The sequence below is a fragment of the Ensifer sp. EB106-03-01-XG145 genome, from assembly GCF_058792075.1.
On record NZ_JBYTEC010000019.1, the window covers coordinates 1 to 56,070 of the forward strand.

Here is a 56,070-nt window from a genome sequence, read left to right on the forward strand (position 1 = left end):
TCAATGGCGAGTGGTTCGAGGCCTATGTCGCTCAGGTCCTGGTCCCGACATTGAAACCCGGTGACGTCGTGATCCTCGACAATCTTTCCAGCCACAAACGGCCAGCAGCAAGAGCGTTAATCGAAGCGGCGGGCGCAACGATGGTGTTCCTGCCGCCCTACAGTCCCGACTTCAACCCCATCGAAAAGGCCTTCTCCAAGCTCAAGGCACATCTGAGGAAGGCGGCTGAGCGGACCGTGTCTGGTCTGTGGGACATGATCGGCAAGCTCGTCCATCTCGTCGCGCCAAAAGAATGCAGAAACTACTTCAACTCATGCGGATACGATCCAGCATGAAAGGGAAATGCTCTAAACATCTGTTTTAGCGAAAACAAATTTCGGACTTTATAAATATAGGTGCACTTGATGGGCGAACCCGCGGCCCTTGCGGTTTTTGAGGGCTAGGATGCGCGATCGCTTTACGCACGATGGCGCTCATCACGCGACAAACATGTCCCGCGTTGCCGGCTTTGCACATCCTACGGCGGACGTATCAGAGTGGGGGCTAGGCGTAGATTTCATCACCAATTGGTGCTATTTGTAAGTACCAAAACCAGGAAACCAGACGATGCGATCGACTATCAACCTCGACGACACGCTCATGGAAAGGGCTAGATCCCTAACCGGCACGAAAGAAACCGCCGCTCTGGTCCGCCAAGCGTTGGAGACGCTTGTTCGTGTTGAGTCGGGAAAACGCCTCATCGCGCTCGGGGGAACTATGCCGGATGCGGAGGCAGCCCCCCGCCGCCGGAGCGCAGCGGCCAAGTGATACTTGCTGACACCTCCATCTGGATTGATCATTTTCGACATGGCGATGCGGAGTTGCGTAAGATTATTGAGGACGATCGTCTCCTCTGCCATCCGGCCGTGATTGGTGAATTGGCACTTGGCAGCCTTCGGGACCGGGGTAGCGTGATAGCTTTCCTGGCGGCTCAACGTGAAGCGTTCGTCGCAACGCACGACGAAGTCATGACGATGATTGATCGCCACGCCATTTTCAGTATGGGCATTGGCCACACGGATGCGCACTTGCTGGCCTCAATTCTCCTTGATCCGCGAGCGGCCTTGTGGACCAGAGACAAGCGTCTGCGGGCAGCGGCAGAAAAGGCGGGGGCTTTATTGCACACCCCTGCCAATGCGCGGAACTAAATGCTGAATCAAAACGATAGCCGTTGCTCATGCTCTTCTGGGGGTTGAGCCGCCAGAGCGCAGAGTTCCGCTCGATACATTATGCGAGGTTCTGTAACGGGCGTTGCGTCAATCCCTTGTGAGCGTAATCCCTCGCCGAGTGCTTGCTTCTGTCCGCAGTCGGAGCTTTGCCGCTGCTCTATGGGGTCTGCTGAGGACCGGTTGGCCAATCTGGAACGGCGCAGTCACCGCGTGCTGCTGATCGCATAACGGCCTAGCCCATCCTTCGTGCCGGCGAAGGGACCTTGCTGCGGAGGGCTGATGGCTGTGCCCGTCCGAAAGCCTGTCTTGTCGTCTCCTCCGGTCAAGCCGCCAGGGCTGGCGCTCCCTTATGAGCGATGAAGTTGGTTCGGTCCCTGAGCATGCGATGCAACACCACCGCCAGCTTGCGGGCCAGCGCGACACGCGCCTTTCTCGGACCGGCACGTCTGGCGACCGCCAACGCCCAGCCCTTCAGATCGGAAGCTTTGACCGGTCGCGTCAGGATGACGTTGGCCGCCTCGTAGAGCGCGGTGCGCACGCTGCCATCGCCGATCTTCGAGATGCGACCGCTATGATCGGTCTCGCCCGATTGATATTTCTTCGGCGTCAATCCGAAGTGCGGCCCCACCGCGCGGGAGGAGCGGAATCGCTCCGGCGCATCGACGGCCGCCACAAACGTCAGCGCCACCAAGACGCCAACGCCTGGCGTCGTCATCAGCCACTGTGCGTTGTCGTCCTGGCGGGCGATGGCACGCAGCTTGCGCTTAAAACCTGAAAATTCATGCACAAGCGCGTCGCGCACCTTCAGCAGTGCCGTCGCGATCGCTTCCAAGGTCGAATGGCCTGCAATCAGCGCGCGGATGCGCCCCGCGTAAGTGCGCCGCGTCGTCGGCCCGACCTTGAGGCCGAAGCCGCGCAGGATGCCCCGTATGCTCATCTCGATGTCGTGAAGCTTGCCCTGGATGAGCTTGCGGGCGGTCAGCAGAGCACGCACCTCCTGGGCGGCAAGAGATTTGCAGTGGACCGCTCTGAACCAGCCAAGCCGCATCAACTGCGCAATACTCCGTGCGTCCTTCTTGTCGGTCTTCACCGGCATCGTCTTGAAGGCTGCACGCACATGGCGCGTCTCGATCAGCTCGACGAAAAGACCTGCCTTCACCATCCTGGCATGGAGCCACTGCGACAAAGGGCCGGCCTCCAGACCAATGCGCTCCATCGCCACGCCGTGCGCGCCAAACCAGGCGATTAGCGCATCGGGTTCGCTGAGCATCTTTGCTTCCCGCACAATGCGGCCATCCGCATCCACCACGCACACGCTTGAGTATTCCAATGATACGTCGATGCCGGCATACTCTTTCATGGTCGTCTCTCCGTGCTGCTATGGAGCAGGCCACTCCTGACTCCGCGACACCATCATTGTGAGGGACGACCACCGGCCCTTCAAACCTACCGGGCCGGGTTCTGCCCGTTACACCATCTTTTTGGCCCAGAATGTGAACATCCTACAAGCCGTTGCACAGGGCTTCGAGAAGAACGGTTCCCTTCGACCCTAAGCCGCAATCACCGAATTGCCCCAAAAGCGAACTTCGCGCGCCTGCGTTCCCAATCGAGGAAACGGCATTTTGCCTCAGTCAGTCATGTGGTGCTAGACATTCCAAGCCCGGTATTCGCGCGCCGCCCTACTACTGCAAGACAGGCTTGCAGCAATCGCCAGATTCCGCCCCCACCATCGCCGCAAAGAGCCCGTGAACATTACGGTTCGATACCACCCCGTTATCTTCAATCAGAGGGAGCCTGCTTGCGCGCCGTCTGGAGAAGCTGCGCCGCAAATCAGCCCAGCGCGTGGCTTGCCAGCCCGTAGAGGTTCGGTCCAGGTACTACGACCGCCGCGCATTTGCCCCGCCGGGACATTGCGAGCACTGTGTCGAAGACGGTCAGGCCGGATTGCGAGAGGAATGTGGCGAAAGTGCCGGTCTCGACTGGTGTGTCGAGGCGCAGAAATTGATTTTCGTGGGCGGAGACATGTTGCCGTATCACTGCCACGGCGTCCGCATCAGTGTCTGCCACGACCGGGCCAATGACATGTCCCCTGCCAAAAGGACGGCAAAGCGCGAAAGCGCACAGCCGACCGCCGCGAACCAAGCCGTAGCCTATGGATTGAGCAAAGAGCTTGCCGATCAGCGCCGCCCTCGAAACACCGAATGCGCCTGCATCCAACTCGATCACCGCGGCAAGGTCCTCCCCTTCCAGTCGCCGGACTATCGGCTGCTCCGTTGCCGTAACAAAGTCGGTCGACCGGCGGGCAATGCCCTGGCATTGGTATATGGTCCGTATAGGCTCAAAACCGAGCGAATGGTAAAGGCGGCGGGAGGCCCTCGTCGCATTGAGCCTTAGATCGCGTCCCCGGCAATCCGAAAGCACGTGGTCCATGAGCCACCGCCCAGCGCCGTTTGTCTGCAGCCGCGGCGAAGTAATCACCATGCCTATGGTCGCGAAATCATCACCGTGCGGAAACCACATGGCCGAACCCGTCAGCCTGCCGATTTCATCAAGCGCCACATAGCCGCGGCCGACCTCGCGCAGGAGTTGCAAGTCCTCGGCGCGAAGCGGCCATCCGACGGAAACCGACAGGGCGTGCAGTTGCCCGAGATCGGCGCTCTCGATCCCGGCTATGCGCATTTCGAAACTGTCGATGACTTTGGATTCAGATGTCGGTGCGTCCACTCCTTGCCTCCCGTCCCTGCCGTCGTCTTGCTCTCGCCCGATCCAACCGGCCCGCGGCGAAAACTTTTATCCCTTAGACTAGAACGGTGCGCTCGATACAATTCACTTGAGAGGCCGCCTGTCGCACAACAATCCTCCAAATCCGACGCGCTTTCGGCATGTAAAGCCTGGATAGGCTTCTAAAGTACTGGTCATGATCGACGGCGCCGACCCCAGCGAACCGGGATGCTGTGAGGACAAGAATGCAGGCAGTGGATATCCTTGAAAAGCTCGTCGGCTTCCCCTCCGTCGTCAGTACCCCCAATACTGACATCGTTGCCTGGATCCGCGACTATCTGCAAAGCCACGGCATCGCCGTCACCCTGCTTCCTGGCCCGGAGGGCGATCGGTCTAACCTGTTCGCCGCAATCGGTCCGAAAGAGGTGCCGGGCTATCTTCTTTCGGGTCACATGGACGTCGTTCCGGCGGCCGAAAGCGGCTGGACGGGCGACCCCTTTCGTCTGCGTCAAGAGGCGGGCCGACTCTATGGGCGGGGCGCCACCGACATGAAGGGTTTCTTGGCCGCCGCCCTCGCCGTCGCGCCAAAGCTCGCCGAGATGCACCTGCGCCGGCCGCTGCACCTCGCCTTCTCCTATGACGAGGAGGCGGGCTGCCGCGGCGTGCCACACATGATCGCGCGCCTGCCGGAACTCTGCGCGGCGCCGCTAGGCGCGATCATCGGCGAGCCGAGCAGCTTGCACGCGATCCGCGCCCACAAGGGCAAGGCCGCCGCCAGACTTACGGTCAAGGGTCGTTCCGGCCATTCGTCGAGGCCCGACATGGGACTGAATGCTATCCATGCCATTGCGAGCGTCTTCGCACGGGCGGTCGCCGAAGCCGACCGACTGGCCCGTGGTCCTTACGAGCATGTTTTCGAGCCGCCCTACTCCTCTCTGCAGATCGGCACGGTGAAGGGCGGCCAGGCGGTCAACATCATCCCGGACACCTGCGAGGCCGAGTTCGAGGCACGAGCGATTTCCGGCGTCGATCCGGCGGAACTGCTCGCGCCGGTGCGAGAGGCCGCCGAGGCGCTGTCGGAACACGGCTTCCAAGTGGAATGGCAGGAACTGAGCTCCTATCCGGCACTTTCGCTCGGCCCCAATGCGCCGCTTGCGCGGCTGCTGGAAGAACTGACCGGTCTCGAGTCTCTCCCGGCCGTCAGCTACGGCACCGAGGCTGGGCTTTTCCAGCGGGCCGGCATCGACGCGATCATCTGCGGCCCCGGCGAGATCGGCCGCGCCCACAAGCCCGACGAATTCATCCTGGTCGATGAACTCCTGGCCTGCCAGGCGATGATCGAGCGGCTCGGCGAATGTTGCCGCGCCTGAGGCATCAAGAAGGAGACGCGCGATGACCTTCCTCTTCAATTCCGACGCAAAACGCGGCGCGATTTTCGCCGAAGCTTTTTCGCGTGCGCTTCCGGACGTTCCTTTCGCCACGGATGCGGCGGCGGTCGATCCGGATGCGGTGCGCTACCTGATCACCTGGACGGTTCCCGAAGATCTCTCGCGCTATCGCAACCTTGAAATCCTCTTCTCGATCGGCGCCGGGGTCGACCAGTTCCGCATCGAGGCCGTGCCGCCGCATGTGAAGGTCGTGCGCATGGTCGAGGACGGCATCGTCCGGATGATGCAGGAATATGTGACACTTGCCGTGCTCGCGCTCCATCGCAACCTGCCGGCCTATCTGGACCAGCAGCGCAGCGAACATTGGCGGGCCATTTCACCGGTTCAGGCTTCGGAACGCCGCATCGGTGTGCTCGGCCTCGGCATGCTCGGCACCGCGGTGCTCGAACGATTGAAGCCGTTCGGCTTTCCGCTATCCGGCTGGAGCCTTAGCGCGCACGAGCTTGAGGGTGTCAGATGCCTGCACGGTACTAACGGTCTCAACCGTCTGTTGGGCTATACCGACATCCTCATCTGTCTACTGCCTTTAACCGACGAGACGCGCGGCTTTCTCAATGCCGCCCTCTTCGCCAAGCTCCCGGCCAGCGCGGCACTTGTTCATGTCGGCCGCGGGCCGCAGCTCGATCATGAAGCATTGATCGGGGCGCTCGATAGTGGCCATCTCTCTGGTGCTGTCATCGACGTCACCGATCCCGAACCGCTGCCAACGGGTCATCCCTTCTGGAGCCACCCGAAAGTCCTGCTGACGCCGCACATAGCAAGCGTCACCCAACCGGAAACAGGCGCCGAGGCCGTGATCGAGAATATCAAGCGTCATCGGACCGGACTTGATCCCATCGGCCTCATCGATCGCGGCCGCGGCTATTAAGCTCTCAATCCTAGGAAAGGAAACTCATGTCCCTCTTGAAGAACATCGACACCAATCCCTCTTTCCCGCCGCGCGAGTCCGGTCCGCTTCCGGAACGCCTGATCTCCGGCAGTCCCTCCTTCAAGACCTGGGCTCAAGACATCGCACGGGGAGAGATGATCCATACAGGCGTCTGGGAGGCAACCCCCGGAGAGACGCGCTCGATTAAGGGCGAGACATTCGAATTCTGCCATATCCTCTCCGGTGTCGTCGAACTCACGCCGGAAGGTGGCGGGCCGGTCGTCTACAAAGCCGGTGACAGCTTCGTCATGAAGCCGGGGTTTGTCGGTGTCTGGAAGACGATCGAGACCGTACGTAAGATCTACGTGACGGTCATGTAGTGTCCGCCGCGCGATCCGATCGAGGCCCTTGATACAGGCCTATCGGCCACGGATCGCGCTCGAACTGGTTTCGGCGAAAACTTGCCGGCAACCGGCATCCTCGCCCACCACGGCACGCTCGCGGCTTTCTGGCGTGTCGTCGCTGCTCCAGCCTGGCAATCGCTTTCTCGTGCTCCTGTCGGATTGCCGGCGCATCGCCGATACGTCACCGACCGGCCCATCTCAGCCTCCGAAGATTTCGCTGTTCCGTCACCGAAAACGTAATTTTCCACCGTCGCCGCATCGCCACTCGATGCATGCTGCTCGCGTTCTTCCGGTAGCCTCGCATGAGCTTATCCGAGGACCCGCTATGACTCTCAGCTTTGACCCCGACACTCTTCCCCTGCCCGTCGGGCACTTCATCGGCGACCGGCTGATCCCTGCCGAGGGCGTTATCGACATGCATCGTCCCTCCGACGGCAAGGCCTATGCCGGCTGCCCTCTTGCAGACGAAGCTCTCGTCGACCGCGCCGTCGAAACCGCCAAGAATGCGCTGAAGGCGAGCAACTGGGGCGGCGTGCGTCCGCGCGAGCGCACAGTCGTGCTGCAGCGCTGGGCCGACCTGATCGAAAGGGAGGCGGAAACCCTCGCCAAGCTCGAGGCGCTTTCCTCGACCCGCCCGGTCGGACACCTCATCGCCGGCGATATCGCCGTCAGCGCCGAGCAGATCCGCTTTTTTGCGGAATTCGCCGACAAGGAAGGCAGCGACCTCGTGCCGACCGACGACAACAATCTCGGCATGATCATGACCGAGCCCTATGGCGTCGTCGGCGCCATCACGCCGTGGAATTTCCCCGTTTCGATGGCCGCCTGGAAGCTCGGCCCTGCGCTTGCCGCCGGCAATGCCGTCGTCTTGAAGCCCTCCGAAATGACGCCGTTTTCGACCGTCTACCTTGCCGAGCTTGCAATCCGCGCTGGCCTGCCTGCCGGCCTCATTAATATCGTGCTGGGCGACGGTCCGGTGACCGGCACTGCCCTCACCGGCCATTCCGACATCGCCAAGGTAAGCTTCACCGGCTCGACCGGCGCCGGCTCCGCCATCATGGCCAATATCGCCCGCACCGGGGTCAAGCCTATGACGCTTGAACTCGGTGGGAAGAGCCCGCAACTCGTCTTCGCCGATGCCGATCTCACCAAGGCGGCCGCGGCAATCGCCCAGAGCGTGATGTCTAACGCTGGCCAAGCCTGCATCGCCGGCTCCCGCCTGATCGCGGAGGAAAGCGTTGCTGCGCCGCTCGCCGAGGCGATCGTCACGCGCATGAAGGCGGCAAAGGCGGGGCCGACCTGGGATGAGGCGAGCGAGTACTCGCCGATCATCTCGAAGCGCCAGTTGTACCGCATCCACGGCATCGTCGAGGCTGCCGTTGGAGCGGGCGGCGAATGCCTGTTCGGGGGCGCCCCAATGGATGCGCCGGGCTATTTCTATCAGCCAACGTTGATGGCCGTGCGCGACAGCTCCTCGCCAGCGATAACCGAAGAAATCTTCGGTCCGGTCCTGACCATCCAGACCTTCGCCGACGAAGAGGAGGCACTGGCGCTCGCCGACCACCCGACCTACGGTCTGGCCGCTGGCCTCTTCACCCGCGACCTGTCTCGCGCCCTACGGCTGACGCGGCGGGTCCAGGCAGGCACGGTCTGGGTCAACCGGTACAATCGCTCACACGACCACATCCTGCCAACCGGCGGCTACAAGCGCTCCGGCATCGGCAAGGACCTCGGACGCGAGGCCTATCACGCCAACCGCAAGAGCAAGAGCGTGCTCATCAGCCTATAGGGAGCCTCCATGAAATCCTATTCGATCGCACTCATCCCCGGCGACGGCATTGGCCAGGACGTAACGGATGCGGCCTGGCAGATTCTTTCGACCGTCGCCAGGCATTCCGGCTTCTCGCTCACCGGCACGCCCTTTCCCTGGTCCTGCGCCTTTTACAAGGAAACGGGCGCGATGATGCCGACGGACGGCATAGAAATCTTGCGCCGCTTCGATGCAATCCTGCTCGGCGCCGTCGGCTGGCCCGCGGAAGTGCCAGATTCCGTCTCACTCCACGGCTTGCTCCTGCCGATCCGCAAGGCTTTCGTGCAATATGCCAATATCCGGCCGCACCGGCTGCTGCCGGGCGTGCAAGGTCCGTTGAAGGCGGACAATTTCGACATCCTCTGCATCCGCGAGAATACCGAAGGCGAATATTCCGGCGCCGGCGGCCGCGTGCATCAGGGAACGGGCGATGAAGTCGCGGTCGAGACCTCGATTTTCACGCGCACGGGCGTCGAACGGATCCTGCGCTTCGGCTTCGAGCAGGCGCGACAACGCCGGGGCAAGCTCGCTTCGGTGACCAAATCCAACGCCCAGAAATACTCCATGGTGTTCTGGGACGCGATTACGCGAGAGCTCGCCGCCGAATACGCGGATGTCGAGGTGACGAGCTACCACATCGATGCGATGGCCGCGCGCATGGTGATGGCGCCCGAGAGCCTCGATGTCGTGGTCGCCTCGAACCTCTTCGGCGACATCCTGACTGATCTCGGTGCCGCCATTCAGGGCGGGCTCGGCTTTGCGGCTTCCGCCAACATCAACCCCGATCGAAGCGCCCCGTCGATGTTCGAGCCGGTACACGGCTCCGCACCCGACATCGCCCATCTCGGGATCGCCAACCCCGTCGCCGCCATATGGTCCGGCGCGATGATGCTGGACCACCTCGGAGAAAGTGAAGCCGCGCGCATTGTCATGACCGCGCTCGAAAGAACGACCGCCCGCGGGATCGGCACTGTGCCGGGCAAAGACAAAACCGAAACGATTAAGGCAGCGGTGCTTGCCGCGCTCAACTGATCTTTAGAGGAGAGAAATCATGAAGTTGAACGATAGGGAACTTTTCCGGCAAGAGGGCCTCATCGACGGAGCCTGGCTGGCAGCAGCCTCGGGTAAGACCGTCGACGTTTTCGACCCCGCTAGCCGGACGCGCCTCGGCACCATTCCGGACATGAGCGAAGAGGAAACGCGCTCCGCCATCGAAGCCGCCAATGCCGCCTTCGGACCGTGGAAGAAGAAGACGCATGCCGAACGGGCCGCATTACTTGAGCGCTGGTATGCGCTGATGATCGAAAACCTGGAGGATTTGGCTCTGCTCTTGACGATGGAACAGGGCAAGCCGCTCGACGAGGCGCGCGTCGAGATCCGTTACGGCGCTTCGTTCGTCAAATGGTTCGCCGAGGAGGCTCGTCGCATCGGCGGCCACACCATTCCCTCTCCGACGGCCGATCGGCGCATCGTCGTTCTGAAAGAGGCGGTCGGCGTCTGCGCGATCGTGACGCCGTGGAACTTCCCGAACGCAATGATTACCCGCAAAGTGGCACCTGCCTTGGCGGCCGGCTGCACGGTGGTGATCAAGCCCTCGGAGTTCACGCCCTTTTCAGCGCTCGCCCTCGGAGTTCTGGCAGAGCGCGCCGGCATTCCCGCAGGCGTGATCAACATCGTCACCGGCATGCCGAACGCAATCGGCAACGAGTTCATGGCGAACGAAACAGTGCGCAAGATCTCCTTTACGGGCTCGACGCGCGTCGGCTCTCTGTTGATGAGAGGCGCGGCCGACAGCGTCAAGCGCCTCTCGCTCGAACTCGGCGGGAATGCCCCCTTCATCGTCTTCGACGACGCCGATCTTGATCTGGCGGTCGAAGGCGCGATCGCGTCCAAGTTCCGCAATGGCGGCCAGACCTGCGTCTGTGCGAACCGCATCCTGGTGCAGGCCGGCGTCTATGACGCCTTTGCAGAGAAGCTCGGCGCACGCGTTAACGCAATGAAGGTCGGCCCCGGTACGCAACCCGGCATCGCGATCGGACCGATGATCAATGACGCGGCGATCGACAAGATCGACCGCCATGTCGAGGACGCGCTTGCCAAGGGCGCGAAGCTTGCGGCGCGCGGCAGGTCGGTGCCGGAGGGGAGACAATATAGGGCCCCGATCGTGCTCACGGGCGCCACCACCGAGATGCTGCTTGCCAGCGAAGAGACCTTCGGTCCCGTCGCACCGCTCTTCCGCTTCGAGACGGAGCAGGAGGCAATCGCCATCGCCAACGGCACGCCCTTCGGCTTGGCTGCCTATTTCTACACTGAGAGCCTGAAACGCTCGTGGCGTGTGGCCGAAGCGCTCGAATTCGGCATGGTCGGCCTCAACACCGGCGCCATCTCCACCGAAGTCGCCCCCTTCGGCGGCGTCAAGCAATCCGGCCTGGGCCGCGAGGGCGCCCAGGTCGGCATCGAGGAATATCTCGAGATGAAGAGCTTCCACATCGGCGGACTGGATTAATGCATGTTGCCCAAAAGTGTGCCGCGGCTTTTGGGACAACGACATGCATAAACAAAGGATCTGCAGCGCGTCGCGTGATTCGATTGAACGCGACGCGCTGTAGGTTGGTCACGACGATCTTGGGTCGAACTGAACCAAAGCCTAAAACGTGATCGGTTCCAGGAGTAGAGCGGGATGCGCGCGAAATGCCGCCCGTGTTTCTTCATCCCGCTCTCAAGAGGCGCTTCAGCTCTTTCGCAAGACCGCTGCGCGGTTGACGCGACGCGCCAGGCTAGATCATCCAAACAAAGAAGGGCGCGGATCTGTCCGATCCGCGCCCTTCTTCCTACCACCGCGTTGTCTACTGGATCCTGTCCAGTATCTTGTAGTACATGCCGACGAGCGGCAGGAACCAGGGCTTGCCGAAATGTCCCGGCACGGCCGGCCATTCGAGCCCCTTCAGCGGGTTGCGATCCGGCCGGTCGAGAATCGCGTCCGCCATAATCATGCCGAGATGCGTCGAAAGCTGCGCCCCGTGGCCGGAATAGCCCATGGCGTACCAAACGCCGTCTTGATAGCCGGCGCGGGGGAATCGGTCCTTGGTCATGTCGACAAGACCGCCCCAGCAATAGTCGATCTCGACATTGGCAAGCTGCGGGAAGATCTCGGCAAGGCTTGCCTTGAGGATCGCGCCGCTCTTGGCGTCCGAATTCTGATCGGAGGTTGCCGAGAAACGTGCGCGGCCGCCGAAAATCAGCCGGTTGTCGGGCGAGAGTCTGAAATAATTGCCGATGTTCATCGACGTGACGCACGTGCGGTTGCCCGGCATTGTCGCCGCGATCTCCGCCGCTGTCAGCGATCGGGTGGCGATGATGAAGCTGCCGACGGCGATGATGCGGCGGCGGAAATAACCGAAGATCGAAGGCGTGTAGGCGCCAGTGGCGACAAGAACCGCATCCGCGGTGACGCTGCCGCGGGAGGTCTTCAATGTATGCCGGCCGCCCTCCTGCCGATGCTCGGTGACCGCCGCGCTCTCGAAAACCACGGCGCCATGGCGCGTGGCCGCTTCGGCGAGGCCGACGACATACCGCCCCATATGCATCATCGCGCTCTTCTTCGAGAGCATTGCCCCGAAGAAGGGCGAGCCGACCTCCTGCTTTAGATCCTCGGCGCTGAGAAGCGCCGTATCGGGATCGACCTCAGCGTTGACCGCCTCGAAGTTGCGGGCGATCGCCTCGAAATGCGGGGGCTTCGAGGCAAGCTTCACTTTGCCGGCGCGGCGGAAGTTGCAGTCGATACCTTCTTCGGTGATCAGTGCCTCGATCGTGTCGACTGAATCGTCGAACGCCTTGTAGAGCGCAATCGCCCGCTCCCTGCCGAGTTCCGCCTTGGCCGCGAGATAGCTATGGGCGAGCCCGTTATTCAAGTGTCCGCCATTGCGGCCGGAGGCGCCCCAGCCGACCTTCTCCGCCTCCAGCACGACGACCTTCGCCCCGGCCCTGGCGAGCTGCCGGGCCGCACTGAGGCCGGTGAAGCCGCCGCCGATCACGGCGACGTCGTAATGGTCATCGACCGGGCCTTGCGCAGCTCCGGCAAAGGCCGGGGCCGTATCATGCCAGTAGGACAGGAACTTCATGGCGCACCGCCTTTTCTAAAGACCGACGACGCCCGGCAGGCCGGAGATGTCGGCGATCTCGACATAGCCGTAGTAGGGATTGGCCGGCTCGTGACCGCGATTGACCCAGACTTTGTTCTTGATGCCGAGGTCGTGCGCCGACATCAGGTCGTAGCGGAAGGAGGACGAGCAGTGAAGAATGTCCTGCGGACCACAGCCGAGCATATCGAGCATGTATTCGAAGCCCTTAAAGCGCGGTTTGTAGGACTGCGCCTGCTCGGCGGTGTAGACCGCATGGAAGGGTGCGCCAAGCTTTTCGACATTCGACATGATCTGCGAATTCATGGCATTCGACAGGATCACCAGTGGGATCTCCTTGGCGACCTTGGCAAGCCCCGCCGGCACGTCCGCATGCGGCCCCCATGTCGGCACGCGCTCGTAAACCATCTTCGCAGCTTCATCGCGGAATTTAATGCCGTTGCGCTTGCAGGTCCGTTCCAGCGAATTGTGCACCACCTCGGCATAGGGCTTCCAGGCGCCCAGGATTTCGTCGAGGCGATAGGCCGCGAAATTCTTGATGAATTCCGCCATGCGCGGTTCGTCGAGTTGTTCGCTGTAAAGGTCGCGCGCGGCTTCTGCCATCTGGAAGTTGGTTAGCGTGCCGTAGCAGTCGAAGGTGATGTATTTCGGACGGAAGGTCGTCATGTGCGTATCCTTGAAAGAACGGGCCAAGTATTCTGTGAGGATCATAGGCGCTGCGCCTCCCATCGCCTCGCCTGATTTGGCGGCGTTCGAAGCAGAATCTATCGTATCGAGCGCCGGCTTTGGCAGAAGGTTGTGTGGCCTGCTGGTGGTCAGCGGCGTCTTCCGCCCCGGCGCCCTCCCAGCGCTCTTCCCTGCCAGCATAAGATGCGGCGACCGGTAGGTGCAAAGCTATAAGATACCGCGCGAGCCAAAGCCTTCAGACGATCTGCCGGCCGGCACTCCTTCAGACTTGCGGGCAGACAATGAAGGAAATGCCATGCAGACAAGTCAGATCGATATTGCCGCCTTCGGGCCTGAGCATCTGAAAGCCGCCGTCAAGCTCTCCCGGCAGGCCGGCTGGCCACATCGCCTTGAAGATTGGCAGATGGCGCTTGCCCTGAGCGAAGGCGTCGTCGCGATAGAGGGCGACCGGGTCGTCGGCACTGTACTCGTCACCCGTTACAGGTCCGACTGTGCGACGATCAACATGGTCATCGTCGACGAGGCGATGCGCGGCCGCGGCCTCGGTCGCAAGCTAATGGACGCCGCGTTGCGGCTAGCGGCCGATCGTCCGCTCAGACTCGTGGCAACGACTGAGGGCCTGCCGCTATACGAAAGGCTCGGCTTCCGCGAGGCGGGTCGCGTGTTGCAGCATCAGGGCATCGTCGGAGCAATCGCCGAGCCTGGGCAAACGGAACAGGCGACCGCGGCCGACATCGAAGCGATCGTCGCGCTCGACCGCCTCGCCTTCGGCGCCAACCGTGAAGGGATGATTGCCTATCTCGGGAAAGTCGGCAACTTCGCGGTGATCCGCCGGGACGCGCGCGTTTGCGGGTTCGGCGCCATCCGCCCCTTTGGCCGCGGCGAGGCCATCGGACCCGTCGTCGCCGAAGATCTCGAAGACGCCGAGGCGCTCGTGGCCCACTTCATGTTCACGCGAACCGGCGGGTTCATTAGGCTCGATACCACTGCCGAGACCGGCCTTTCTCTCTGGCTTGCCGAGCAAGGGCTAGCCCATGTCGGCGGGGGTATCGCCATGATGAAGCCCCCGATCCACCCCACCGCCGACCCGGCCGCTACCACCTTCGCCCTCGCCAATCAGGCGCTCGGCTGATCCGGAGATCATCATGTACAGCAATTCCCTCATCGAACTCGATCGCGCCCACCTCATCCATCCGGTCGCCTCCTATCGCGGCCATGAAAAACTCGGCGTGCGCGTACTCGCCTCGGCAAAAGGCGCGACGGTCACCGACGCTTCGGGCAAGCAACTGATCGACGGCTTTGCCGGCCTTTGGTGCGTCAATGCCGGCTATGGCCACGAAGCGATCGTCGAAGCGGCCGCCCGGCAGATGCGCGAGCTTCCCTATGCGACGGCCTATTTCGGGCTCGGCTCCGAGCCCGCGATCCGCCTCGCCTCGGAACTCGCCGAGCGCGCGCCGGGCGATCTCAACCACGTCTATTTCACGCTCGGCGGCTCCGACGCCGTCGACAGCACGATCCGCTTCATCCGCTATTATTGGAATGCCCGCGGCGAGCCGCAACGCGATCAGTTCATTTCGGTGGAGCAAGGCTATCACGGCTCATCGACGGTCGGCGCCGGGCTGACGGCGCTGCCGGCCTTCCATGCCGGCTTCGGCATTCCCTTCGACTGGCAACACAAAATTCCGTCTCACTATGTCTACCGCAATCCGGTGGGAGAGAGCCCGCAGGCGATCATCGAGGCGTCGCTGGCCGCTCTCCGACGCAAGGTCGGGGAAATCGGCCCCGAGCGTGTCGCTGCCTTCTATGCAGAGCCGATCCAGGGCTCGGGCGGCGTGCTGGTGCCACCCAAGGGCTGGATGAAGGCGATGCGCGAAGTCTGCCGCGAGCTCGGCATCCTCTTCGTTGCAGACGAGGTGATCACCGGCTTCGGTCGCACCGGACCGCTCTTTGCCTCTACCGAGGACGAGATCGTGCCGGACTTCATCACCACGGCCAAAGGTCTCACGTCCGGCTATGTGCCGATGGGGGCCGTGTTCATGGCCGACCACGTCTATCAGACGATTGCCGACGGCGCCGGCGCTTCCGCCGTCGGCCACGGTTACACCTATTCGGCGCATCCCGTCAGCGCCGCTGTCGGCCTTGAGGTGCTGAGACTCTACGAGAACGGCCTCTTGGAAAACGGCGTCACGGCCGGTGCACGGCTGATGGAAGGTCTCAAAAGCCTGAGGGGCCATCCCCTGGTCGGTGACGTGCGCGGTCGCGGCATGCTGGCCGCTGTCGAGCTTGTCGTCGACAAGTCAAGGAAGACCCCTTTGCCGGCAGCCGCGGAGCCGGCGCGCCGCATCTTCGACCGGGCCTGGGAAAACGGCCTCGTCATCCGCGCCTTCGCCAATGGCGTGCTCGGGTATGCGCCGCCGCTCTGCTGCACTGCGGCGGAGATCGACGCGATTGTCGAGCGCACCCGCCAAACATTGGACGAGACCTTGGAAGACCCGGATGTTCGCCAGGCTTTGAGGGCCTGAGGGACGACGGACGCGATATATCGCGGAACCGCCATATTCGAAATTTTGTGCTGCGCCACGACGCCCTTTCGGAGACTCCGGTGCGGCACACCTGCCAAACTCAAATCAAGGAAGCGGCCGGATCCCAGCATATGCGGCCTTTCCAGCAAGAGCGGGGAAAACATCCCGCCGACGGGAACAGAATATTCTTCTTCATGAAGTCGGCGTTCCGACCTGGGACGCGAAAAACTGGGGAATCGATGTGCACAAGAGCCTGCCCGAATTCAAATACATGACCTTCGACGTCGTCGGCACGCTGATCGACTTCGAGGGCGGCCTCAAGGATTGCCTCGCCGGCATCGCCGCCGAGGCCAGTGTCGCCATCGATGGCGAGGAGGCGCTCAGCCTCTACCGCGCAGCGCGCTACTCCACGGACGCCGACCTCTTCCCGGACGATCTGGTGCGTGTCTATCTTGAAATCGCGCCGAAGCTCGGCCTTCCGACTGAGCGGAAATATGGCGAGCGTCTCAGGGACTCCGCCGGGAACTGGAGGGCGTTCGAAGACAGCACCGAAGCGCTGGCGCGCCTTGCGAAGAATTACCGGCTTGTCGCGATGACCAATGCGCGCCGCTGGGCCTTCGATTTCTTCGCCAAGGAACTAGGTGATCCCTTCTACGCCGCCTTCACCGCTGACGATACCGGTACCGAAAAACCTGACCCCGCCTTCTTTCAGAGGGTTTTCGACTTCATCGGCTCGGAAGGCAATTCGAAGGACGACGTCCTGCATGTCGCCCAGAGCCAGTACCACGACATCGGCATTTCGCGGAAGCTTGGGCTGACCAACTGCTGGATCGAGCGGCGCCACGCGCAGAAAGGTTACGGCGGCACCATTGAGCCGGCCGAGTTCACCGAGCCCGACTACCACTTCACCTCCATGGCCGACCTTGCCGATGCCGTGGCCGTCGCACGTAGCTGACCAGTTCACCGGATTGGGTCTAAGCCCGCGGAAGACGGGCAGCCCGCCAACAGACGAAAAGGGGAATGACATGAACGACAAGATCACCAATTGGACCAGATCCGACGACACCATGGTCGAAAACGCCATCCGCCGCGGAGCAACGCGCCGTGAACTGCTGCAGATGATGCTCGCCGGTGGCGTTGCCCTCTCCGCCAGCAGTCTAGTGCTCGGCCGCGCCTCCAACGCGGTTGCCGCAACGCCGGTCTCCGGCGGCGCGCTTAAGGCCGCCGGCTGGTCGTCCTCGACCGCCGACACGCTCGACCCGGCCAAGGCATCGCTCTCCACCGACTATGTCCGCTGCTGCTCCTTCTACAACCGTCTCACCTTCCTCGATAAGAGCGGCACCCCGCAGATGGAGCTCGCCGAGGCGATCGAGTCCAAGGATGCGAAGACCTGGACAGTCAAACTGAGGAGCGGCGTCACCTTCCACGACGGCAAGCCGTTGACCGCCGACGACGTGGTCTTCTCGTTGAAACGCCATCTCGATCCATCCGTCGGTTCGAAGGTCGCGAAGATTGCCGCGCAGATGACAGGCTTCAAGGCCCTGGACAAGCAGACGGTCGAGATCACGCTCGAAAATCCCAACGCCGACCTGCCGACCATCCTGTCGATGCACCACTTCATGATCGTCGCCGATGGCACGACGGATTTTTCCAAGGGCAACGGCACCGGCGCATTCGTGAGGGAAGTCTTCGAGCCCGGCGTACGCTCGGTCGGCATCAAGAACAAGAACTATTGGAAGTCCGGCCCGAACGTCGATTCCTTCGAGTACTTCGCGATCAGCGACGATAGCTCGCGCGTCAACGCACTGCTCTCAGGGGACATCCATCTCGCCGCTACGATCAATCCGCGCTCCATACGCTTGGTCGAGGCCCAAGGCGACGGCTTCGTGCTCTCGAAAACCACCTCGGGCAACTATACCAATCTCAACATTCGCATGGACTTGGAGCCTGGCAGCAAGCGGGACTTCGTCGAGGGAATGAAGTACCTCGTCAACCGCGACCAGATCGTCAAGTCGGCGCTCCGCGGCCTCGGAGAAGTCGGCAACGACCAGCCGGTTTCGCCGGCAAATTTCTACCATAATGGCGACCTGAAGCCGCGGGCGTTCGATCCGGAAAAGGCGAAATTCCATTTCGAGAAGGCCGGCGTTCTCGGTCAGTCGATCCCGATGATCGCATCCGAGGCGGCGAACTCATCGATCGATATGGCAATGATCATCCAGGCTTCCGCTGCCGAGATCGGACTGAAGCTCGACGTTCAGCGCGTACCGGCCGACGGCTATTGGGACAATTATTGGCTCAAGGCGCCGGTCCATTTCGGCAACATCAACCCGCGCCCGACACCGGACATTCTGTTCTCGCTGCTCTACACTACGGAAGCGCCGTGGAACGAAAGCCAGTACAAGTCGGAGAAATTCGATAAGATGCTGATCGAGGCGCGCGGCTCGCTCGACCAGGAGAAGCGCAAGGCGATCTACAACGAGATGCAGGTGATGGTCGCCAGCGAAGCTGGCACCATCATTCCGGCCTATATCTCCAACGTCGACGCGATCACCGCCAAGCTCAAGGGCTTGGAAGCCAACCCGCTTGGCGGCCAGATGGGTTATGCTTTCGCGGAATATGTCTGGCTCGAAGCCTGATGAGGCGAACGGTCGGGGCTGCAGCCGCGCGGTTGCAGCCCCGACCCTTTTGGTTTGAAATCTCGAATGCCGAAAGGGAACGCGCGTGAACAACCGTGTCCTATCACTCGTGCTGAGCAGATTGCTCATCGCCTTGATCACGCTGGTGATCGTCTCCTTCGCCGTGTTCTTCGCGACGACGCTCCTGCCGGGAGACACAGCGACGATCCTGCTTGGCCAGGCCGCCACGCCGGAGGCAGTCGAAGGTCTGCGCAAGGCCATGCATCTCGACGACCCGGCGATCTTCCGTTTCCTGCGCTGGATCGTTGGTTTGCTGCAGGGCGATCTCGGCACCTCCTATGCCAATGAGATGCCGGTCGCGGATCTGATCGGGGGGCGTTTCATCAACACGCTGCAGCTCGCGGGCGTCACCGCGCTCTTTTCCGTGCCGATCGCGCTGACGCTCGGCATCACCGCGGCGATGCTACGTGGCTCGCTGTACGACCGCGCCGTCACCGTGTTGACGATCGGCGTCATCTCAGTGCCGGAATTCATGATCGCGACCTCCGCGGTGTTGATCTTCGCCGTCTACCTGAAATGGCTACCGGCGCTCTCCTTCGCGAACGAAGTCACCTCGCTGACAGACCTCCTGCGCATCTATGCCATGCCCGTGATCACCCTTACCTTCGTCATCTCGGCGCAAATGATCCGCATGACCCGGGCAGCGGTGATCGAGACGCTCAACACGCCCTATGTGGAGATGGCGTTGCTCAAGGGCGCCTCGCGGCCGCGCATCGTGTTTCGGCATGCGCTGCCGAACGCTCTGGGCCCGATTGTCAACGCGGTCGCGCTTTCGCTCTCATACCTGCTCGGCGGCGTCATCATTGTCGAGACGATCTTCAACTACCCAGGTATTGCCAAGCTGATGGTCGACGCCGTCGCGACTCGCGACCTGCCGCTGATCCAGAGTTGCGCGATGATCTTCTGCCTCGGGTACCTGCTCCTGATCACGGCCGCCGATATCATAGCCATCCTTTCCAATCCGAGGCTCCGATGACAATGACCAGTTCTGAGACCAAGTCTGACCGGATTTCCGGAACCCGGCTCGGCTATCGCTTCAACATCATCGGCATGGTCGGTCTCTCGGTCATCCTTTTATGGGTGTTGATCGCGATCTTCGCGCCGCTGATCATCCCCTACCCTGTCGGCGAGATTGTCGACCTCGATTACTTCGGCCCGATGAGCCGCGACTTCTGGCTCGGCTCCGATTATCTGGGCCGCGACATGCTCTCGCGAATCCTGATGGGCGCCCGCTACACGGTCGGCATCTCGCTTGCGGCAGTTACGATCGCCTGCTTCAGCGGCGTGATGCTCGGCATGATCGCAGCGGTCGCTGGCGGCTGGCTCGACACGGTCCTGAGCCGCTTCCTCGACGCCCTCAGTTCGATCCCGAGCAAGCTGTTCGGCCTTGTGATCGTCGCTGCCGTCGGCTCCTCGATTCCCGTGCTGATCCTGACGCTGTCGGTGATCTATATCCCCGGCGCGTACCGTTTCGCCCGCGCGCTCGCCGTCAACATCAACGCTATGGATTTCATCACCGTCGCCCGCATCCGAGGCGAAAGTACCCTTTATCTGATCCGCTCGGAAATCCTGCCGAACATCGTCGGACCGGTACTTGCCGACCTCGGCATCCGCTTCGTCTTCATCGTTCTCCTGCTCTCCGGCCTCTCCTTCCTCGGCCTTGGCGTCCAGCCGCCCTATGCCGACTGGGGGGCTCTCGTGCGCGAGAACATCGGCGGCCTGCCCTTTGGCGCACCGGCGGTGATGGCTCCCTCCTTTGCGATCGCCAGCCTCACCATCAGCGTCAACCTGCTGATCGACAACCTGCCAAAGAAGATCCGCGATCGGAGCGAATGATGGTCAATCTCGTAGAAATCCGTGACCTGAAGGTCGAAGCCACCACCGATTCCGGCCGACGCGTCGAGATCATCAACGGCGTCAGCTTCGACATTGCCGAGGGCGAGATCGTGGCGCTGATCGGCGAAAGCGGCTCCGGCAAGACGACGATCGCGCTCACGCTGATGGGCCATGCCCGCCCCGGCTGTCGCATCTCCGGCGGCAGCGTCTCCGTCGCCGGAAAGGACATGGTGACGCTGAGCGAAAAGCAGCGCGCCAGGGTGCGCGGCACCGAGGTCACCTATGTTCCGCAATCAGCCGCCGCCGCATTCAACCCGGCCGCCACGATCATGGACCAGGTAATCGAAGTCACCCGAATTCATGGGCTTATGTCCGCCGACGAGGCGCGCCTCCGCGCCGTCGAGCTTTTCAGGGCGTTGTCGTTGCCTGAGCCCGAAACGATTGGCAGCCGCTATCCGCACCAGGTCTCCGGCGGCCAGTTGCAGCGGCTTTCTGCGGCCATGGCGCTGATCGGCGACCCGAAGCTCGTCATCTTCGACGAGCCGACGACGGCGCTCGACGTGACGACGCAGATCGAAGTGCTGCGCGCCTTCAAGTCGGTCATGAAGAAAGGCGGCATCGCCGGCGTTTACGTCTCGCACGACCTCGCCGTGGTCGCCCAGATCGCCGACCGCATCGTCGTCTTGAAGGGCGGAGAGACCAAGGAGATCGGCACCACCAAAGAGATCCTCGACGGCGCGACGCACCCCTACACGCGGGAGCTGCTCGCCGCCTTCGAGCCGAAACCCCGTGGCGCTGCGGGCGCGGCAGAGAGTGGTCCGGCCCCGTTGCTCGAAATCGAAAATCTCGTCGCAGGCTACGGCCAGGCCCAGGCCGACGGCCTGCCCCTCGTGCGCGCCGTCGAGCATGTCAGTCTCAAGGTGGAGAAGGGGCGCAACCTCGGTATCATCGGCGAGTCCGGTTGCGGCAAGTCGACACTCGCGCGCACCATCGCCGGCATATTGCCGGCCGCTGTCGGCAAGATCGTCTTCGACGGCAAGGAACTCGGCCGCAGCGCCCGTGCGCGCTCGCGCGATGAACTGCGCGAAATGCAGATCGTCTTCCAATATGCCGATACGGCGCTTAATCCGGCGAAATCCGTCGAGGAAATCTTAGCCCGGCCGCTTGCCTTCTATCACGGCATGAATGCCAAGGCGCGCAGCGCACGCATCGACGAGCTGCTCGACATGGTGCGCCTGCCGCGCAACCTGCGTCATCGCCGCCCGGGGGAGCTCTCGGGCGGCCAGAAGCAGCGTGTCAACTTCGCCCGCGCACTCGCCGCCGAGCCGAAGCTGATCCTGTGCGACGAGATCACCTCTGCACTGGACACCGTGGTCGCGGCCGCCGTCATCGATCTCCTCAAGGAATTGCAGCGCGAGCTCGGTCTTTCCTACATCTTCATCAGCCATGACCTCTCCGTGGTGGAGGCGATCTGCGACGAGATCGTCGTGATGTATGGCGGCAGAAAGGTAGAGGAAATCACGCCGGCGAAGGTCAAGACACCCCAACACCCCTATTCGCAACTGCTCTTCTCGTCGGTGCCGAGGCTCGATCCCACGTGGCTCGACGGGCTCGAACAGGATCCGGAGCTCGTGCGAGCCTATTGCCGGCGCTGAGGCGCCGGCTCATCCCAACCTGCTGTCATCGCCTCAGCCCGAAGGCGGACAGAAGGAGGCGCGGACGACATCATGCTTTGCCGGGTGAGGCTCCGGAGGAGCGGGCCAAAACGCAAGCGTCGGCCGCGCAAACCGATCCGAAGATCCTACATCCGAAACAGGCTGGTCAGTGGCATGTGCACCTTGACTATCGGCGACTTCAAGACGACGAAACTGAAATACTTGTCGATGCCGACGTCCATGTCGGTGAGGCGCTCCATGATAGTCTGGTATTCACCGATCCCGGCCGTGACGAATTTTAGAAGGTAGTCGTAGCCTCCTGACACTAGATGGCATTCCATAACGTTGTCGACCTTGTCTATCGCCGCCAGGAACCGGGCAAAGTCGATCTGCCGGTGGTTCTTCAGCGTGATTTCGGTAAATACCGTCAGGGTCTGCCCGAGCTTGCTGACGTTGATCTGCGCCGAATAGCCCTCAATGTAACCCTCCGACTGCAGCTTCTTGACCCGCATCAGACAGGGGCTCGGCGACAGGTTGACCAATTCGGCGAGTTCCACATTGGTGATGCGGCCGTTCTTCTGCAGTTCGTACAGAATCTTGATGTCGATCCGGTCGAGTTTCATGGCGCGCCTTCCCCTTGCTACGTGGCCAACGGGACAGCAGATTGTGCTGCGACTTTCCCAGCTAGGACCTTAACACACTGATGAGACGTGTCGATTTCGTTTGGCACAGCGGGCCAAAGCAGAAAGGGCGGCATTGCTCCCCCAATACGGAATCTTCTGCTGCGCGCCAGCCGCAGTCCGGCAACGCCATTGCGCAATAGCCGTTAGACTGTGCTGGTAACGGAGGTCACGCCATGCCCGCACCGCTGAAACTCATCGACACAACGCCGCAGTTGCCCGAAGACGCCGATGCCGTGGTGATCGGCGGCGGCATTGTCGGTGTGTTTGCGGCCTACTATCTTGCCCGCCGCGGATTAAAGGTAGCCGTCGTCGAGAAGGGCCGGATCGGCGCGGAGCAGTCGAGCCGCAACTGGGGCTGGTGCCGCCAGCAGAACCGGGACGCCCGCGAATTGCCGATGGCGACGAAGAGCCTCTATCTTTGGGAGCGTTTCGCCGCCGAGAGCGGCGAGGATACCGGCTTCCGACGCTGCGGGTTGTTCTACCTCAGCAACAGCGAAGAGGAACTGGCCGGCTGGGCCCGCTGGCGCGACTTTGCCCGTGCGCTCGGCGTCACAACGTATATGCTCGACAGAGCCGAGGCGACCGAACGCGGCCGCGCCACCGGAAAGCCGTGGAAGGGGGGGGTCTTTTCGCCGACCGACGGCACCGCCGATCCGGCAAGTGCAGCACCCGCGGTCGCACGTGCGATCCTCAAGCTCGGCGGCACCGTGCATCAGTCCTGCGCCGCCCGCGGCATAGAGACAGAAGGCGGTCGCCTTTCTGGTGTCGTTACCGAGCATGGCACCATCCGCACGAAGACGGCGATCCTTGCCGGCGGCGCCTGGGCCTCCTCCTTCTGCCGTCAACTCGGCATCCGCTTTCCCCAAGCCGCAATCCGATCATCAATCCTGGCCGTCTCGCCAGGCGCCATCCGCCTTCCGGACGCGCTGCATACGGCCGCCGTTTCGGTGACGCGCCGCGGGGACGGCGGCTACACGCTCGCCATCAGTGGCCGCGGCCGTGTCGATCCGACGCCGCAGCAATTGCGTTTCGCGCCGCAGTTTCTGCCGATGTTCGCCCGGCGCTGGCGCAGCCTTGCACCCGGCGGCATCGAAGGCTTCCGTTCCCGTCACGAGAGCCTGACTCGCTGGCGCCTCGATGCGCCGACGCCAATGGAGCGCATGCGCATCCTTGATCCTGCAGTCGATAAAGACACTATTCGCCTCACCCATTCGCGCGCGCTCGACCTCCTGCCCGACCTTAAGAACACCAGTATCACCGCCGCATGGGCGGGTTATATCGACAGCACGCCGGACGGTGTGCCTGGCATCGGCGAAATCGCCGCCATACCGGGGTTCATCCTCGCCGCCGGCTTCAGCGGGCACGGCTTCGGCATTGGTCCCGGCGCCGGTCACCTGATCGCCGACATCGTCACTGGTGACGAGCCAATCGTCGACCCCCGCGCGTACCATCCGGACCGCTTCCGAAAGTCTGCCTGGGGTAAGGTCGCCGATTTCTAGGGAGGCGGGCCCCGAGGTGCTGTGGCGAATTCGCTGAAGTCGGTTCCGACTGCGACGATCCAGTCCTGGCGGCAGGCAACACCGTCGCCAGCGCAGCCGTTTATGATCCTAGTCAGACCGATCGAGGTCACCGCGAATCTGTCGTTTCGGATTTCCTGCGGCTTCTCGGCGGTCGCCACAAGCCCACTCGCAACTGACGTTATCAAATCCGAGCGTTCGCCCAGCGTCATCGCATCTGGGGTCTTTGCTAATGGGAATTGGTCGCGCGCGACCAGTCAGCCGGTCGGACGTCTACCATCTTGATTATTGATTATTGACTCCAGGATCAACTTCCGACCTCCCAGAGCGGGATTCGGCACGGCTAGTGCAACGAATGGCTACTATGCGGTTAGTGCATGAGGCATAACCGCAACGGCGACGGTCCATTGTCCGGTTTTTGTCGCAGGTTCGCGATGAGGATAGCTATTTCGGCGTCAAGCTTCGCTCTGATAGATGCTCTTCGGCAGAGGGGGCGTGTCTTCGTCTATTTATGTGCAAAAGCCGGCCGAAACGGCATACCCATACAAGGCCGTCGGTGCTTCATGGCGAACGGTCGGTTTCTTCAAGGCGTTCTTGTAGCGGAAAAAAGAGAACATTTGACTGAAAAGCAGTCGGGTTACCATCCCGGTAGCTTTTCAGTTGCTCAGTTTCCTTCGGACCACGTCCCAATCAACATTGTCATGAAGCGCTCGGCCGCGGGCGAAAGCGTCCCACCGCGACGACGCACAATGCCGATCGTTCGTGAGATTTGAGGATTGCGAATAGGTCTCGTGACTAGGAACGGGTGCTCTTCCTGTGGTGTAGCGAGTTTGGGCAGAACCGAAATTCCAAGCCCGGCTTCCACCAAACCAAGCGATGTCGAAAGATGTGTGACTTCATAGGACCAACGCAGTTTCAGGTTCGATTTCGCCAACGCGGCGTCAAGAAGCGTACGGTTGCCGCTGGACCGGTGAACTGTGATCAGTTGATAGGGCGCCAGATCGTCCCATTCGAGTTCGCTCTTCGCTACCAGCGGATGATCCTTGCGTGCCGCCAGCACGAATGGATCTTCGATGAGCCTGTCGAAGATGAGGTCGGGATCTGAAAAGCCCATGATATTGATGCCGAACTCGACTTCCCCACGGGCGACTGCCTGTAGACCGTCGGTAGCCGGCAGATCGAGAATGCGAAAACGAATATTGGGATACTCTGCGCTGAACTGCTTGATGACGGTTGGCAAAAAATAAAAAGCGGCCGTTGGCAGACATGCGATAGTCACAAGGCCGCTGCGCTGAGATCCGACATCGCGCACCGCAAACAGCGACGTGTCGAACTCCTCAAGCATTCGTCGCACCAACGGGATCAGTTCCGCGCCAAGGGCGGTTGTCGAGACGTGACGCGTGGTGCGCTCGAGCAAGGGCGCCCCGATTGCCAGCTCCAGCTTCTGAATTCGACGGCTGAGTGCCGGCTGTGACAGATTGAGCGCTTCGGCAGAGCGGTGGAAGTTTTCCAGTTCGACCACCGCTAGAAACGCGCGGAGATCCAGTATCTCGCAATTAATGCTCATAACGCATCATTCCCTCTGAAATTCGCATTTCACATATCAATCGTTTTGCCGCTTACTGCAACAAAGAAGCTGATTGATATTTAAATCACATCAGTAAGCGGATACAACTATGAACGATCTGATTTCCATTCCCTGTGTTCTGATGCGCGGCGGCACCTCCAAGGGACCGTTCTTTCTCGCATCCGATCTTCCGTCGGATGAGCGTCAACGCGATCAGATCCTGCTTTCAGTCATGGGATCTGGTCATCCTCTGCAGATCGATGGTATCGGCGGCGGCAACCCTGTCACCAGCAAGGTTGCCATCGTCGGCCCGGCAACCATATCGGATGCCGATGTGGACTATCTGTTCGCCCAGGTCCGCATCGATCAGCAATTCGTCGATACCTCGCCGAATTGTGGAAATATGCTAGCGGCCGTCGGGCCGTTCGCGATCGAGGCTGGCCTGGTCAAGGCAGCGACGGGCGTAACCCGCGTGCGCATTCACAACGTCAATACCGGTAAACTGATCGAAGCGGAGGTTCCGACCCCTGATGGCTGCGTTGCCTATATGGGGGATGCCTCGATCGACGGCGTGCCCGGCAATGCTGCGCCGATCGCGCTGACCTTCATGGACGCGGCCGGGGCACGCACAGGGAAGCTTTTTCCCACCGGCAACCCGCGCGACAGCATTGACGGTATCGATGTCACCTGCATCGACTGCGCTATGCCGATGATGTTGCTGGCAGCCACCGCCCTCGGTGTGACGGGCGACGAACCTGCAGCCGAGCTTAATACGAACAGCGCATTGCTCGAACGGCTCGAAACTCTGAGGCTCGAAGCCGGCCGGCGCATGGGTATGGGTGACGTCAGCAATCAGGTCACGCCAAAGCCGGTTCTAATCTCCAGGCCCAATAACGGCGGCGATCTCGGCGTGCGCTATTTCATGCCGCATCAGTGCCACCCATCTCTCGCAACGACCGGTGCGGTCGGCATAGCCACGGCCTGCATCAGCGACGGAACCGTCGCCTCGCGGCTGATCGGAGACCGCAAGCCACCGGTCGTTCTCGTTCTCGAACATCCAAGCGGCCGTTTGGAAGTGAAACTGGATACCCGCGATGGCAAGACAGTTGCTGGAATCCTGCGTACGGCCCGGCGCCTCTTCGAAGGGCAGGTCTTTGCAAAACCTATCGCGCAAATGGTTTGCGCGGCATAATCGAAAGTGGTTGCCGGGAGGGCGCCACGCATCAGGGAGGAATACACATGCGTAACCTATTGCTCGCACTTGCGGCAACGGTCGCTTTCGCCGGTTCGGCTATTGCGGAACCCGTCCGCATCAGCGTCGGGTCCTACAACCTCAACAACCTGCCCTTTCCGGTCGCAGCTGGCCTAGGTCTCTACGAGAAGGAAGGTCTTGAGGTAACCGTCGAAAACTTCGCATCGGGTGGTTCCAAGACGCTGCAGGCGCTCGTTGCCGGCTCTACGGATATCGCCGTCGGCTTCTACGACCACACCATCCAGATGCAGTCGCAGGACAAGGCTGTTGTCGCCTTCGTGCAATTGGCCCGCAATTCCGGGCTCGTGCTTGCCGGTGGAAAGAACGCTGCGTTCGATCCTGCCAAACCTGAAACGATCAAGGGCGCGAAAATCGGTATCACAGCGCCGGGCTCGTCTTCAGACTTCTTCGTTCGCTATTATCTGCAGCGCCACAGCCTATCGGCTGATGACGTCTCGTTGATCGGGGTAGGCTCCGGTTCAGCTGCTGTTGCGGCGCTCGAGCAAGGGAAGGTTGATCTATTGGTCAACTACGATCCGGCGGCAACCTTTATCGAAGCCAAGGGTGTCGGCAAGATTTTGATCGACGCCCGCAGCGACGCGGGTGCCACGGAAATCTACGGTGGGATCTACCCGACCTCCGTCCTTTATGCGACGCAGGCCTATATCGATGAGAACCCGGAAACCATCCAGAAAGTCACAAACGCGACCGTGAAGGCGCTGGCCTGGATGAACACACACAGCGCTGAAGAGATCGTCGAAAAACTGCCGAAGGAATTCATCTCCGGTGACCGGGACACCTATGTGAAGGCTGTCGAGAATGCCAAACCGATCTTCTCGGTCGATGGCAAATTCAGCGAGACCGACACTCAGACACCCCTCGCCGTGTTGAAGAGTTTCAACGAAAAAGTTGCTGCCGCGACTATCGATCTTTCCAAAACCTACACGAACGCTTTCGTGGACAAAGTCACCGACAAGACCATCAATTAACCCAGGAGGAGGCCATGGCATTGGCTGTCGTAAAACCCATGTCCGTTCCGTCGGGCGAGCTAAACAAAAGGCCAATGGTATCGATTGACGCCGTCACGATGTCATTCGGCTCCTATGTCGCGGTGCAGGACGTGAACCTGACAGTTGCCGATGGCGAGTTTCTCGCCATCGTGGGACCGACAGGCTGTGGCAAAAGTACCGTGCTCAACGCCATTGCTGGTCTTCTGAAGCCTGCCAGCGGAACAGTGGCGATCGACGGCGCTCCGGTTAAGGGCGTCCAGAACGATATCGGCTATCTCTTTCAGCAGGACGCACTGCTGCCCTGGAAGACATCGATCGAGAATGTCGAGCTGGGACTGCTGTTCAAAGGTGTGCCGAGTTCAGAGCGGCGCGAGCGTTCTATGAACTGGCTTGCGAAAGTTGGACTCAAAGGGTTCGAGCATCGCTATCCGCATCAACTTTCGGGCGGCCAGCGCAAGCGCGTCCAGATGGCGCAGGCCCTAATCTCCGGCCCCAAAGTCATTCTAATGGACGAGCCCTTTTCGGCCCTCGATATTCACACACGGCACCTCATGCAAAACGAACTCCTGCGTCTGTGGCAGGAAGAGCGCAGGGCTGTCGTAATGATCACGCATGACCTCGAAGAAGCAATAGCCCTCGGCGACCGGGTCGCAATTCTTGCAGCCGGCCCTCGTTCACGGGTTATCGAAAGCTTCCCGGTGGAACTCGAGCGCCCTCGCGACGTCGCGGAAATTAAACTCGATCCACGCTTTATGGATCTTTATCGAAATATCTGGGCTTCCCTGCGCGGCGAAGTGGAGAAAAGCTATGAACGTCGTGACTGAACGCATCATCCAGCTCGGAATGCTAATCTTTATCCTCGGCGGCTGGCAGCTTGGAGTGACCGCCGGCTTCATCGATGTCTTCTTCTTTCCAGCCCCGCTCGACATCTTCAACCAGATGATCAGCTGGATTGTTGATCCCAGCTTCTATCGTCATGTGTCAATCACACTGACGGAGACTGTGCTCGGCTACATCATCGGCACGGGCCTTGGCGTCGCAGCCGGTGTATGGCTCGGTCTTAGCCGCAGTGCGGCACGGATTTTGGACCCCTTCATCAAAGGCCTGAACGCCATTCCGCGCGTCGTGCTTGCCCCAATTTTCGTGCTTTGGCTTGGTCTCGGCCTATGGTCCAAGGTAGCGCTCGCAGTAACGCTTGTCTTCTTCATCACCTTCTTCAACGCCATGCAGGGCGTCCGCGAAGTCAATCCGGTCGTCCTCGCAAACGCAAGGATTCTCGGGGCCAAACGTTCCGATCTATTGCGGCATGTCTATTTTCCGGCGGCAGCCAGCTGGATTTTGTCCTCCCTTCGCACGTCAGTCGGCTTCGCGGTGGTCGGCGCCATCATTGGCGAATATCTCGGCTCCTCTGCGGGGCTCGGCTATCTGATCGCGCAGGCGGAAGGCAACTTCGACGCGGTTGGAGTGTTTGCCGGCATCATCATCCTAGCCGTGTTCGTGCTCATCATCGACCGACTTCTCGATGTTCTGGAAGGCCGGCTGATCAGGTGGAGACCGAACACCGCAGAAGAAAGAGCGACGTAACTATTAATCGGATCTATGTGAGTAGAATTGGGGTCCCGCCATCGGCAGCCCGTTCTTTTTGGCCTTGTGTAGCGCAACCAGCACCATTGATATGCTCAATCAAAGTTAAAATCATGGGAATTTCTAAGCGTCCATTGTTTTAATACCTCACTTGGATTGGCCGGCACCCCCGGCCTTTCGCTCTACATCCAAAAAACTATGATGGACGCCTTGAGGTGAATTGAACCAGTGGTCCATGCACTCCGAAAAGGAAACGCTATCTTTCGCCCACCTTGAACCGGGCAGAGACGCAACGGATGTGCGATGCTCCGACACCGCAGCAGCCGCCGATGATCGTCGCGCCGCTCTCTGCCCATTCACAGGCGAAGCTGGAGTAGCCGTCGACAGACAAGTCGTTGCGGACCGCATGAAGTGTCTCGTTTGCTGCGCCTTGCTCCTCAGTGGCGAGCGCATTGGCGTAAACACCGATCGAGATAATGCGTCGTTCCTCCGCAAGAACGCTGGCCGCCTCTTCGACGGCGCGCCGCATGACTTCCGGGCGGCTGCAATTGAAGAGCAGTGCGGCCGCACCAGATCCGGCGATACAGCGCGCGGCCTCCTCCACGCTTTCGCCGGAGCGCAGCGCTGCCGGCCTGCGTTCGGCACCCGGCTCGTCATCGAGCGTGAATGATATCCAGAATGGTCTGCGGGTGCCGGCCACCGCAATCCGCACCGCTTCGGCTTCAGCCACCAAGCTGAGGGTTTCTCCGAGCCAGACATCCACCGACGGCGAGAGTTCCTCAACCAGCGCGCCGAGGTAGTCGTGCACGCGGTCCGGCATGAAGCGCTGCGGCTCGTAGGAGCCAAAAATCGGCGGCAACGATCCGGCGACGAGCACCGTTCGGTCCACACTCGCGTCGGCCGCCTCACGCGCCAGACGTCCGGCAAGGGACATCAGCCTGCGGCCCTCTAATCGGAACCGCTCCTCGCCAATGTGGAACGGTACCAGCGCGTAACTGTTGGTGGTGATGATGTCGGCGCCTGCGGCAATAAACTCCTCATGCACGCGCCGAACGATTGCCGGGCTCTCAATCAGCGCGAGTGCAGACCACTCCGGTTGCCTGAGGTGCGCACCGAGGCGGACAAGCTCGCGACTCATGCCGCCGTCGAGGATTCTTACGGATTTCATGGATTTCCTTCCCATCCCGGTCAGCGCTTGATCATCGAGGACAATGCGAATGCCGTCAGCGTGTCCCGAACACCGGGCAGGACGGACACTTCCTGCCAGATTTCACGGATGCGGTCCGTCGTATTCGCCTCGACACGAACAACGAGGTCGAACTCGCCGCTGATGACATCGCAGGAGACGACCTCCGGCAAGCACTTGAGTGCCTGGATGACCTCACCACCGCGCATGCGGTCATGACGGTAGACAAACATCAGTGCGGTGACCGCCGCGGTGCGCGGCTTTCCCTCGCCTGCGACGATCGTGTACCCCAGGATGAGGCTATCACGCTCCAGCCGCTCGATCCGCTGGCGCACGGCATTGCGCGAAAGGTTCACCTTCTCGGCCAACTCCGCATGGGGAATCCGGGCGTTGCGGGTCAACTCGGCGAGAATGCGCTCGTCCGCCCGGTCGAGGATGCGCTTCATGACCGCATCTCCTCGACGACGACCTTGGCAGACCGGAAGGCGTATTGCGCGGCGTCTTCGAGTTCGGTAAACCTGCCACACTGCGCAAACGAGGTCGCGGCGGCCGCCATGGTGAAGCCCGGCAAGGCCTGTTGCTCTGGCTCGCTGAGGTTACGAACTTCTGTATAGCCGGTCAGTAGCGCGCCGGCGAGCGTCCTGTCGAGCGCACCGTTTGCCTTCGCGGTCCAATGCAGCAGCACCTGGGCGAGTTCGGCGATCAGAACATCGTCGTGGCGCAGTCGAAAATTGATGACACCACTCACCTCTCCGCCGAGAAAGAACACGTTGTCGCGATTGATAGCGCCGTGAACAGCTCCTCTTGGCAACTCGTCCGACACTGCCTCTACTGCGCGCCTCAGCGTCTGGTGTATCCGCGCGACGCAGACACCCAGTGCGTGGCACTTGCCGGTGGTGATCTCGCTTGGCCGCGCTCCGGGCACAAAACCGACAACCGCGACGAACTTGCCCGACACGGTGATCGTTGCCGCACCCGCATCCGTGCGGAAGGTCGCGGGACAGGGTACGCCAGCGGCAGCAAGCGTCTCCATCGTGCGGAAAGCGCGCTCAAGATCAAACGGGTCGGCGCCGCTCTCGAACAGGGTAATGATGAACTCACCGCGCTCGGAACGGAAAAGGAAGGTAGTCTCCGCATCGCCATCGGCAATGCCGATCACCGAGGTCAGGCGCCCAAGGCGATAGGCCATCGCGATCTGATCGCACTCGGCCTCCGATAGATCTGTAAAAACAGCCATTGTCCGTCCCTTCAGCTTTTGACGACACCAGCGCCGAAAATCGCGTCGATCTGGGCAGCACTCAGCCCGCTGTCGCGCTCGACCGCCTCGCGCAGCGGGATGCCTTCTGCGAGCGCCCGGCCGGCAAAGGCAGCGGCCTTTGCGTATCCGACGAAGGGATTGAGAGCAGCAGCAAGGACAAGGGACCCGTCGTAAAGCGCCTGACAACGTTCGGCATCCGCCTCTATTCCGTCGATGCATCGGGTACGAAGCGCGTCAAGGCCTCTCACCAAAAGTCGCAGCGACTGCAGGATGTTGAGCACGATGACCGGTTCCATAGCGTTCAGCTGAAGCTGGCCGGCGCTGGCAGCAAGTGTGACCGTCAGGTCGTTACCGATCACCTGAAAGCCAATCTGGTTTACCATTTCGGGGATCACCGGATTGACCTTGCCCGGCATGATCGAGGAGCCAGCCTGGAGGGCCGGGAGCCGAATCTCACCGAAACCGGCGCGCGGACCGCTCGACAGCAGGCGAAGGTCATTGCAGATCTTGGAGAGCTTCACCGCTGTGCGCTTCAGCGTCCCCGAAAGCGTCACGAACGCGCCCGTGTCGGATGTCGCCTCGACCAGATTGCGCGCCGGCCTCACCGCAATCCCGGACATCATGGAAAGGTGCGCGCAGACCGCCGCCGAGAACCCCGGTGGCGCGTTGACGCCGGTACCAATCGCCGTGCCTCCGAGATTGACCTCGCGCATCAATTCAGCCGTGCCCAGAAAATGCGCGACGTCCTCCTCCAGCGTCTCGGCAAAAGCTTCGAACTCCTGGCCGAGGAACATCGGGACAGCATCCTGAAGCTGCGTCCTGCCCACCTTGACGATGCCTGCGAAGATGTCGCCCTTCGACCGCAAGGCAGTGACCAAGGCCTGCAACGCCGCGACCAGCACTTCGCCTTCCCGCAACACGGTCAGCCGGATGGCGGTCGGGTAGACGTCGTTGGTCGATTGGCTCAGGTTCACGTGATCGTTCGGATTGACCACCTCGAAGCTGCCGGCCGGCCGTCCCAGCGCCTCAAGCGCCAGATTGGCGATGACCTCGTTGACGTTCATGTTGGTCGAGGTCCCCGCCCCACCCTGCATCATGTCGATAGGAAAATGCGGCGCAAGGATTTCCCCGGTGATCAGCCTGTCGCACGCCCGATCGATGGCCTGCGAAATCGCAGGATCGATAAGGCCCAGCTCCCGATTGGTCGCCGCAGCGGCCTTCTTGACCATCGCCAGCGAGCGGATGAACTCGGGGAAATCCTGGAGCCGGATGCCGGAAACGTCGAAGTTCTCCGTTGCTCGGCGCGTATGGATGCCGATCAGGGCATCAGCCGGTAATTCCCGTCGGCCAAGATGATCGGCTTCGATGCGCATTTTCGTCATGGTCAGCCCCTGCCTCACCCGGAAATGGCCTGATCGAGGTCATCGATTAGGTCGTCTGTCGCTTCGAGACCGACCGACAGGCGGAACACGCCGTCGCCAGCAAAGCGGCGATAGTCCTCGAGCGGTTCACCGGAGAGCTGGTAGGTGGACTTCATCATTTCATCCGTTTCGAGCAGCACGACGATCGAGCGCTGGTGGCCGAGCGAAAAGGCATAGTGGGCAATCTTGAGGCGCCCGGCGAGTTGCTGGGCCATCCTCCCCGGATCCTTCACCTGAAAGGTCACGATGCCGCCGAATAGGTCCATCTGGCGCTTCGCCAGCGCATGTTGTGGGTGGGAGGCAAGCCCGGGATAGGTCACGGCCACGACCGAAGGATGGTCCTGGAGGAAGGCCGCGATCTTTGAAGCGGACTCGGAGATCGTCCGAATGCGGGGAAACAGTGTGTCGATGCCGCGCAAAATGAGCCAGGCGTTCATGGCCGGCATCGATGCGCCAAGGTAAACGCCGGCGCGCGAGCGAATTTTCTCCACCAGTTCCTTACGGCCGCAGACAACCCCGCCCAGGGCATCGCCATGGCCGTTGATGAATTTCGTGAGAGAATGGATGACCAGGTCAACCCCCAGCAGCAGCGGCTGCGTGGCGACGGGGGTCGCAAGAGTTGAATCGACCGACATCAGTGCGCCATGCTTTCTGGCGAGCGCGGCAATAGCCCCGAGATCGGTCAGGCGCAGGATCGGATTACACGGACTTTCGCAATGGACGAGCTTCGTGTTGGGACGGAAGGCGGCCGCGACATCCTGCGGGCGGGACATGTTCACCGGTGTGACCTCGATGCCGTAGTCCGGCAAGATGCGCCGAGCCAGTTCGTTAGCGCCGGCATAGCAGACGTCGCTAAGGATCAGGTGGTCACCTTTTTTCAGGAAACTGAGAAACGTGGCGCCGATGGCTGCCACGCCCGTTGCCGTCGCAACCGCGTCGTCGGCTCCTTCCAGGGCGGCGAGCCGCTTTTCTAGCTGGCGAACCGTCGGGTTGGTCCAGCGCGCGTAAAGAAAGGGCAAAGCCGTCAGATCATCGACACCATCTGCGGAAAAGGTTCCGTTGCCCGGTTCAAGCAGGTTGTTGACGGACATGGAGATGTTTGGGGCGATCGCCTTCGTCGACGGATCGATGACAAGCCCGGCGCTCAGCGCCAGCGTATCGCGGTTGAGAGCTGCCCTTGCGCCAGGCGGCCTCATGTTGCGCCCCTCGTGCGTTGGCAGGTCTGAAAGTTTCGAGATAGTCATCGCGTCCTCCTGCGATTTGGGTCCCGGAGTTTTCCAGGAAATGGCCTTACGGGCGGCGCCCTCGATCCTTTGAACATCGGATCTGGTGTGCGCTCCGAGCTTCAGCGCCGTATCGGCACCTGCATCTCGACGACCCGAAAGGCGCGCGTGATGAGGATGGTTAGGCAGACATAGAAGATCGTGACGACGACAAGCGGCTCGTAGACCAGGAGCGTATCCTGCCTGATCTTGTAGGCGACGGAGTAGAGATCCATCACCGTGACGGTGAAGGCGAGCGGCGTCGCCTTGAGTTGCAGAACCACCTCACCAGTGATTGTTGGGAGCGCGATACGGATAGCCCTCGGCAGCCATATTCGTCGCAACAATGTCCATCGGCCCATGCCAAAGGCCTGCCCGGCTTCCAACTCGCCCTTATGCACCGCGAGCAGCGCACCACGCAGCACCTCGGCCTCGTAAGCTGCATAGTTCAGTGTGAAGCTCACGGTCGCGAAGAAGAACCCCTCGCGCACGATCGGCCAAAGGAAGCTCGAGCGCAGCCCCGGGATCATCGGGAGCAGCGACCCGATACCGTAGTAGAGCAGCCACAATTGAATGAGCAGTGGCGTGCCTCGCAAACACGTGCAGTAGCTTTTGGCTACCCAGCGCAGCCAATGCGGACCGTTCACCTGCGCGAGCGCGAGGCCGATAGCCAAGACGAAGCCGAAGCCGACGGAGATCACGAGCAGCAACACGGTCTGTGTGGCGCCAGCTACGATCAGCGGCCAGTAGTTGGAAACCCATGAGAAATCCATAGTTCGTCCCTTCAGGCTGCTTTTGGCTGACCGCGCCGGAAATAGCTTTCCAGACTGATGAACATGACGTTGGAGACGAGCGTGATTGCCAGGTAGATCAAGGCCGCTGCAAAGAAGAACAGGAAGTAATGTTTGGTGTTGCCGGCGGCCAGGCGAGTGGCAAGCGCCAGCTCCTGATAACCGACCACGGCGATCAGGGCACTATCTTTGGTGACCGACATCCATAGATTGGCCAGTCCCGGTAGAGCGTTAGGCATCAACGCCGGCAGAACTATCCTGCGGAACCGCAGCCAGGGTCGCATGCCGAAGGCATTGGCAGCTTCGATCTGGCCGGTCGGAACAGCGAGGATCGCGCCGCGCAATACCTCGGTCATATAGGCGCCCTGCACGATCCCGAGCACGACAACGGCGGCGAAGAAGCCGTTGATCTCGATCGGCGGCAAAGCGAATGAGGATAGCAGCTTGTTGATGCCGTCGGTTCCGGCGTAATAGAGGCCAATGATGAGGATCAGTTCCGGAATGGCACGAACGGCCGTCGTATAGACATCAAGCACGGCGGACACCGGGCGGCTGCCCTTGAGTTTTCCCGCCGCACCCACAAGCCCGATCATGATGCCGAGCAGGTACGCGCCAAGCGAAATCAGGATGGTCGAGGCCGCGCCTTGAAGCAGCACCCCGCCCCATCCTGGCGGATAGGGAGAAAGCAGTTCTAGAATGGATGGACTTGTCGGCATAGGAAACGGTTCCTCGGCGTTCGAACGGGGTCGCTGCGGCTCGCACACTGTTCTTTTTTGAGGGAGTATTGTCCGGAATGAACTGAAGGGGCGCCGCCTCGACGCCCCTCCGCTCCAATCATTCGCCGTAGGGATCGAAGTCGAAATACTTCTTGGAGATTGCTGCATAGGTGCCGTTGGCTCGAACGGCGGCAATTGCGGCGTTCAACTTCGCGAGCAGCTCGACGTCGTCCTTTCTCAAGCCACCACCAATACCCTGCCCAAGGACCTGCGGATCGTCCTTCACGTTACCCTTGTCCTCGCAGCAATCCTTGCCGAAGTCGGACCGCAGGAAGGTCACCAGCGGAATGGAATCGCCGAAGACGTAGTCCACACGACCGACGGCGAGATCCTGGAATGCCTCGTCGAGCGTGGCATAGGTCTTCTCGGACGCCACGCTCGCATAGTGCTTCTTGTAGTATTCCGCCTGGATCGTGGACACCTGGATGCCGACAGTCTTGCCGGCGACGTCGTCGACGCTGGTGCCGCCCTTGCCGTCCTGCGCGCCGATCAGCTTGCTCGGTGTGTTGTAGTATTTGTTGGTGAAGGCGATCGTCTTGCTGCGCTCATCGGTAATCGACATGGACGACCAGATGACATCGAACTTTCGAGACTGAAGACCAGGAATCAGTCCGTCCCACGACATGTCGACGACCGAGCACGTTTCCTTCATTTCGGCGCAGACGGCATCCATCAGTTCGATTTCCCAGCCCACCCACTTGCCGGTCGCGTCCTTTGTAAAGAACGGAGGGTATGCTTCGTTCATGATGCCAAATCGCACTTCGGCGGCTGCGCTGCCGGCAGAGGCGATAAGGATCGTGCCGGCGACAAGGAAGGATGCGGTCTTCATATAGGTTCCCTTTCTCTTATGATTGGCGGTCGCGCACGTTCAGTGGCGGGACGAACTTGTGAACTCGCGGCATCGGGCGCTGGCCGGAGCGCCGAAAATCTGTTCCGGCCGGCCCTCTTCCTCGACACGGCCCTGGTGCAGAAACATCACGTGGTTGGAGACGTCTCGGGCAAATTTCATCTCGTGGGTAACGAGCAGCATCGTCCTGCCTTCTTCGGCGAGGTCGCGAATGACCTTCAGCACTTCGCCGACGAGTTCCGGGTCGAGTGCGGATGTCGGCTCGTCAAACAGCATCACTGACGGATCGACACACAGCGCCCTTGCAATCGAGGCGCGTTGCTGCTGGCCGCCTGACATGAAAGCCGGATAGACATTGCGCTTCTCGTAGAGACCGACCTTCTGCAGGAGTGCTTCAGCCTTCTCGACTGCCTCCTTGCGCCCCATGCCGAGGACATGAACGGGAGCTTCGATGACATTCTCCAGCACTGTCATGTGCGCCCAGAGATTGAAGCTCTGGAAAACCATTCCGAGCCCGGAGCGCAGTCGCTCCACCTGACGCCGATTGGCGGGATGGGAGCGACCGTCCGGTCCTGTCTTCATGAGAACCTCTTCGCCGTTGATGACGAAGCGGCCCCGATCGGGGATCTCAAGAAAGTTGATGCAGCGCAGGAAGGTGCTCTTGCCGGATCCAGACGAGCCGATCAGGGAGATAACATCGCCCTTCCTTGCAGCAAGCGAGATGCCCTTGAGCACCTCGTGCGTGCCATAGCTCTTGTATACGTCGTCGACGCGCAGCGCGCAGGAGATGTCCGTTTTCATGCGTTCCCCCACTTTTCGTGGCTTGTTGTGGAGCAGTTTAGCAAGCGCGTGCGCGGCTTTGCCGCGCAGTTGACTGTGTTTGAAGCGCATTTCCGCAGATTGGCGCGATACCTAGCGTTTTCTCCGCATCAACTCCGATTGATGCAGATCACCTTCGGCTGCGTCATGTCTTCGTATGCGAAGCGCACTCCTTCACGCCCCATGCTGCCATGCTTGAAGCCGCCAAACGGCATCGCGTCGACCCGATAGTCCGAGGAATCGTTGATCATGACACCGCCGGCCTCGATGCCGGTGGCGGCCTCCAGCGCGTCTGCCAGGTTGCTGGTGAAGATGCCGGCATGCAGGCTGTAGTCCGGTTCATTCGCCATGCCGATTGCCTCCGCCAGCGTATCAAAGCGCTCGAGTATCACCACCGGTGCGAATGCCTCTTCCCGCCAAAGGGGGTTGTCGTGCGCGACGGCTTCAAGCACAGTCGGATGGTAAACCGCGCCCTCGCGCCGGTGACCGCACAGAAGCCTCGCGCCAGCGTCGAGCGCATGCTGGACTGCCGCTTCCGCCCGTTCGGCCGCAGCCGTCGAAATCATCGGGCCGACATCCGTCTCCTCACGCCCCGGGTCGCCGCAGCGAAGCCCGGCGACACCCGCTACGAAGGCCTCGCGGAAACGGTCATAACAGGCGGCCTGCACGAGGATGCGTTGCGTGCCGATACAGTTTTGGCCGGCCGCCCAGAAGGCACCCGAGATGCAGCCGTCCACCGCCTTGTCGAGTTTGCTGTCGGCCATGACGATCACCGGAGCGTTGCCACCGAGATCCATCGCGAGCTTCTTCAGCCCGGCGGACCGGGTGATCGCCTCGCCGGTCGTAAAACCTCCGGTAAAGGAAACCATCCGCACATCCCTTGCCGACACGATGTCGCGCCCGAGATCCGCACCGCCAATTGCAACGGTGACGATCCCGTCCGGCAGGCCCGCTTCAGCCAGCGCATCGACCAGCTTGAGCGCCGAAAGCGGGGTCAGCTCGGAGGGCTTCAACACGACGGCATTGCCCCCGGCGATAGCCGGACCAAGCTTGTGGGCGACAAGGTTCAGCGGATCATTGTAGGGCGTGATGGCTGCGATGACACCGAGCGGTTCGCGCGTGAACCACCCCTGGCGCGCCTCAGAACCGGCATAGGCATCGAAGGGAACGATCTCGCCGGCGTTTCGCCTTGCCTCTTCTGCAGAGAGCTTCAACGTGTTCACGCAGCGCAACGTCTCCTTGCGCGCCTGGACGATGGTTTTGCCGGCTTCGCAAACGATGGTGCGTGCGAAATCCTCACGCCGCCCCTCAATGAGTCGTGCCGCCTTTTCCAGAATGGCGGCGCGGTGGTGCCGGGGCAGCGCCCGTGCCCGCGCGGCCCCGCGTCTCGCGCGGGCAAGGAGCGAACCGATATCGTCCGGGGTGCTGGCCACAACGGTTCCGACAATCGCGCCATCAAAAGGATTGAGAACCGCGATCTCCTTCACACTCGATGCGATCTGAAGCTTTGGGCTGGCCATCAAGCCGCCTCCTTCGTCAGGCCGCCGCGTGACCCGCGGTGGATGGCAATGATGTCGGAGAGGAGGGCATAGGCGGTTTCGACGCGGCCAGCGCCCGGTCCGGTAATCGTCACGGCGCCGAGGAGGTCCGTGTTGAAGGAAACAGCGTTGGTGGCGCCGTTCACCGCGTAGAGCGGATGGTCGAGGGCCAGTCGGCGCGGTGCCACGGACGCCTCGATTTCCCCATCCTTTCGGCGAGCCGCCGAGCCTATCAGTTTCCAGCGGCATCCGTCCTTGGCTGCAGCCTGGATGTCGGCCGCGGTGAGCGATGAAATTCCCAGGCACGAAACGTCGGAAGGCTTCAGCGCGGCGCCCAGCAATTCATTTGCCAGGATAACCACCTTTAGTCGGACGTCGTACCCTTCGACATCTGCGGTCGGGTCTGCCTCGGCGTATCCGAGCGCCTGCGCCTCTTGCACTGCCTGCGAAAAGCCGAGCCCGGTCTCCATGCGACCGAGGACGAAGTTCGACGTACCGTTCAGAACACCCTGAAAAGCGCTCAGTCCGGCGCCGGAAAGCGTATTCTTGGCTAGGCGGATGACGGGCGTGCCGCTCATCACCGCCCCTTCATATTCAAAGCGAACGTTGTTGCGACGCGCAAGGGCCACAAGCTCGCGAGCGGCGAGCGCCACCGGGCCCTTATTGGTGGTCACGACATGCTTGCCGCTCTCGAGCGCCCAGCGGCAGTGGGAAACGGCTGGTTCGCCATTTTGTGGATTGGTGAAGGTGGCTTCAGCGACGATGCCGGCGGGTGCCTGCCGGATGACCTTCTCATTGTCAGCCTCGGCCGATCCGCCCGAAAGGCGGGCAAAGCCCCCCTTTTCGAATTTTGTTTCGACCAGCATGCGCGGATTGATGCCGTTTTGCGAAATGACCGAACCGAGCTCGAGGTCTGTAACCGCAACGATGTTCAGTCGAAAACCGAGCTCCGACTGCCAGACGTCGCTTCGCTCGGCCACAAGCTGGGCAAGGGCGCGATTGACCCCGCCGAATCCGATAAGAGCTATGTTGTACTGTACCATGTCGGTTCCTCATCAGGGGCGATGAGGGGAGCATGACGACCGGGACTGGCAGAAGGAAGATTGCGAAACGGCCAAAGAATAGGCCGCAATGCAAAGCAGCAGTGACAAATGCGCAGAATCCACGCAACGAGAAGCTCCTTCGTCGCGCCCCCGAGCATAATGTCCGCCAGGCACTTGAGCAGAGATGACACCATGGATTTGATCGACGACTTTGACCGCAAGATCTTGAGCATCATCCAAGTCGATTGTCAGATGAAAGCCGAAGCAATCGGCGATATCGTCGGCCTTTCGGCCTCCGCCGTGCAGCGTCGCCTGAAGCGGATGCGCGACAGCGGCATCATCACCGCTGAGATTGCGATCGTCGATCGCAAGGTGGCCGGGAACCCAATGACGTTCATTGCCGGAATGGAGATCGAACGCGAAAACTACGACGCCCTATCAAAATTTCGAGTGTGGTTGGCGAAGCAAGAGCACATTCAGCAGGTCTATTATGTGACCGGCGCAGTCGACCTTATTGCTATAATCACTGCGCACGACGTGGGCCAGTACGACGAGATCACGGCCAACCTGATGTCCGAAAACCCTCAGATCAAGCGCATTCACACCAATGTCGTTTTGAAGGATATCAAGGTCGGCATGTTCGTCCCAATTGCGGATTAGAGCCTTGATGGTACCAGCCCCGAACATACCAACTCCATTCCCACCAGAAGCATGACACGCTGGTAGGCGCTGCATGCTCCTGAGGCGAAAACCACAGTGAATCATTAAGTTCGGATATAACGGCCAAGATCAGGGGCAATGTGCGGAGCGCCATGACCACGGCCCGCGCCCGAGGCGCGGCGAATCTCTCCCATCGGCGCGCCGCCCAATTGAAGCGGGCGTCAACAGGAAGGCAAGCCTTAATCTTTGCAATGTAATCGGTCCGTCCATGACCTTCGAGACGCCCGCATGAAACTTGCCGGCGTTTCAGGCAAGATTTCCGGATATCAATGCCGGCAATACAGCAAGGATCTCCATGAGTTTGAAAGCGGTCTCGGGAGAGGCAATGGAAAAACGCATACCTGCGGACTTGGCGCTTACGGTGAGCACACCGATCTCCACGAGCTTATGAAGGTGCTTGTAGACCATTCCAGGCGGCAGCCCGACCGCGGCCGCGAGCCGGCCGGCGGACAACTGCCGATCGGAAAGCACCGCCAACAGCAAAAGCCGCTTTGGGTGCGCGATGGCTTGCAAGAGTTTTGCAGCCTCATGGGCTTGCTGTTCATTCAGGTCGATGGTCACGGCATTTGCCATATCTTGGTCGATGCATGGTCGGGCACGCTTCGGCCGTCCTATATCCCACGAGCAGTGAAGCGCAATAGCGGTGGCCAGCAAACTGCGTCAAATTTTCGGCCCCAGCTGATTGTGGGCGGCCCGCATTGACGACCCCATAGGGATCACCTCCAGAAGCCGCGTCGTCAATCTACAAATTGCTCCGATGGTGACCCGGCCGGAAGATATCGCTCATCCGCGTCTTTCAGACAGGCGTGCGCGGTCCGGTAACAGTCCGATCAGGGTCAGAAACGGCAACGCGCCCAAGCACAGCGCCAAGATGGGGCGGCCACAACTCTCCGCAGTCCGACGCTCGTCTAACGCCAAGTTTTTTGAGATATTGAGTACGGCAGATCCGATCTGCCCTATCAGCAAGGGAGGATGTACTATGCCACTGTTCATAACCACAGGGTGCTATACAGCCACGTCCGCGAAGGGAATGATTGATAGTCCATCGAACCGAGAAAAGGCAGCCCGTGACATCATGGAAGCAGCGGGCGGAAAACTGCATTCCTTCTACGTCACGACCGGCGAAACCGATTGGATGGCCATCACGGAATTCGACGATGGCGCTGACCTGGTCCCCGCACTTCTCGTCGTTGGCGCATCGGGAGCCGTCTCGAATGTCAAAACCGTGCGAGCCTACACGGGCGCGGAATTCAAGGCTGCGCAAGAGAAGGCGGGCAGAATCGCATCTTCCTACAGGCCCCCGGTAAAATAAGCAGACCACTGGTTGAAACATCTCTGGCAGCGGACCGAACCTCCGCTGCCAGAAACGATGTGTTGGCGCGCGATGCGGTCGCGATGGAGCGCACGGTCAGTTCGATCGCGGCATGCGCCCGCGACCTGCTCGTTTCGCTACTTCGCACTCCAGGCGGCTAGGCGCGCCCACATCATTTCCAGTCGATACCTTATGCGATGTGCGATGTTTTGAGCACGGAAGGAGAAAGGGTGCCTCCGAACTCAGATAAGGACGGGCGCTAGTGCCTCGGTATGTTGGCAAGGACCGACGCATCGCAGACACGAACCCCGCTGATCTGGCGATGCGCAGGTACATACCGAAAGCCAGCTCTTCTAACGTCGTGTGTACCTATGCACAAAAGGAGAGACGAAATGCGCGGCGCTGATATTCTGGTAGAGATGTTGATACGGCTACGGCGTCGAGACAATCTTCGGCGTGCCCGGCGACACCAATGTTCCACTCTACGAAGCTTTGCATGAGCGCGAGGAAAAGATTCGCCACGTGATGGCCCGAGACGAACGGTCCGCGGGCTTCATGGCAGACGCCTATGCCCGGTTCACCAACAGGCCCGGGTGTTTGAATGCCCATCGGGGGCAGGTGCGATGTACTCGCTGCCGCCAGTCGCCGAATCGAACGGTTCCTCCGTGCCCGTCATCCTGCTGACGATCGACATTCCCCTTCCCGGCGAGGGGCGCGGGGTTCTGACCGAGCTTGACTGCGCCAAACTTTTTGAGCCCGTCACTAAAATGTCCGTCCAGGTCAAATCGCCCGCGATGCCGGTGAAGACGGACCGCAAGGATGCGCGTGGCATCGCGCAATTGCTGCGCATGGGCTGGTATCGCCCGGTTCATGCCAAAGCCACCGACGCCCAAGCGGTGCGTGCCCTGTTGGTCGGCCGCAAACTGTTGCAGGCCAAGCTGCTCGACGTCGAACTCAGCATCCGCAGAATTCTGCGGGGCTATTCAAGGCTGGTGAGGTTAAAGCGCCAAATGCACGGACGCGGAAAGCTTGATCTTCTTCAAGCCCGGCTGATCGGTGCGACATGAGAGTAATGCACCAAATCTGCGTCAGAGCCAATTTTGGACGCCGGAACACACCGGAAGCCACGTCATCCGACTGGCGGCCAATGTTCCTCGACTATCTGTCCCTTGGATACAACGCTGCGACGGCGTTCAGCCCAACCGACGTGCTACCGCTGACACGACGGGCGAAAATGTTGATGATGGCCGAAAGCGCGATCTCGCTCCTGACTCTCGTCCTCGTTGCGGCCCGCGCAGTCAACGTTCTCCCGTAGCGGCACGTCAGCGGATCACGTCGGCTCGTTGATGTAGAGAAAATACGTGTCTTTGGGCGCGCCCGGCGGATGCGGCAGCGAACGCGTCCCCGCAAGTTCGAGCGGCAAATCGGACAGGACGATGGCATGCGGCGAAAGGACTGCCGGGAGGCATCGGCTCAGTTTGGCGCTTGTCGCAATATTGTTCGCTTCGACATATGAACCCATATCCGCATGCGCCAGGATGACCTGTCCGCCAAAGCGGGTGGCTGCGGCAGAAAGCGTCTCCTCGATGTCGCCGAGCAGCAAATAGTTCTGTGGCGGCGTGCAGTCGGCGAAACAGTCGATCTCGCGATCCAGCACATAGATCTCGCGCTCCGGGAGATGGATGCGCAAGTGGTCGTAGGTGCGACCGTGACCCAGCCCCATCTCGAACACAATGCCCGGACGGCCGGCTATCTCTCGCAAGGCCCATTCGAGGCAGATGTGCTGGGCCTCCAGGCGGAAGAGCAATTTTTCGAGCCGGGAGTCTTTACGTCTCCGTTCAGCACGCGTTTCTTTCAGTGTGGCACGTGTCGGCATACTTATCGTCCCTCCGGGTCATGGAATCGAGCGCGGCTAGGATGGCTCTAATTGGCGCCGGCGCGGTGCTATCATTCGTCAGGTGTCGGCCTCTCTCCAATCCGATCCACTGGTAGCGGTGAGCGGCTGAACCGTTTCGGCGCCGCAATGCGAGGCCGGACATGCCTGGCAGCTGGGTATCGAGCACGACACAGGCCACACGACTATCCGGATCACGTCTCCGCGAAAATGCCGCCACTTGAAATCACTCAATCAAATTATCCGCTGCAAATAGTCGCCGCAAAATCCCTCACGCAGGCGATTTTTGCAACAGGGCCGCTTACCCAGACACTTGAGCGCCTTGCGAACGCATTGCCCAGCAGCGAAATCGGCGCTTTCCGCTTACCCTAGGAACTGCTGATCGCCAACTTTTTTTCGCCCACGTGATCGGCATGACCGTTGATCAGCTGCTATCCACGATGAGAAAACAGGCACGGCGGGAGGAAAGGCGCAGCAAGGAGCGCATCGTACTGGGCCTTGGCTTCAGATGCCAGTTCCGGTCCCACCGACGCCGTCGAAGTTGCTGACCAACTGCGTATCGTGTTGCGCTCACTTTCATCTTCAGCCATCGCTCAAGTGAAGCCCCGAGTGGTTATGGAAATCCGGACGATCTAGGAATTGTCGTCGCTTTCATTTTCATGTGCCTTCCTGGCCCGCAGCATGTCGTATCTTCCAAAGTCCGTCATTATGCTTACGAGGATGCTTCCCGTCCAACCGAAGGTGAATAGTCCGGACATCGCAATAATCGGACCAAGCAGGCGCCACCGATCTGGAAGGGTCACATTTCCCTCCCCGAGCGTCGTATAGCTCTCCAGGACGTAATAATAGCTGTCGCGCATGGAGGTAATAATCGCCCTTTCATAAAGTGGCAGCGCCCAGATCAGCGTTTCTGCAAAGTGCAGGAGCGCCAAGGCGGCGATTGTCACGGCAAGCATAACATTCAGCCGCCAATGCGGCGTAGTGCTGTCCACGCGGGTCCAGGATTTGCTGAACTGTCGGCTTATGCATCTGATACCTAAGCCGTGCACAAACATGACGATGGTCAGAAACACTGTGCCTACGAGAATTTCCAAGACCGGCTTCGGTGAAGATAATTCGTCCACCACCCTCTGTGTCCTCGGTTTGGGCATCTGCGAGGAAGGCTCGTCTGCAGCCTTCCTCCGAGCCGAAAACAGCACGCGTTGTTGCTCAGATCGTAATTTTAGTAGCACGGAGGATGAGGGTAATAGCCGCATGCCGGAGGCGGATAGTAGCGACGATCGTTGGCGACTGCCGCACCGACTGCGGCACCGGCGACCACGCCCGCTCCGTAGTATGCGCCTGGATGCGCATACCAGCCGCCACGCCAGACCGGTGCACGCCCACCAACGGCGACGCCGCCATAAGGGCCGCGAGCGGCAAACCAGTCGATGAACAGTGACGCGGGTCCATCGGCACCAGCGAGATCGCCTTCGAGGACGGCGACCTCAAACGTCAGGTTTCCGCCTTCAAGCTTCGGTGTCTTAAGGACGATCACCGCATCGGCGACAGAATCTCCTTTGCTCCTCAGGACCGATATCGTCGCATTTGGAGGGTCCTTTGCGAAACTATCGGTCCCATCGCCCCATTGCTTGATGAACTCGGAGGTCAGGACATGCCCCGCCGATCGCACCGGCCGATCGGCGAACACAATCGAATTTGCGGAGATACCGCTCATGGTGAGTTTGCCGTTTTCAAGTTTTGCTCCAGCAGAATTGAGGACAGCAAGCGACGGCACCATCTGCGCCTTAGCTGCACCGATGGTCTTCTGTGCGGGCGCTGAAATCGCGTCCTGCGCTACTGCCGGAGATGTGAGTATTAGGCTTGCTGCTACTGCGACCAAGCATATGCCGGGAGATCTAATCATCAGTTTCACTCCGTTGTTTCGCCGAGTTTATCTATTTCATCCGTCCCAAAGTCAGTGATACGTGTCGACACGTTTTGCCACGATGAGGCAGAAGAGGGTTTCAGTTGCCCATCACGGCGTTGCAATACTGGGCGCTACCGTCCTGGCAGACCTTGTACGCCGACGCCTTCTCCGCGCGTTTTTCTTCAGGCAAGGCGTGGTTGCGGCCGTTTCCGAGATTCGTCTCGGCAGACTCGATGTTGCAACCGCATTCCTTGGCAAAGGTTGCTACCGCGTCAGAGTAGCTGCTCGTGTCTGCCCGACCCCTGTTATGACAGGACACGGCGAGTGCGACTCCTGCGAATATACCTTCCTTCTTTGCCATCATTGTTCCTCTCCTGCACCTATTGGCCTGAAGCCGTCTGTTCGACGTTGCGTAGCGGATTTATCGCCAGGGTGTTTTGATTGCGGCCCTATCCAGTTCCTGCTCGATCTCGATCCACATGCCGTCTATAAGGTCCCGGTACTCGGCGATACGTTCATCCCGCTCCGGAGCGGATGATTGCTCCCATCGCAGTTTCTCGCACTTTGCCATTGCAAAGTCGTCGCACAGGTCGCGGAATCCCTCACTGCGAGAGGCGAGTTCCTCTATCGCCTTAAGGTGCTCTTCGAAGCATGTGGCTACGAATTTAACACCGTTTCCCATCCGGTTTATCCGTCCGTATTTGCCTGATCGCGATCTCAGGACATGGTGACATCGATCTCGATCCTTGAAGCTGCGCTCAATGTAATCCCCATCCCAGCAGCGGCAGGCCACCGGCGAGGCCGATCCCGATAATTGAAGGCAGACCGGCGCGAGCAGCAGCGTACGCGGAACCGAGTAGCCTTCAAAAAAACGCACCGATCAGCAGCGCGAACAACCCCCTCCACCACAGGTGGCTTTCGAACGCCGGCGGCTGCCCTCCCGAGATTAGGAATAGCGGATTTCGGCTTATCGGACCGAGTAGCGTTCCGAGAAGGCCGAATACCAACAAAACGTATGTTTCGGTTTGCCCTTGCGCATCGCTCGCCCTCGATTGCGGTTGTCGTTAGGGATGAAAGCTTCGCGTCAAGCTGTGAACGTCGAGGGCGTGAGCGCAAGGTATCTAACGGTATCATACGTCCGGCTTTGCTGTAAAATCAGACCGCCACTGAGCCCAAAGCGCTGATTTTTTCTATAACGATACTGTAACATACAGTCACAATTCCCCCTTTACATCATTCTCCACCATTGAAAGGATGACGTTGTTTGGGCGATTCAATTTGATAACAATGAGGGATTACATGCGGTCTTTATTGCTACTGGCCACCGTACTTGGGGCCGACCTTGGTGTCGCATCTTCAGCATATACGGCCGACATCACACTTGGCATTCCAGATGCGAAGGTGGTCGAGAGCGAAGGCGGCTGGACGTACACGGTCGCGCCATATTTCTGGGCGGCTGGGTTGTCCGGAGACGTAGCGCAATTCAGTCTGCCTGAAGTTCACATTAACTCCAGCTTCGGTGACATACTGGAGAACCTCGACTTCGCTTTCATGGCGGCTGGAGAAGCCCGCAATGACCGCTTCAGCATCTTTGCGGACGTCATGTACACCAAGCTCGATGCCGAGGCGGGCACAAGAAACGGCATTCTTGCCGATAGCGTTGATGTCACCTCGAAGACCTTCGCCGGACTTCTCGGTGCCGGATACTCAGTGCTGGAGAACCAGTCTGGCCATCTCGACATTGTCGGCGGCGTGCGCGTGTGGTCAGTCGATACGACTATAGGGTTCAACGGTGGCCTTCTCGGTGGCCGTCAAAGGGATGACGGCGCAACCTGGGTCGACGCTCTGGCTGGTGTGCGGGGCAATTACTTCGTAACACCAGAATTCTACGTGACCGGATGGGGCCTGGTCGGCGGCGGCGGCGCTGATCTCGACTGGGATGTCTCGCTGGCCTTGGGTTACAAATTCACCCAAACGATTTCGGCCGTCGCTGGCTACCGAGCGGTGGGTGTGAACTACAATAATGACGGGTTTGTCTTTGATGTCGTTGAGCAGGGGCCGATTATCGGCGTGACGTTTCACTTCTAGGCTGAGGCTTGCGTGAGACCGTGGTTCATTGGAGATGGCATCAAATGACGAAGATGGCTTACACAGCGACCCTGCTGGCCTTCGGACTTGGTCCAGGCATTGCAAACGCCCAGTCGAACGAAGAGCTGGCGAAAAAGCTCTCTAATCCAATCGCCTCACTGATCAGCGTCCCCTTCCAGTTCAATTACGATCACGGTTACGGCCCGGACGATGGCGACAAGGCGACGCTGAACATCCAGCCAGTCATTCCGTTCGCAATCAACGAGGACTGGAACGTTATTTCCCGCACCATTCTTCCCGTCACCTGGCAGAATGACATCGCCGGGCCATCGGGAACGCAATTCGGTCTGGGCGACATTACGCAGAGCTTCTTCCTTTCGCCTTCAAAGCCGACCGAGAGCGGCATCGTCTGGGGTGCAGGACCGGTGTTCCTCATTCCAACGGCGACCGACGAGTTGCTCGGTAGCAGCAAATGGGGTGCAGGACCGACAGCGGTCGCCCTCAAGCAGGAAGGACCGTGGACGTTCGGAATGCTCGGTAACCATATCTGGTCATTTGCGGGGCAAAGCGGTCTGGCCGACGTAAGTTCGACATTTCTGCAGCCGTTCATCTCCTATACGACCAAAGATGCCTGGACATTCTCACTCAATACGGAATCCACCTACGACTGGAAGACGAAGGACTGGTCCGTTCCGATTAATTTTACCGTTGCTAAACTGATCACCATCGACAAGCAGCCGATCAGCCTCACGGCCGGCATTCGCTACTGGGCGGACGCGCCGGAAAACGGCCCTGAGGGTATAGGCTTCCGGATGGCTTTGACCTTTCTGTTTCCGAAGTAATTGTAGAAAACTATTTTGGGGGGAAAGGCGCCGTCGTCGACTTGGCAGCTTCGCCGCAGTCTAAGGGGCCGGTGAGACTTGGTCATGCTCAAGCAATGGGATCGTCATAAAGAATCGGACGGCAGCGGAACTACCTCCCGCTGCCGCCAGTCAATCGATGGGCTCTCCCGACCTATCGGAAGCCTGTAGGCGGCCGGACTGTTTTCTTGGCCCCTCCAGCGCCTGCTCGCCGACGGGCGTGAGCGCCGCGGGCGTCCACCCCCGCGAGGATCGATCGCTCCCTCTGCGGCAAGGAGTTTATGCGCTGGAGCTTTATCGGCATTTACCGTGCAGCCGCCGCAAACATCGCAAACATCGCCCTAGCGCCCCCAGGAAAAACCGTGACGGCGTTTTCCCTGGGGCTATGGATCACAACGGCAATGATCGACCGCAGTTCGGCGATTAGAAAGGCGACTTACTGGTCGTTCAAGGTGACCTGGGCAATGCCAACGTGACTTCCCTGGATGAGCGCAAAAGCCGCTATCCCGTACCAGAGCCTCATTCTTGCCGGATCGCCCGTGCCGCGGTCGCCGCCGGCATGGATCGACGTCGAACGCTCCCAATCTGCTCGCCAAGGCACGCGCCGGCTATCGCGGCGGGCATGACCGGATCCTTCAACTAATATGACGCTCGATGGCTTCAAGGAGCACTATGAGCCTGTTGAGCGTAGCGCCGCACGTCCGGCCGGTCCGAGAACATCTTCACTGCGAGTGGAGCGGCGAAAGTTGTCGAAGTAGAGCGTCCATTCGCCTTGGGCTGCCGAGCGGTACGGGCCGAACTTGAAATACTGCCGAGAGCCAAGCCCATGTTCGTCATGCCCGATATGGCCTCGGACCGTCACGATCCAGCGGTCGTTGGCGAAGAGTTCGATATGCCCTGTGCCATCCGGTCCCGGCTGGGTCATCACTGCAAAGTCAATCCATCCACTGTGCGGCGTCGGCAGCTCATTCCCCCTGTGGATGACGGTGATGCGATCCGTGTGGGCCGTGAACAGGCGCCCGTCCTGTGGCTTCCAGCCAGGGTCGGTGGCAACCAGCGCACGCATCTGGCGCTTTTCCGGCCGCAGAAAAACCGGCGTGAGGGCCGATGTGCCGGTCGACAAGGAAGAGCGCCGAGAGATCACCGGAAAACTGGTCTCAACGGTCGCAAAGAGTCGGCCGCGAACGAGACGAAGCGCCAGGAACGGGCTAAAGTCACCCCTCGCCTCCGGACCGATCTCGCGCTTCCATTGGGCGATCAGATGGCGGTGGTCCCCTTGCGGGATGGGATCGGCAAACCTGACGGAAAAGCCGTACCAGACCGCCTTGTCATAGGGTACGCGCAGAGTCGTGCGTTCCCACACCTCCGCTCGCTCGCTTCGATCGGCTTCGCTGTCAAAAAGCGATCGGACGCTTAGCTTCAACGCGCCGGCACTGCCAAAGGTGACATTTCGCTGGAATTCGACTGATCCGGCACGTTGCTCGACATTGTCACGATAGTAGAGCCCCCCCAAAGGCGAGAAGCTGTCGCCTTCGAAACCGTCAACAAGGTTGGCTTCCCAGGACAACGGCGTCGCCGCATCGCTATTGCCGTCAGGTGCGTTGTCAGCGGTTTCCAATTCTTTCTCCTGAATTATCCTCCGCGCTCGCAACGTATTTGTGCTTTAGGCCTCTTCCTGTCTCGCGACAGTCCATCGTGAACCTGCGGTCAGCGATGTGGTCGTTGCACCGGGTAACATAACGGCTATTGTTTGAAATCAGTCGACCGGGCCCACCGCAGACGTCACAAGTATGGTAGGAACGGTCTGCGATCTCGTGATAGATCCCGCTAAGCGCAGCCGCCAGTTCTGCCGACAGGCGGAAGTCATCCGTCGGACTGAGGTAGCAGCGAAGACCACCCCACTTTTCCTCTATTTGCCGAACGTAGACCTTGGAAAGCAGCCCTTGATTGCTGAGGAATACTTCGACACGCCGTAGATATTCCTCAATCAAACCGTTCCAGCCGGTATTGGCAATCAGGAAAAGGGACCACGTCTCCTCGCTCGTATTTGGATCAAAAAGACGAGCATAGCTTTCACGAACGTGCACAACGAACTCCGCATGTGTCATGCAGAGACTCCTTTCGCATGAACCCGGGGGGCTGGAAATAACACCGGCTGTCAGCGCAGTTAAGCCTTCCCGTCTTGCAGCTGCCATTGATATGCCGAATCTGCTCGGCAGTTCGATCGGGCACACTTCGGCTGCCTCAAACCCTCTTCTTGTCAAATCCCGATCCGCGCCGAGCGTCGACGACGTGATAGCCGCCGACACCCGGCTTGCTGAAAGGACCGAGCGGAACGCGACGGCGTTCGGTGAGACCTGGCTTGCGACAAAGCCGAATCCATCGCGCGCGGGGTGACGGCCTTGAACGAGGCGGCGAGAGGCCGCCCCAGTCCCAGGGTGCAATCAGCTTACCTTCTTCACGGGCGGTATCGTCCATGAGCCGTCGATGATGGAAGGATTGCTCTCATTGGGCCAGTAGAGGCGCATCATGAGGATAAACTTGCCTTTGGGCGCCGGCAGCCAATTGGATTCCTTGTCCGGTCCGGGCGATTCATGCTGGATCAACAGGTCGATCGAGCCGTCCGGATTTGCCTTGAGCGGCTCCCGTGCACTGATGGAGTAGCGATTAAGCGGATTGTCGACAAAGAAGTAGCCCGCGTCATACATGGTCAAGGACCAGAACCCCGAAACCGGTGGCGTAAGTCCCTTCTTGAATGTCAGAACGTATTTCTCGGACCCGTTATATGCCCGCTTGATCACCCCGTCGCCGGACTTCAGGGACGTCGGGTAGATCGCATCCTGCGGCCGGTTTGCTCCCAGACCGATCGCGGTGATAAGGGCGCGCTGAATATAGTTGGTACCGTAAATCCCCGTCTTCGTAGTGAAGCCCCAGCCGTCGATGTTCTGCACGTCGCCGCCGCTGAACTTGAAATGCGTCATGATGCGGGCGAAGCCGAGCTCAGGCACGCGCTTCACAAAGGCCGGGTCGAACTTGGCCTTGTCGAAGTCTTGGCCGGGAACGATGCCGAGTTCGGCGAGCTTGGCGACCATGGGCGCATCCGCGTCGGTCGGCGGGTTTCGTTTCAGGAGCTCGGCAAAGAGGGTGAAGTACTCGATGGCGTTCATGCTGTTGACTTGCTCGCGAACGGCAGTCTCCATATCGATGGCCGGATCGACCTTGCCCTTGGGGGCGGTCCACTCCTTGCCCCATGCGCTCAAGGGATAGAGTTTGACTTCATCCTGGAGCTTATGAACCTCCGCGTAGTCCTCCGGCGTCCCGGTGCAATAGATGCGTCCAAGCAGCCAGACGATGCTCGTCGGAGATTTATATTGGGTCAGCCCTTCCGGGAGGGTGCCGTCCCAGCCTGGCCCGGTAACAACGAACGTCTGGGCCTCGGTGCCTGTGGTACGTTTTCCGGGGACGTCGAATACTGTTGTCCAGCCATCCAGCATCGGAAACAGGGCATAGCGGTCTTTGAGGTCGGGCAGACTAACCACCCAGGGCTCGTCTCCGACATCAAAGAAAGCCGTCGTATAGAGGGTATCGGCGTTCGGCGCCGTCACGTCCCGAAACTTGGCGTCTGGATACTGGCGCAGCTTGATCAGATGCCCCATGGGGCCACGGGTTCCCTCGGGCTCCGCGACGTTGGTAATCACGCGCCGGGTCATTTCCATCGTCACGAGAGGGTAGGCGTAAATGTAGGCTTCGACTGCGAGCGCGAACTCATCGAGCCCTTCCGGCAGATCTGCCACCAAACCGTCGGCGGCGTTCGCCGACGAACCCACAGAACCAGCGGCCATCAGTCCAAGACCGGCCACCGTTAATTCACGACGCGTGATATGCATTACTAGCCCTCCAAAAAAACAATTTGTAACGAATGCAACCGTGCGGAAAATCTCGTCCACAACTAAAAGATGAAACCCAACTAGACGCGGGCTATTTGACGAGACCGAGGTTGATTAGTTGGACCCGTCGATTTTCCCCCGCTTTCAGGTTGGCTGCATCGAGCGGCCACTCCTCACCCACGCCAATCGAATACAAACGGTCTGGTGCGATCGCAAACGTGGTCGAAAGCGCCTCAGTTATGGCATTGGCACGCTGCGCGCTAAGCTCGAGATTGTGTTGGGCGTCGCCGGTCGAACTCGTGTGACCGACGACGAGAAACTTGTAGCGCCGCAGGTTGGGATGGTGCAGCGCATCGGCGATCAGGCCGATCGTGCGGTAAGATGTTGGCTCGATGGCGATGGAGTCGTTCTCGAATTCGATATCTACGATCAGTTGCGACAACTTGGAGAGCTTCTGCCAGTTCGGAAGATTGGCGACACCTTTACCCGCACTTGCCGTTGCCTCCTCCACAAGAAGCGCGACGTCAATTGCCGGCGCCGCGTTTTCCACCCTCCCGAGGGTACGTATAAGTTGCATGTCATTGATTTGCTGCGCCACCCCTTCGCCAGCGGACAGCATCAGCCCGATCGTCAGCAACGCGTTAAATTGCATTCGCTTCATTGGCTTGCCTTTCGTTCTCAAGAAGGTCTCAACGCCACCCTGCGTCGATGATGGCTCGGCCGCATTGTCCTTCGTTCACACGCGTCGCCTTGTTCAGACAGGAAAGAACATTGCCCTCGCCCTTGACGCTTTTGCAGTACTGGGCGATGTCGTGTTTGCAAATCGTCGCAAAGGACGACTGCGCCGCCTGGCGTTGACGTATCGAGGTGATCACGTTCGCCAGTGTCACGGTACACGCCGGCGAGACTTTGCCCTCGTTCTGCTCGAGACAGGTCTGGATGCGGCCGGCGCCCAGGTTGAGCCCCTTGCAATATTTCCTGATATCCGACTCGCAATCGTTGGCGAGCAAGCTCACAGCATCGGCATAGCTGATGGTTTCTGCCCGACCGACGGTGGCGAGGGAAAGAACAGTGAGAACTATCGTTCCTGCGAAAACTGCACGTCTGTTCGTCATGGCAAGTCCGATCGAAAACAACGTTAAACTCGACTGCCCGGCCGATAACCGAGGCGTTAGCCATCGTTGACATGCCCAATGCGATAGCCAAAAGGGAAGTAGCTTACAGTATACAACGCCCCTGCTACGGTTGCGTCGGCATCTTCGCAGGCGCGGAGACTGCACGATGGCAAGCGCCGCGGACATCCCGTTTCGGGGGCTGTTGACCCTCCTTGTCCCCGGTGGAACGTTCGTCGCAGCGGGAGTGCGAGTTTCCATCGCCGCGAAGGTCACGACCGAGCATTCGTCCTCATCGCATGCCTAGGCATCGTTACGATTCCGTGAGCCGCAACCGAGCGGCAGCAGAGACCCTGAGATGTTTTCTTACCGGCTGGTGCAGCACCGGCACGGCCGCGCGCGCCCGTCACTCACCGTGGCAACCGCGAAACTCCTCAAATTTTTCCTGCGAATCCGCCGGAGGGATTGGCCCATCCTCTTCCGCCCGGAGATGCTTCGAAACCGACGCTTACCACCGGTGTGGCGAACTCTAGGAGCCACAAAAATCGAGGTAGTGGTCCGATATGATTTCTGGACGAGCAGACCTTGACAGCGTAGGTTACATAAAGAGACGGTAACTAAATCAGCGATTGTCGCAGCTGAGTGGGTTGGGGGGCGATTGATGGACACCTTGGTGGCACACGGATCGGAGGACAATGGCGAATCGTCAGGATCTGTGCCAAGTCCAGCAGATATTCGTGACCAACTTGCGCGCATCATTTCGAGTGCTGAGTTTCCAAAAGGAGGCCGCGGCCCGGCCTTTCTCAGTTTCGTCGTCGAGGAGGCCCTTGCCGGGCGAGCGCTGCGCCTAAAGGGCTACACCATCGCGGTCGAGGTATTCAAGCGGAGCGAAGACTTCACTCAGGATGACCCGGTCGTCCGAATCGAGGCCGGGCGGCTGAGACGTGCGCTCGAGCGCTATTATCTCGTGGCCGGACAGGACGATCCCGTCAGGATAGATATTCCTAAAGGACGCTACGCGCCTTCGTTCGCCTGGAATGGTCCAATTTCTACGGCCCCAGTCTCTGCCTCTGTTGAGGAAGGGGGCAAACAGCTCGGTCAATCTTGGGCGCGTCGTGGGTGGCTGATGCTTGGCCTTGTTGGCGTCGTCGGTCTTGCCGCGCTGACATATTGGGGGAGCGAGCGTATAATTGAGGCCGCGAAACGGGGCGGAACCGCAAAGTCGCCTGGCGAGCCGACACTCGTCATCGCACCTTTTGCCAATCTCGGCGACGGCCCGCAGGCTCATCTGTACGCAGCCGGGCTGACAGAGGAACTGCTCACCGCCCTGCCACGGTTCAAGGAGATCATGGTCTTCGGCCGCGAAACGTCGAAGTCTCTCTCCCCACAGGTTGAGGCTTCCGAAATTCGTGGTGGGCTCGGTGCTAGCTATCTGCTTGCAGGCGGCGTCAGGGTGTCTGGTCCTAAGGTCCGAGTGACGGCGCGTCTATTGGACACATCCGACGGAGCAATCCTCTGGTCGCAGACCTACGACGATGACCTAACAAGCCGGGAACTTTTCGCCATCCAATCCGACGTGGCGAGCAGGGTTGCGGTCGCTGTAGCCCAGCCTTACGGCGTCATCGCGCAGGCTGCCACAGTAAACCCTCCCCCAGACGACCTCGGGGTCTACGACTGCACACTGCGCTTCTACGCATACCGTTCGGAACTGAGCCCGGAGACCCATCTAAACGCCCGAGA

The 56,070-nt window shown here is 60.4% G+C and carries 56 protein-coding genes and 2 pseudogenes (1 of these 58 only partly in view); 30 read left to right on the plus strand and 28 right to left on the minus strand.

Annotated features, from left to right (window positions below):
- The 3 genes from AC3WWH_RS28530 to AC3WWH_RS28540 all read left to right on the plus strand — a co-directional run.
- On the plus strand, positions 1–335 hold a 335-nt coding region (locus AC3WWH_RS28530), incomplete at its 5' end, for a transposase (RefSeq protein ID WP_492377347.1).
- Positions 336–606: 271 nt separating this feature from the next.
- Complete coding sequence (locus AC3WWH_RS28535) at positions 607–807, plus strand: type II toxin-antitoxin system VapB family antitoxin (RefSeq protein ID WP_017958375.1); 201 nt, start codon at positions 607–609, stop codon at positions 805–807.
- The gene (locus AC3WWH_RS28540) at positions 804–1,187 is read left to right on the plus strand and encodes a type II toxin-antitoxin system VapC family toxin (protein ID WP_058323999.1); all 384 of its coding nucleotides are present in this window, start codon (positions 804–806) and stop codon (positions 1,185–1,187) included. The genes AC3WWH_RS28535 and AC3WWH_RS28540 overlap by 4 nt, the downstream gene beginning before the upstream one ends.
- A 343-nt stretch (positions 1,188–1,530) precedes the next feature.
- Here the strand turns inward: AC3WWH_RS28540 and AC3WWH_RS28545 are convergent, their stop codons facing one another.
- Positions 1,531–2,568 carry an IS110 family RNA-guided transposase gene (locus tag AC3WWH_RS28545; RefSeq protein ID WP_058324000.1) on the minus strand — a complete coding sequence of 346 codons (1,038 nt, stop codon included), beginning with the start codon at positions 2,566–2,568 and terminating at the stop codon, positions 1,531–1,533.
- A 470-nt stretch (positions 2,569–3,038) separates the two neighbouring features.
- Positions 3,039–3,932 carry a GNAT family N-acetyltransferase gene (locus AC3WWH_RS28550; RefSeq protein ID WP_058324001.1) on the minus strand — a complete coding sequence of 298 codons (894 nt, stop codon included), beginning with the start codon at positions 3,930–3,932 and terminating at the stop codon, positions 3,039–3,041.
- A gap of 242 nt (positions 3,933–4,174) precedes the next feature.
- On the opposite strand from AC3WWH_RS28550, the gene argE reads away from it, so the two are divergent.
- The 6 genes from argE (at position 4,175) to AC3WWH_RS28580 (ending at position 10,965) form a co-directional block, all read left to right on the plus strand.
- The gene (argE, locus tag AC3WWH_RS28555; RefSeq protein ID WP_058324002.1) at positions 4,175–5,299 is read left to right on the plus strand and encodes an acetylornithine deacetylase; all 1,125 of its coding nucleotides are present in this window, start codon (positions 4,175–4,177) and stop codon (positions 5,297–5,299) included.
- A 22-nt stretch (positions 5,300–5,321) separates the two neighbouring features.
- Positions 5,322–6,245 (plus strand): 2-hydroxyacid dehydrogenase, encoded by a 924-nt coding sequence (locus AC3WWH_RS28560; protein ID WP_058324003.1) that lies wholly within the window; start codon positions 5,322–5,324, stop codon positions 6,243–6,245.
- A gap of 26 nt (positions 6,246–6,271) precedes the next feature.
- Positions 6,272–6,625: a cupin domain-containing protein gene (locus AC3WWH_RS28565; protein WP_058324004.1), complete on the plus strand. Its 354-nt coding sequence runs from the start codon at positions 6,272–6,274 to the stop codon at positions 6,623–6,625.
- A 349-nt stretch (positions 6,626–6,974) separates the two neighbouring features.
- A complete protein-coding gene (locus AC3WWH_RS28570) occupies positions 6,975–8,438 on the plus strand; it encodes an aldehyde dehydrogenase family protein (protein WP_058324005.1) in 1,464 nt (487 codons plus the stop codon).
- A gap of 9 nt (positions 8,439–8,447) precedes the next feature.
- Positions 8,448–9,491: a tartrate dehydrogenase gene (locus tag AC3WWH_RS28575; protein WP_058324006.1), complete on the plus strand. Its 1,044-nt coding sequence runs from the start codon at positions 8,448–8,450 to the stop codon at positions 9,489–9,491.
- A 19-nt stretch (positions 9,492–9,510) separates the two neighbouring features.
- Positions 9,511–10,965: an NAD-dependent succinate-semialdehyde dehydrogenase gene (locus tag AC3WWH_RS28580; protein WP_058324007.1), complete on the plus strand. Its 1,455-nt coding sequence runs from the start codon at positions 9,511–9,513 to the stop codon at positions 10,963–10,965.
- Positions 10,966–11,305: 340 nt separating this feature from the next.
- Here AC3WWH_RS28580 and AC3WWH_RS28585 read toward each other — a convergent pair whose 3' ends face one another.
- Together AC3WWH_RS28585 and AC3WWH_RS28590 are read right to left on the minus strand one after the other, a co-directional pair.
- On the minus strand, positions 11,306–12,580 hold the full coding sequence (locus tag AC3WWH_RS28585) for an NAD(P)/FAD-dependent oxidoreductase (RefSeq protein WP_058324008.1): 1,275 nt from the start codon (positions 12,578–12,580) through the stop codon (positions 11,306–11,308).
- 15 nt (positions 12,581–12,595) lie between these two features.
- Entirely contained in the window at positions 12,596–13,264 is a 669-nt protein-coding gene (locus AC3WWH_RS28590; protein WP_058324034.1) for a haloacid dehalogenase type II, read from the minus strand.
- A 316-nt stretch (positions 13,265–13,580) separates the two neighbouring features.
- Here AC3WWH_RS28590 and AC3WWH_RS28595 point away from each other — a divergent pair, with 316 nt between their 5' ends.
- From AC3WWH_RS28595 to AC3WWH_RS28625, 7 genes are all read left to right on the plus strand, one after another.
- The gene (locus AC3WWH_RS28595) at positions 13,581–14,417 is read left to right on the plus strand and encodes a GNAT family N-acetyltransferase (RefSeq protein WP_058324009.1); all 837 of its coding nucleotides are present in this window, start codon (positions 13,581–13,583) and stop codon (positions 14,415–14,417) included.
- A gap of 13 nt (positions 14,418–14,430) precedes the next feature.
- Complete coding sequence (locus AC3WWH_RS28600; protein WP_058324010.1) at positions 14,431–15,807, plus strand: aspartate aminotransferase family protein; 1,377 nt, start codon at positions 14,431–14,433, stop codon at positions 15,805–15,807.
- A 241-nt stretch (positions 15,808–16,048) separates the two neighbouring features.
- On the plus strand, positions 16,049–16,762 hold the full coding sequence (locus AC3WWH_RS28605) for an HAD-IA family hydrolase (protein WP_058324011.1): 714 nt from the start codon (positions 16,049–16,051) through the stop codon (positions 16,760–16,762).
- 70 nt (positions 16,763–16,832) lie between these two features.
- Positions 16,833–18,443 carry an ABC transporter substrate-binding protein gene (locus AC3WWH_RS28610; RefSeq protein WP_058324012.1) on the plus strand — a complete coding sequence of 537 codons (1,611 nt, stop codon included), beginning with the start codon at positions 16,833–16,835 and terminating at the stop codon, positions 18,441–18,443.
- An 85-nt stretch (positions 18,444–18,528) separates the two neighbouring features.
- Positions 18,529–19,479, plus strand: coding sequence for an ABC transporter permease (locus tag AC3WWH_RS28615; protein ID WP_057249974.1), 951 nt, complete (start codon positions 18,529–18,531; stop codon positions 19,477–19,479).
- Positions 19,476–20,339, plus strand: coding sequence for an ABC transporter permease (locus tag AC3WWH_RS28620; protein WP_057249972.1), 864 nt, complete (start codon positions 19,476–19,478; stop codon positions 20,337–20,339). Before AC3WWH_RS28615 ends, AC3WWH_RS28620 begins: the two co-directional genes overlap by 4 nt.
- Positions 20,339–21,994, plus strand: coding sequence for an ABC transporter ATP-binding protein (locus AC3WWH_RS28625; protein WP_113398993.1), 1,656 nt, complete (start codon positions 20,339–20,341; stop codon positions 21,992–21,994). The genes AC3WWH_RS28620 and AC3WWH_RS28625 overlap by 1 nt, the downstream gene beginning before the upstream one ends.
- A 146-nt stretch (positions 21,995–22,140) precedes the next feature.
- Here the strand turns inward: AC3WWH_RS28625 and AC3WWH_RS28630 are convergent, their stop codons facing one another.
- Positions 22,141–22,617, minus strand: a complete 477-nt coding sequence (locus AC3WWH_RS28630; RefSeq protein WP_057249969.1) for an Lrp/AsnC family transcriptional regulator — start codon at positions 22,615–22,617, stop codon at positions 22,141–22,143.
- A gap of 233 nt (positions 22,618–22,850) precedes the next feature.
- On the opposite strand from AC3WWH_RS28630, the gene AC3WWH_RS28635 reads away from it, so the two are divergent.
- On the plus strand, positions 22,851–24,176 hold the full coding sequence (locus AC3WWH_RS28635) for an NAD(P)/FAD-dependent oxidoreductase (RefSeq protein ID WP_058324014.1): 1,326 nt from the start codon (positions 22,851–22,853) through the stop codon (positions 24,174–24,176).
- A gap of 682 nt (positions 24,177–24,858) precedes the next feature.
- Here AC3WWH_RS28635 and AC3WWH_RS28640 read toward each other — a convergent pair.
- Positions 24,859–25,761, minus strand: a complete 903-nt coding sequence (locus tag AC3WWH_RS28640) for a LysR family transcriptional regulator (RefSeq protein WP_058324016.1) — start codon at positions 25,759–25,761, stop codon at positions 24,859–24,861.
- A gap of 109 nt (positions 25,762–25,870) precedes the next feature.
- On the opposite strand from AC3WWH_RS28640, the gene AC3WWH_RS28645 reads away from it, so the two are divergent.
- Genes AC3WWH_RS28645 through AC3WWH_RS28660 form a run of 4 tightly spaced genes read left to right on the plus strand, consistent with a single transcriptional unit; the run spans position 25,871 to position 29,607 of the window.
- Positions 25,871–26,953, plus strand: a complete 1,083-nt coding sequence (locus AC3WWH_RS28645) for a 4-oxalomesaconate tautomerase (protein WP_058324017.1) — start codon at positions 25,871–25,873, stop codon at positions 26,951–26,953.
- A 47-nt stretch (positions 26,954–27,000) separates the two neighbouring features.
- The gene (locus tag AC3WWH_RS28650; RefSeq protein ID WP_058324018.1) at positions 27,001–28,002 is read left to right on the plus strand and encodes an ABC transporter substrate-binding protein; all 1,002 of its coding nucleotides are present in this window, start codon (positions 27,001–27,003) and stop codon (positions 28,000–28,002) included.
- 14 nt (positions 28,003–28,016) lie between these two features.
- The gene (locus tag AC3WWH_RS28655; protein ID WP_058324019.1) at positions 28,017–28,847 is read left to right on the plus strand and encodes an ABC transporter ATP-binding protein; all 831 of its coding nucleotides are present in this window, start codon (positions 28,017–28,019) and stop codon (positions 28,845–28,847) included.
- Positions 28,831–29,607 (plus strand): ABC transporter permease, encoded by a 777-nt coding sequence (locus AC3WWH_RS28660; protein ID WP_058324020.1) that lies wholly within the window; start codon positions 28,831–28,833, stop codon positions 29,605–29,607. Before AC3WWH_RS28655 ends, AC3WWH_RS28660 begins: the two co-directional genes overlap by 17 nt.
- Before the next feature lie 256 nt (positions 29,608–29,863).
- Here the strand turns inward: AC3WWH_RS28660 and AC3WWH_RS28665 are convergent, their stop codons facing one another.
- The 11 genes from AC3WWH_RS28665 to AC3WWH_RS28715 form a co-directional block, all read right to left on the minus strand.
- The gene (locus AC3WWH_RS28665) at positions 29,864–30,775 is read right to left on the minus strand and encodes a homocysteine S-methyltransferase family protein (RefSeq protein WP_058324021.1); all 912 of its coding nucleotides are present in this window, start codon (positions 30,773–30,775) and stop codon (positions 29,864–29,866) included.
- A 20-nt stretch (positions 30,776–30,795) separates the two neighbouring features.
- Positions 30,796–31,239, minus strand: coding sequence for an Lrp/AsnC family transcriptional regulator (locus AC3WWH_RS28670; protein ID WP_058324022.1), 444 nt, complete (start codon positions 31,237–31,239; stop codon positions 30,796–30,798).
- Positions 31,236–32,030 (minus strand): phosphotransferase, encoded by a 795-nt coding sequence (locus tag AC3WWH_RS28675; RefSeq protein WP_058324023.1) that lies wholly within the window; start codon positions 32,028–32,030, stop codon positions 31,236–31,238. Before AC3WWH_RS28675 ends, AC3WWH_RS28670 begins: the two co-directional genes overlap by 4 nt.
- A gap of 11 nt (positions 32,031–32,041) precedes the next feature.
- Complete coding sequence (locus AC3WWH_RS28680; protein ID WP_113398992.1) at positions 32,042–33,433, minus strand: aspartate ammonia-lyase; 1,392 nt, start codon at positions 33,431–33,433, stop codon at positions 32,042–32,044.
- Positions 33,434–33,447: 14 nt separating this feature from the next.
- Positions 33,448–34,716 carry a trans-sulfuration enzyme family protein gene (locus AC3WWH_RS28685; protein ID WP_058324024.1) on the minus strand — a complete coding sequence of 423 codons (1,269 nt, stop codon included), beginning with the start codon at positions 34,714–34,716 and terminating at the stop codon, positions 33,448–33,450.
- A gap of 101 nt (positions 34,717–34,817) precedes the next feature.
- Positions 34,818–35,507 carry an ABC transporter permease gene (locus AC3WWH_RS28690; RefSeq protein ID WP_058324025.1) on the minus strand — a complete coding sequence of 230 codons (690 nt, stop codon included), beginning with the start codon at positions 35,505–35,507 and terminating at the stop codon, positions 34,818–34,820.
- Between the two features lie 11 nt (positions 35,508–35,518).
- Positions 35,519–36,241: an ABC transporter permease gene (locus AC3WWH_RS28695; protein ID WP_058324026.1), complete on the minus strand. Its 723-nt coding sequence runs from the start codon at positions 36,239–36,241 to the stop codon at positions 35,519–35,521.
- 118 nt (positions 36,242–36,359) lie between these two features.
- Entirely contained in the window at positions 36,360–37,130 is a 771-nt protein-coding gene (locus tag AC3WWH_RS28700) for a transporter substrate-binding domain-containing protein (RefSeq protein ID WP_058324027.1), read from the minus strand.
- Between the two features lie 39 nt (positions 37,131–37,169).
- Entirely contained in the window at positions 37,170–37,949 is a 780-nt protein-coding gene (locus AC3WWH_RS28705; protein ID WP_058324035.1) for an ABC transporter ATP-binding protein, read from the minus strand.
- A gap of 128 nt (positions 37,950–38,077) precedes the next feature.
- Complete coding sequence (locus AC3WWH_RS28710) at positions 38,078–39,487, minus strand: aldehyde dehydrogenase family protein (protein ID WP_058324028.1); 1,410 nt, start codon at positions 39,485–39,487, stop codon at positions 38,078–38,080.
- Entirely contained in the window at positions 39,487–40,548 is a 1,062-nt protein-coding gene (locus tag AC3WWH_RS28715) for a homoserine dehydrogenase (protein ID WP_058324029.1), read from the minus strand. The genes AC3WWH_RS28710 and AC3WWH_RS28715 overlap by 1 nt, the downstream gene beginning before the upstream one ends.
- 192 nt (positions 40,549–40,740) lie before the next feature.
- Between AC3WWH_RS28715 and AC3WWH_RS28720 the strand changes: the two genes are divergently transcribed.
- The gene (locus tag AC3WWH_RS28720; protein ID WP_058324030.1) at positions 40,741–41,208 is read left to right on the plus strand and encodes an Lrp/AsnC family transcriptional regulator; all 468 of its coding nucleotides are present in this window, start codon (positions 40,741–40,743) and stop codon (positions 41,206–41,208) included.
- A gap of 306 nt (positions 41,209–41,514) precedes the next feature.
- Here the strand turns inward: AC3WWH_RS28720 and AC3WWH_RS28725 are convergent, their stop codons facing one another.
- Positions 41,515–41,829 (minus strand): winged helix-turn-helix domain-containing protein, encoded by a 315-nt coding sequence (locus AC3WWH_RS28725; RefSeq protein ID WP_162752554.1) that lies wholly within the window; start codon positions 41,827–41,829, stop codon positions 41,515–41,517.
- 418 nt (positions 41,830–42,247) lie between these two features.
- Between AC3WWH_RS28725 and AC3WWH_RS28730 the strand changes: the two genes are divergently transcribed.
- The 4 genes and pseudogenes from AC3WWH_RS28730 to AC3WWH_RS28745 all read left to right on the plus strand — a co-directional run.
- Entirely contained in the window at positions 42,248–42,580 is a 333-nt protein-coding gene (locus AC3WWH_RS28730) for a GYD domain-containing protein (RefSeq protein ID WP_058324032.1), read from the plus strand.
- A gap of 456 nt (positions 42,581–43,036) precedes the next feature.
- Entirely contained in the window at positions 43,037–43,264 is a 228-nt protein-coding gene (locus AC3WWH_RS28735) for a thiamine pyrophosphate-binding protein (protein WP_373419923.1), read from the plus strand.
- A 107-nt stretch (positions 43,265–43,371) separates the two neighbouring features.
- Positions 43,372–43,563, plus strand: a pseudogene (locus AC3WWH_RS28740) (IS110 family transposase); the annotation flags it as partial.
- 152 nt (positions 43,564–43,715) lie between these two features.
- A pseudogene (locus AC3WWH_RS28745) lies at positions 43,716–43,895 on the plus strand (hypothetical protein); the annotation flags it as partial.
- A 15-nt stretch (positions 43,896–43,910) separates the two neighbouring features.
- Here AC3WWH_RS28745 and AC3WWH_RS28750 read toward each other — a convergent pair.
- From AC3WWH_RS28750 to AC3WWH_RS28770, 5 genes are all read right to left on the minus strand, one after another.
- Positions 43,911–44,456, minus strand: coding sequence for a class I SAM-dependent methyltransferase (locus AC3WWH_RS28750; RefSeq protein ID WP_113398991.1), 546 nt, complete (start codon positions 44,454–44,456; stop codon positions 43,911–43,913).
- Positions 44,457–45,106: 650 nt separating this feature from the next.
- Positions 45,107–45,598, minus strand: coding sequence for an ion channel (locus AC3WWH_RS28755; protein ID WP_058324286.1), 492 nt, complete (start codon positions 45,596–45,598; stop codon positions 45,107–45,109).
- A 98-nt stretch (positions 45,599–45,696) separates the two neighbouring features.
- Complete coding sequence (locus AC3WWH_RS28760) at positions 45,697–46,380, minus strand: hypothetical protein (protein ID WP_058324287.1); 684 nt, start codon at positions 46,378–46,380, stop codon at positions 45,697–45,699.
- Between the two features lie 100 nt (positions 46,381–46,480).
- Positions 46,481–46,747 carry a hypothetical protein gene (locus tag AC3WWH_RS28765; protein ID WP_063891530.1) on the minus strand — a complete coding sequence of 89 codons (267 nt, stop codon included), beginning with the start codon at positions 46,745–46,747 and terminating at the stop codon, positions 46,481–46,483.
- A gap of 57 nt (positions 46,748–46,804) precedes the next feature.
- Entirely contained in the window at positions 46,805–47,065 is a 261-nt protein-coding gene (locus tag AC3WWH_RS28770; RefSeq protein WP_058324259.1) for a hypothetical protein, read from the minus strand.
- A gap of 617 nt (positions 47,066–47,682) precedes the next feature.
- On the opposite strand from AC3WWH_RS28770, the gene AC3WWH_RS28775 reads away from it, so the two are divergent.
- The 3 genes from AC3WWH_RS28775 to AC3WWH_RS28785 all read left to right on the plus strand — a co-directional run bounded on the left by AC3WWH_RS28775 (position 47,683) and on the right by AC3WWH_RS28785 (position 49,807).
- Entirely contained in the window at positions 47,683–48,471 is a 789-nt protein-coding gene (locus AC3WWH_RS28775) for a hypothetical protein (RefSeq protein WP_058324288.1), read from the plus strand.
- Between the two features lie 53 nt (positions 48,472–48,524).
- Positions 48,525–49,313, plus strand: coding sequence for a transporter (locus AC3WWH_RS28780; RefSeq protein WP_113398995.1), 789 nt, complete (start codon positions 48,525–48,527; stop codon positions 49,311–49,313).
- Positions 49,314–49,612: 299 nt separating this feature from the next.
- Entirely contained in the window at positions 49,613–49,807 is a 195-nt protein-coding gene (locus AC3WWH_RS28785) for a hypothetical protein (protein ID WP_113398990.1), read from the plus strand.
- A gap of 194 nt (positions 49,808–50,001) precedes the next feature.
- On the opposite strand, the gene AC3WWH_RS28790 is transcribed toward AC3WWH_RS28785, so the two are convergent.
- From AC3WWH_RS28790 to AC3WWH_RS28810, 5 genes are all read right to left on the minus strand, one after another.
- Positions 50,002–50,949 carry a polysaccharide lyase family 20 protein gene (locus AC3WWH_RS28790; RefSeq protein ID WP_373419930.1) on the minus strand — a complete coding sequence of 316 codons (948 nt, stop codon included), beginning with the start codon at positions 50,947–50,949 and terminating at the stop codon, positions 50,002–50,004.
- Positions 50,936–51,439, minus strand: a complete 504-nt coding sequence (locus AC3WWH_RS28795) for a hypothetical protein (protein WP_058324261.1) — start codon at positions 51,437–51,439, stop codon at positions 50,936–50,938. Before AC3WWH_RS28795 ends, AC3WWH_RS28790 begins: the two co-directional genes overlap by 14 nt.
- A 336-nt stretch (positions 51,440–51,775) precedes the next feature.
- Complete coding sequence (locus AC3WWH_RS28800; RefSeq protein ID WP_058324263.1) at positions 51,776–53,218, minus strand: DUF1254 domain-containing protein; 1,443 nt, start codon at positions 53,216–53,218, stop codon at positions 51,776–51,778.
- 91 nt (positions 53,219–53,309) lie between these two features.
- A complete protein-coding gene (locus AC3WWH_RS28805; protein ID WP_373419931.1) occupies positions 53,310–53,837 on the minus strand; it encodes an OmpA family protein in 528 nt (175 codons plus the stop codon).
- A gap of 70 nt (positions 53,838–53,907) precedes the next feature.
- Entirely contained in the window at positions 53,908–54,333 is a 426-nt protein-coding gene (locus tag AC3WWH_RS28810) for a hypothetical protein (RefSeq protein ID WP_058324290.1), read from the minus strand.
- Between the two features lie 658 nt (positions 54,334–54,991).
- On the opposite strand from AC3WWH_RS28810, the gene AC3WWH_RS28815 reads away from it, so the two are divergent.
- Positions 54,992–56,070, plus strand: partial view of a hypothetical protein gene (locus AC3WWH_RS28815; RefSeq protein ID WP_058324265.1) — the 5' portion only. 736 nt of this gene lie beyond the right edge of the window; only the first 1,079 of its 1,815 coding nucleotides appear in the window; it begins with the start codon at positions 54,992–54,994; its stop codon lies off the right edge, out of view.

Excerpts from the sequence above, each read along its gene's own strand:
- AC3WWH_RS28590 (WP_058324034.1), bottom strand. The coding sequence starts at position 13,264 with ATGACGACCTTCCGTCCGAAATACATCACCTTCGACTGCTACGGCACG.
- AC3WWH_RS28645 (WP_058324017.1), top strand. The coding sequence starts at position 25,871 with ATGAACGATCTGATTTCCATTCCCTGTGTTCTGATGCGCGGCGGCACC.
- AC3WWH_RS28640 (WP_058324016.1), bottom strand. The coding sequence starts at position 25,761 with ATGAGCATTAATTGCGAGATACTGGATCTCCGCGCGTTTCTAGCGGTG.
- AC3WWH_RS28700 (WP_058324027.1), bottom strand. The coding sequence starts at position 37,130 with ATGAAGACCGCATCCTTCCTTGTCGCCGGCACGATCCTTATCGCCTCT.
- AC3WWH_RS28585 (WP_058324008.1), bottom strand. The coding sequence starts at position 12,580 with ATGAAGTTCCTGTCCTACTGGCATGATACGGCCCCGGCCTTTGCCGGA.
- AC3WWH_RS28650 (WP_058324018.1), top strand. The coding sequence starts at position 27,001 with ATGCGTAACCTATTGCTCGCACTTGCGGCAACGGTCGCTTTCGCCGGT.
- AC3WWH_RS28710 (WP_058324028.1), bottom strand. The coding sequence starts at position 39,487 with ATGGCCAGCCCAAAGCTTCAGATCGCATCGAGTGTGAAGGAGATCGCG.
- AC3WWH_RS28765 (WP_063891530.1), bottom strand. The coding sequence starts at position 46,747 with ATGATGGCAAAGAAGGAAGGTATATTCGCAGGAGTCGCACTCGCCGTG.
- AC3WWH_RS28770 (WP_058324259.1), bottom strand. The coding sequence starts at position 47,065 with ATGGGAAACGGTGTTAAATTCGTAGCCACATGCTTCGAAGAGCACCTT.
- AC3WWH_RS28635 (WP_058324014.1), top strand. The coding sequence starts at position 22,851 with ATGCCCGCACCGCTGAAACTCATCGACACAACGCCGCAGTTGCCCGAA.
- AC3WWH_RS28750 (WP_113398991.1), bottom strand. The coding sequence starts at position 44,456 with ATGCCGACACGTGCCACACTGAAAGAAACGCGTGCTGAACGGAGACGT.
- AC3WWH_RS28565 (WP_058324004.1), top strand. The coding sequence starts at position 6,272 with ATGTCCCTCTTGAAGAACATCGACACCAATCCCTCTTTCCCGCCGCGC.
- AC3WWH_RS28595 (WP_058324009.1), top strand. The coding sequence starts at position 13,581 with ATGCAGACAAGTCAGATCGATATTGCCGCCTTCGGGCCTGAGCATCTG.
- AC3WWH_RS28795 (WP_058324261.1), bottom strand. The coding sequence starts at position 51,439 with ATGACACATGCGGAGTTCGTTGTGCACGTTCGTGAAAGCTATGCTCGT.
- AC3WWH_RS28670 (WP_058324022.1), bottom strand. The coding sequence starts at position 31,239 with ATGAAGCGCATCCTCGACCGGGCGGACGAGCGCATTCTCGCCGAGTTG.
- AC3WWH_RS28580 (WP_058324007.1), top strand. The coding sequence starts at position 9,511 with ATGAAGTTGAACGATAGGGAACTTTTCCGGCAAGAGGGCCTCATCGAC.
- AC3WWH_RS28720 (WP_058324030.1), top strand. The coding sequence starts at position 40,741 with ATGGATTTGATCGACGACTTTGACCGCAAGATCTTGAGCATCATCCAA.
- AC3WWH_RS28535 (WP_017958375.1), top strand. The coding sequence starts at position 607 with ATGCGATCGACTATCAACCTCGACGACACGCTCATGGAAAGGGCTAGA.
- AC3WWH_RS28610 (WP_058324012.1), top strand. The coding sequence starts at position 16,833 with ATGAACGACAAGATCACCAATTGGACCAGATCCGACGACACCATGGTC.
- AC3WWH_RS28655 (WP_058324019.1), top strand. The coding sequence starts at position 28,017 with ATGGCATTGGCTGTCGTAAAACCCATGTCCGTTCCGTCGGGCGAGCTA.
- AC3WWH_RS28680 (WP_113398992.1), bottom strand. The coding sequence starts at position 33,433 with ATGACGAAAATGCGCATCGAAGCCGATCATCTTGGCCGACGGGAATTA.
- AC3WWH_RS28690 (WP_058324025.1), bottom strand. The coding sequence starts at position 35,507 with ATGGATTTCTCATGGGTTTCCAACTACTGGCCGCTGATCGTAGCTGGC.
- AC3WWH_RS28630 (WP_057249969.1), bottom strand. The coding sequence starts at position 22,617 with ATGAAACTCGACCGGATCGACATCAAGATTCTGTACGAACTGCAGAAG.
- AC3WWH_RS28775 (WP_058324288.1), top strand. The coding sequence starts at position 47,683 with ATGCGGTCTTTATTGCTACTGGCCACCGTACTTGGGGCCGACCTTGGT.
- AC3WWH_RS28625 (WP_113398993.1), top strand. The coding sequence starts at position 20,339 with ATGGTCAATCTCGTAGAAATCCGTGACCTGAAGGTCGAAGCCACCACC.
- AC3WWH_RS28545 (WP_058324000.1), bottom strand. The coding sequence starts at position 2,568 with ATGAAAGAGTATGCCGGCATCGACGTATCATTGGAATACTCAAGCGTG.
- AC3WWH_RS28560 (WP_058324003.1), top strand. The coding sequence starts at position 5,322 with ATGACCTTCCTCTTCAATTCCGACGCAAAACGCGGCGCGATTTTCGCC.
- AC3WWH_RS28760 (WP_058324287.1), bottom strand. The coding sequence starts at position 46,380 with ATGATTAGATCTCCCGGCATATGCTTGGTCGCAGTAGCAGCAAGCCTA.
- AC3WWH_RS28660 (WP_058324020.1), top strand. The coding sequence starts at position 28,831 with ATGAACGTCGTGACTGAACGCATCATCCAGCTCGGAATGCTAATCTTT.
- AC3WWH_RS28805 (WP_373419931.1), bottom strand. The coding sequence starts at position 53,837 with ATGCTGTCCGCTGGCGAAGGGGTGGCGCAGCAAATCAATGACATGCAA.
- AC3WWH_RS28730 (WP_058324032.1), top strand. The coding sequence starts at position 42,248 with ATGCCACTGTTCATAACCACAGGGTGCTATACAGCCACGTCCGCGAAG.
- AC3WWH_RS28600 (WP_058324010.1), top strand. The coding sequence starts at position 14,431 with ATGTACAGCAATTCCCTCATCGAACTCGATCGCGCCCACCTCATCCAT.
- AC3WWH_RS28620 (WP_057249972.1), top strand. The coding sequence starts at position 19,476 with ATGACAATGACCAGTTCTGAGACCAAGTCTGACCGGATTTCCGGAACC.
- AC3WWH_RS28675 (WP_058324023.1), bottom strand. The coding sequence starts at position 32,030 with ATGGCTGTTTTTACAGATCTATCGGAGGCCGAGTGCGATCAGATCGCG.
- argE (WP_058324002.1), top strand. The coding sequence starts at position 4,175 with ATGCAGGCAGTGGATATCCTTGAAAAGCTCGTCGGCTTCCCCTCCGTC.
- AC3WWH_RS28810 (WP_058324290.1), bottom strand. The coding sequence starts at position 54,333 with ATGACGAACAGACGTGCAGTTTTCGCAGGAACGATAGTTCTCACTGTT.
- AC3WWH_RS28780 (WP_113398995.1), top strand. The coding sequence starts at position 48,525 with ATGGCTTACACAGCGACCCTGCTGGCCTTCGGACTTGGTCCAGGCATT.
- AC3WWH_RS28685 (WP_058324024.1), bottom strand. The coding sequence starts at position 34,716 with ATGACTATCTCGAAACTTTCAGACCTGCCAACGCACGAGGGGCGCAAC.
- AC3WWH_RS28800 (WP_058324263.1), bottom strand. The coding sequence starts at position 53,218 with ATGCATATCACGCGTCGTGAATTAACGGTGGCCGGTCTTGGACTGATG.
- AC3WWH_RS28665 (WP_058324021.1), bottom strand. The coding sequence starts at position 30,775 with ATGAAATCCGTAAGAATCCTCGACGGCGGCATGAGTCGCGAGCTTGTC.
- AC3WWH_RS28695 (WP_058324026.1), bottom strand. The coding sequence starts at position 36,241 with ATGCCGACAAGTCCATCCATTCTAGAACTGCTTTCTCCCTATCCGCCA.
- AC3WWH_RS28785 (WP_113398990.1), top strand. The coding sequence starts at position 49,613 with ATGCGCTGGAGCTTTATCGGCATTTACCGTGCAGCCGCCGCAAACATC.
- AC3WWH_RS28575 (WP_058324006.1), top strand. The coding sequence starts at position 8,448 with ATGAAATCCTATTCGATCGCACTCATCCCCGGCGACGGCATTGGCCAG.
- AC3WWH_RS28570 (WP_058324005.1), top strand. The coding sequence starts at position 6,975 with ATGACTCTCAGCTTTGACCCCGACACTCTTCCCCTGCCCGTCGGGCAC.
- AC3WWH_RS28715 (WP_058324029.1), bottom strand. The coding sequence starts at position 40,548 with ATGGTACAGTACAACATAGCTCTTATCGGATTCGGCGGGGTCAATCGC.
- AC3WWH_RS28705 (WP_058324035.1), bottom strand. The coding sequence starts at position 37,949 with ATGAAAACGGACATCTCCTGCGCGCTGCGCGTCGACGACGTATACAAG.